The sequence below is a fragment of the Laedolimicola intestinihominis genome (assembly GCF_040096155.1).
Lineage (GTDB): Bacteria > Bacillota > Clostridia > Lachnospirales > Lachnospiraceae > Laedolimicola > Laedolimicola intestinihominis.
The window spans coordinates 57,115-107,791 of sequence record NZ_JBBMFE010000013.1 but is presented as its reverse complement, the minus strand read 5'-3'; the positions used below and the strand labels follow the sequence as shown (position 1 = coordinate 107,791).

The 50,677-nt window shown below is 51.1% G+C and carries 46 protein-coding genes (1 of these 46 cut by a window edge); 40 read left to right on the top strand and 6 right to left on the bottom strand.

The window, feature by feature from the left end:
• Positions 1 to 36: 36 nt before the first annotated feature.
• Both aroA and WMO29_RS13120 read right to left on the bottom strand, forming a co-directional pair.
• Complete coding sequence (gene aroA, locus WMO29_RS13125; RefSeq protein WP_349165110.1) at positions 37 to 1,314, bottom strand: 3-phosphoshikimate 1-carboxyvinyltransferase; 1,278 nt, start codon at positions 1,312 to 1,314, stop codon at positions 37 to 39.
• Between the two features lie 22 nt (positions 1,315 to 1,336).
• On the bottom strand, positions 1,337 to 2,434 hold the full coding sequence (locus tag WMO29_RS13120; protein WP_349165108.1) for a prephenate dehydrogenase: 1,098 nt from the start codon (positions 2,432 to 2,434) through the stop codon (positions 1,337 to 1,339).
• 374 nt (positions 2,435 to 2,808) lie between these two features.
• On the opposite strand from WMO29_RS13120, the gene WMO29_RS13115 reads away from it, so the two are divergent.
• From WMO29_RS13115 to WMO29_RS13095, 5 genes are all read left to right on the top strand, one after another.
• A complete protein-coding gene (locus WMO29_RS13115; protein WP_349165106.1) occupies positions 2,809 to 4,890 on the top strand; it encodes an elongation factor G in 2,082 nt (693 codons plus the stop codon).
• A 288-nt stretch (positions 4,891 to 5,178) separates the two neighbouring features.
• A complete protein-coding gene (locus tag WMO29_RS13110) occupies positions 5,179 to 6,921 on the top strand; it encodes an ABC transporter ATP-binding protein (protein ID WP_349165105.1) in 1,743 nt (580 codons plus the stop codon).
• Positions 6,911 to 8,647, top strand: coding sequence for an ABC transporter ATP-binding protein (locus WMO29_RS13105; protein ID WP_349165103.1), 1,737 nt, complete (start codon positions 6,911 to 6,913; stop codon positions 8,645 to 8,647). The genes WMO29_RS13110 and WMO29_RS13105 overlap by 11 nt, the downstream gene beginning before the upstream one ends.
• Before the next feature lie 129 nt (positions 8,648 to 8,776).
• The gene (gene leuS / locus WMO29_RS13100) at positions 8,777 to 11,194 is read left to right on the top strand and encodes a leucine--tRNA ligase (RefSeq protein ID WP_349165101.1); all 2,418 of its coding nucleotides are present in this window, start codon (positions 8,777 to 8,779) and stop codon (positions 11,192 to 11,194) included.
• Positions 11,194 to 12,501 (top strand): chloride channel protein, encoded by a 1,308-nt coding sequence (locus tag WMO29_RS13095; RefSeq protein ID WP_178039115.1) that lies wholly within the window; start codon positions 11,194 to 11,196, stop codon positions 12,499 to 12,501. Before leuS ends, WMO29_RS13095 begins: the two co-directional genes overlap by 1 nt.
• Before the next feature lie 67 nt (positions 12,502 to 12,568).
• On the opposite strand, the gene WMO29_RS13090 is transcribed toward WMO29_RS13095, so the two are convergent.
• Both WMO29_RS13090 and WMO29_RS13085 read right to left on the bottom strand, forming a co-directional pair.
• A complete protein-coding gene (locus WMO29_RS13090; protein WP_178039116.1) occupies positions 12,569 to 12,973 on the bottom strand; it encodes a hypothetical protein in 405 nt (134 codons plus the stop codon).
• Between the two features lie 158 nt (positions 12,974 to 13,131).
• Entirely contained in the window at positions 13,132 to 13,386 is a 255-nt protein-coding gene (locus tag WMO29_RS13085) for a chorion class high-cysteine HCB protein 13 (protein WP_178039117.1), read from the bottom strand.
• A gap of 186 nt (positions 13,387 to 13,572) precedes the next feature.
• Between WMO29_RS13085 and WMO29_RS13080 the strand changes: the two genes are divergently transcribed.
• The 7 genes from WMO29_RS13080 to WMO29_RS13050 all read left to right on the top strand — a co-directional run bounded on the left by WMO29_RS13080 (position 13,573) and on the right by WMO29_RS13050 (position 22,049).
• Positions 13,573 to 14,361 carry a zinc dependent phospholipase C family protein gene (locus WMO29_RS13080; protein ID WP_178039118.1) on the top strand — a complete coding sequence of 263 codons (789 nt, stop codon included), beginning with the start codon at positions 13,573 to 13,575 and terminating at the stop codon, positions 14,359 to 14,361.
• Between the two features lie 22 nt (positions 14,362 to 14,383).
• Positions 14,384 to 15,619 carry an MFS transporter gene (locus WMO29_RS13075; RefSeq protein ID WP_349165100.1) on the top strand — a complete coding sequence of 412 codons (1,236 nt, stop codon included), beginning with the start codon at positions 14,384 to 14,386 and terminating at the stop codon, positions 15,617 to 15,619.
• Between the two features lie 30 nt (positions 15,620 to 15,649).
• The gene (locus tag WMO29_RS13070) at positions 15,650 to 16,561 is read left to right on the top strand and encodes a S8 family serine peptidase (protein ID WP_178039120.1); all 912 of its coding nucleotides are present in this window, start codon (positions 15,650 to 15,652) and stop codon (positions 16,559 to 16,561) included.
• 49 nt (positions 16,562 to 16,610) lie between these two features.
• Positions 16,611 to 18,314 (top strand): S8 family peptidase, encoded by a 1,704-nt coding sequence (locus WMO29_RS13065; RefSeq protein WP_349165098.1) that lies wholly within the window; start codon positions 16,611 to 16,613, stop codon positions 18,312 to 18,314.
• Positions 18,315 to 18,389: 75 nt separating this feature from the next.
• Positions 18,390 to 19,607 carry an NADP-dependent isocitrate dehydrogenase gene (locus WMO29_RS13060; RefSeq protein ID WP_349165096.1) on the top strand — a complete coding sequence of 406 codons (1,218 nt, stop codon included), beginning with the start codon at positions 18,390 to 18,392 and terminating at the stop codon, positions 19,605 to 19,607.
• Positions 19,597 to 21,042 (top strand): MBOAT family O-acyltransferase, encoded by a 1,446-nt coding sequence (locus tag WMO29_RS13055; protein ID WP_349165095.1) that lies wholly within the window; start codon positions 19,597 to 19,599, stop codon positions 21,040 to 21,042. Before WMO29_RS13060 ends, WMO29_RS13055 begins: the two co-directional genes overlap by 11 nt.
• An 11-nt stretch (positions 21,043 to 21,053) precedes the next feature.
• The gene (locus WMO29_RS13050; RefSeq protein ID WP_349165094.1) at positions 21,054 to 22,049 is read left to right on the top strand and encodes a hypothetical protein; all 996 of its coding nucleotides are present in this window, start codon (positions 21,054 to 21,056) and stop codon (positions 22,047 to 22,049) included.
• Here WMO29_RS13050 and abc-f read toward each other — a convergent pair.
• On the bottom strand, positions 22,043 to 23,956 hold the full coding sequence (gene abc-f / locus WMO29_RS13045; protein ID WP_349165092.1) for a ribosomal protection-like ABC-F family protein: 1,914 nt from the start codon (positions 23,954 to 23,956) through the stop codon (positions 22,043 to 22,045). The two genes, WMO29_RS13050 and abc-f, sit on opposite strands and share 7 nt — an antisense overlap.
• Before the next feature lie 186 nt (positions 23,957 to 24,142).
• Here abc-f and WMO29_RS13040 point away from each other — a divergent pair, with 186 nt between their 5' ends.
• From WMO29_RS13040 to rlmH, 13 genes are all read left to right on the top strand, one after another.
• On the top strand, positions 24,143 to 24,790 hold the full coding sequence (locus tag WMO29_RS13040; RefSeq protein WP_178039126.1) for a redox-sensing transcriptional repressor Rex: 648 nt from the start codon (positions 24,143 to 24,145) through the stop codon (positions 24,788 to 24,790).
• A gap of 94 nt (positions 24,791 to 24,884) precedes the next feature.
• Entirely contained in the window at positions 24,885 to 26,051 is a 1,167-nt protein-coding gene (gene alr / locus WMO29_RS13035; protein ID WP_349165091.1) for an alanine racemase, read from the top strand.
• A gap of 84 nt (positions 26,052 to 26,135) precedes the next feature.
• Positions 26,136 to 26,483: a type II toxin-antitoxin system PemK/MazF family toxin gene (locus tag WMO29_RS13030; RefSeq protein ID WP_349165115.1), complete on the top strand. Its 348-nt coding sequence runs from the start codon at positions 26,136 to 26,138 to the stop codon at positions 26,481 to 26,483.
• A 108-nt stretch (positions 26,484 to 26,591) separates the two neighbouring features.
• The gene (locus WMO29_RS13025) at positions 26,592 to 27,320 is read left to right on the top strand and encodes a YebC/PmpR family DNA-binding transcriptional regulator (RefSeq protein WP_178039129.1); all 729 of its coding nucleotides are present in this window, start codon (positions 26,592 to 26,594) and stop codon (positions 27,318 to 27,320) included.
• A gap of 15 nt (positions 27,321 to 27,335) precedes the next feature.
• The gene (locus tag WMO29_RS13020) at positions 27,336 to 28,121 is read left to right on the top strand and encodes a CFI-box-CTERM domain-containing protein (protein ID WP_178039130.1); all 786 of its coding nucleotides are present in this window, start codon (positions 27,336 to 27,338) and stop codon (positions 28,119 to 28,121) included.
• A 78-nt stretch (positions 28,122 to 28,199) separates the two neighbouring features.
• Positions 28,200 to 28,883 (top strand): ATP-dependent Clp protease proteolytic subunit, encoded by a 684-nt coding sequence (locus WMO29_RS13015; RefSeq protein WP_178039131.1) that lies wholly within the window; start codon positions 28,200 to 28,202, stop codon positions 28,881 to 28,883.
• A gap of 71 nt (positions 28,884 to 28,954) precedes the next feature.
• Positions 28,955 to 31,696, top strand: coding sequence for a DNA translocase FtsK (locus WMO29_RS13010; protein WP_349165089.1), 2,742 nt, complete (start codon positions 28,955 to 28,957; stop codon positions 31,694 to 31,696).
• Between the two features lie 20 nt (positions 31,697 to 31,716).
• A complete protein-coding gene (locus WMO29_RS13005; protein WP_349165088.1) occupies positions 31,717 to 32,676 on the top strand; it encodes a chitobiase/beta-hexosaminidase C-terminal domain-containing protein in 960 nt (319 codons plus the stop codon).
• 15 nt (positions 32,677 to 32,691) lie between these two features.
• Complete coding sequence (locus WMO29_RS13000; protein WP_178039134.1) at positions 32,692 to 32,994, top strand: Dabb family protein; 303 nt, start codon at positions 32,692 to 32,694, stop codon at positions 32,992 to 32,994.
• Between the two features lie 160 nt (positions 32,995 to 33,154).
• The gene (locus WMO29_RS12995) at positions 33,155 to 34,039 is read left to right on the top strand and encodes a sulfide/dihydroorotate dehydrogenase-like FAD/NAD-binding protein (protein ID WP_178039135.1); all 885 of its coding nucleotides are present in this window, start codon (positions 33,155 to 33,157) and stop codon (positions 34,037 to 34,039) included.
• The gene (gltA, locus tag WMO29_RS12990) at positions 34,039 to 35,427 is read left to right on the top strand and encodes an NADPH-dependent glutamate synthase (RefSeq protein ID WP_178039136.1); all 1,389 of its coding nucleotides are present in this window, start codon (positions 34,039 to 34,041) and stop codon (positions 35,425 to 35,427) included. Before WMO29_RS12995 ends, gltA begins: the two co-directional genes overlap by 1 nt.
• A 148-nt stretch (positions 35,428 to 35,575) precedes the next feature.
• Positions 35,576 to 36,376 (top strand): MBL fold metallo-hydrolase, encoded by an 801-nt coding sequence (locus WMO29_RS12985; protein ID WP_178039137.1) that lies wholly within the window; start codon positions 35,576 to 35,578, stop codon positions 36,374 to 36,376.
• Complete coding sequence (gene rlmH / locus WMO29_RS12980) at positions 36,373 to 36,852, top strand: 23S rRNA (pseudouridine(1915)-N(3))-methyltransferase RlmH (RefSeq protein WP_178039138.1); 480 nt, start codon at positions 36,373 to 36,375, stop codon at positions 36,850 to 36,852. Before WMO29_RS12985 ends, rlmH begins: the two co-directional genes overlap by 4 nt.
• Positions 36,853 to 36,932: 80 nt before the next feature.
• Here rlmH and WMO29_RS12975 read toward each other — a convergent pair whose 3' ends face one another.
• Positions 36,933 to 38,342: an alanine/glycine:cation symporter family protein gene (locus tag WMO29_RS12975; RefSeq protein ID WP_349165086.1), complete on the bottom strand. Its 1,410-nt coding sequence runs from the start codon at positions 38,340 to 38,342 to the stop codon at positions 36,933 to 36,935.
• Between the two features lie 157 nt (positions 38,343 to 38,499).
• On the opposite strand from WMO29_RS12975, the gene WMO29_RS12970 reads away from it, so the two are divergent.
• The 15 genes from WMO29_RS12970 to WMO29_RS12900 form a co-directional block, all read left to right on the top strand.
• Positions 38,500 to 39,621 (top strand): D-alanyl-D-alanine carboxypeptidase family protein, encoded by a 1,122-nt coding sequence (locus WMO29_RS12970; RefSeq protein ID WP_349165085.1) that lies wholly within the window; start codon positions 38,500 to 38,502, stop codon positions 39,619 to 39,621.
• A gap of 137 nt (positions 39,622 to 39,758) precedes the next feature.
• Complete coding sequence (locus tag WMO29_RS12965; RefSeq protein WP_349165084.1) at positions 39,759 to 40,355, top strand: hypothetical protein; 597 nt, start codon at positions 39,759 to 39,761, stop codon at positions 40,353 to 40,355.
• Between the two features lie 23 nt (positions 40,356 to 40,378).
• Positions 40,379 to 41,365: a diaminopimelate dehydrogenase gene (locus WMO29_RS12960; protein ID WP_178039141.1), complete on the top strand. Its 987-nt coding sequence runs from the start codon at positions 40,379 to 40,381 to the stop codon at positions 41,363 to 41,365.
• Entirely contained in the window at positions 41,365 to 41,910 is a 546-nt protein-coding gene (locus WMO29_RS12955) for a DUF2284 domain-containing protein (RefSeq protein ID WP_349165083.1), read from the top strand. Before WMO29_RS12960 ends, WMO29_RS12955 begins: the two co-directional genes overlap by 1 nt.
• Positions 41,911 to 41,969: 59 nt before the next feature.
• Positions 41,970 to 42,224, top strand: a complete 255-nt coding sequence (locus WMO29_RS12950) for a YabP/YqfC family sporulation protein (RefSeq protein ID WP_435391169.1) — start codon at positions 41,970 to 41,972, stop codon at positions 42,222 to 42,224.
• A complete protein-coding gene (gene yqfD, locus WMO29_RS12945; RefSeq protein ID WP_349165081.1) occupies positions 42,218 to 43,438 on the top strand; it encodes a sporulation protein YqfD in 1,221 nt (406 codons plus the stop codon). The genes WMO29_RS12950 and yqfD overlap by 7 nt, the downstream gene beginning before the upstream one ends.
• 13 nt (positions 43,439 to 43,451) lie before the next feature.
• The gene (locus tag WMO29_RS12940) at positions 43,452 to 44,441 is read left to right on the top strand and encodes a PhoH family protein (RefSeq protein WP_349165113.1); all 990 of its coding nucleotides are present in this window, start codon (positions 43,452 to 43,454) and stop codon (positions 44,439 to 44,441) included.
• Positions 44,419 to 44,919, top strand: coding sequence for an rRNA maturation RNase YbeY (gene ybeY, locus WMO29_RS12935; RefSeq protein WP_178039147.1), 501 nt, complete (start codon positions 44,419 to 44,421; stop codon positions 44,917 to 44,919). Before WMO29_RS12940 ends, ybeY begins: the two co-directional genes overlap by 23 nt.
• Positions 44,920 to 44,933: 14 nt before the next feature.
• Positions 44,934 to 46,118, top strand: a complete 1,185-nt coding sequence (locus tag WMO29_RS12930) for a DUF3048 domain-containing protein (protein WP_349165080.1) — start codon at positions 44,934 to 44,936, stop codon at positions 46,116 to 46,118.
• 14 nt (positions 46,119 to 46,132) lie between these two features.
• Entirely contained in the window at positions 46,133 to 47,791 is a 1,659-nt protein-coding gene (locus WMO29_RS12925) for a putative polysaccharide biosynthesis protein (RefSeq protein WP_349165079.1), read from the top strand.
• A 62-nt stretch (positions 47,792 to 47,853) separates the two neighbouring features.
• Positions 47,854 to 48,300 (top strand): hypothetical protein, encoded by a 447-nt coding sequence (locus WMO29_RS12920; RefSeq protein WP_349165078.1) that lies wholly within the window; start codon positions 47,854 to 47,856, stop codon positions 48,298 to 48,300.
• Positions 48,301 to 48,388: 88 nt separating this feature from the next.
• Positions 48,389 to 49,240 carry a glutamate 5-kinase gene (proB, locus tag WMO29_RS12915; RefSeq protein ID WP_178039151.1) on the top strand — a complete coding sequence of 284 codons (852 nt, stop codon included), beginning with the start codon at positions 48,389 to 48,391 and terminating at the stop codon, positions 49,238 to 49,240.
• Complete coding sequence (locus tag WMO29_RS12910; protein ID WP_349165077.1) at positions 49,237 to 50,100, top strand: patatin-like phospholipase family protein; 864 nt, start codon at positions 49,237 to 49,239, stop codon at positions 50,098 to 50,100. Before proB ends, WMO29_RS12910 begins: the two co-directional genes overlap by 4 nt.
• Complete coding sequence (locus WMO29_RS12905; protein WP_178039153.1) at positions 50,101 to 50,325, top strand: DUF896 domain-containing protein; 225 nt, start codon at positions 50,101 to 50,103, stop codon at positions 50,323 to 50,325.
• On the top strand, positions 50,300 to 50,677 hold the 5' portion of the coding sequence (locus WMO29_RS12900; RefSeq protein ID WP_349165076.1) for a 5-formyltetrahydrofolate cyclo-ligase. 219 nt of this gene lie beyond the right edge of the window; the window shows 378 of its 597 coding nt (coding positions 1-378); the start codon lies at positions 50,300 to 50,302; its stop codon lies off the right edge, out of view. Before WMO29_RS12905 ends, WMO29_RS12900 begins: the two co-directional genes overlap by 26 nt.

Here is a 50,677-nt window from a genome sequence, read left to right as displayed (position 1 = left end):
CCCCCCCCCCCCCCCCCCCCCTCTTTTCGTCCGTCCTTATCTTTGCATTTCCTCTAAATCTCTGTAGAAAGCCGGATAAGAAATATTCACACAGTCCGCGCCGAGGATCTCCGTCTCCCCATCCGCATTGAGCGCCGCCACCGCAAATGACATGGCGATCCGATGATCCAGATGGCTGTCAATTACAGCCCCGTGAAGCGGATAACCACCTTCAATTATCATACCGTCATTCGTCGCCGTTACCTTCGCGCCCATAGCTGTCAGATTCTCCGTCATCACCGCGATTCGGTCAGACTCCTTCACCTTCAGCTCTGCCGCGTCCCGGATGCTCGTCGTACCTTCCGCAAAGCAGGCCATGACCGCAATCACCGGCAATTCGTCAATCAGAGTCGGAATCAGCTCCCCTTCAATGATACAACCCTTGAGAGAAGAAGTGCGAATCAGCAGATCAGCAGTGGGCTCGCCACTGTCCGTATTTTCATTCAGCAGTGTTACATCCGCGTTCATCATCCGGCAGACACGTAAAATACCGTCCCGGGTCGGGTTGGTTCCCACATTTTTAATCAGCAGCTCCGAATCCGGTGTGATACATCCCGCCGCGATAAAGTAAGCGGCAGAAGAGATATCCCCGGGAACCTGTACCTTCTGTCCGATGAGTTTCGGCTCTGGCTGAATCGCAGCCGTAGTCCCTTCACTTTTCACATCCGCTCCGAAGAAACGCAGCATCAGCTCCGAATGATTTCGGGACAGCGCAGGTTCCGTCACGCTGGTGGGCGCGTCTGCGTAAAGTCCGGCCAGCAGAATCGAAGACTTCACCTGAGCGGAAGCCACCTTTGTAGTATAGTGAATGCCATGTAAGGGCCGTCCCTGAATGCGAAGCGGCGCGCACCCATTTCCGGAAAGGCTGGTAATGGCGGCACCCATCTGACTTAAGGGTTCGATGATACGTCCCATGGGCCGCTTCTGTATGGAGGCGTCGCCGGTCAGCGTAGTCTCGAAATTCTGACCGCTTAAGATACCGGAAATCAGCCGGGTGGTTGTACCGCTGTTGCCTGCATCCAGAATCGCAGACGGCGCGGAAAGCCCGTGCAGTCCCTTCCCGTGAATCAGAATCTGCTCGCCCTTATCCTCAATGGAAATGCCGAGCCGACGGAAGCAGTCAATGGTAGAGAGGCAGTCGGCGCCCCTTAAGAAACCGGTCACCTCGGTGGTTCCCTCTGCCAGCGAGCCGAACATAACAGTCCGATGGGAGATGGATTTATCGCCGGGGATGGTAACTTCCCCGTGTAATTTCTGCGCACGTGTAAATTTCATAAATGTTCTCCTCACAGTATATTTATCGCTCATAAATGGTGTAACGGTATTTACGAAGCAGTTCCACTGCTTTCTTATAAGCGTCTTCCTCGTAGAGTTCTACGCGGAGCACGGCTTCTTCGAATTCCCGATTGTGGATAATACCGATGTTTTTGATACTGATGCCGCCGGAAGCCAGGATGGTCGCCAGAGTAGCGATACCGCCGGCCTCGTCCACCATGTCGCAGTAGAAGGCGTAGGTCTTCTTGAGCGGTCCTGCAGAAGCCTCCGGAATGGAGTTCCGGTAATCTCGGGAAGCGGCAAAGAAAGCATGGATCTTGTCCGCTTCTTTTCCGGTAATTTCCGTCCGGAGTCGGCTAAGCTGCGCCTGGTAATGATCCAGCGCTTTCAAAATATTTTCGGAATTGGTCATGCAGATCTGCTCCCACATATCGGGAGAAGAGGATGCAATTCTTGTAATATCCTTGAAACCGCCCGCTGCAATCCGTTTCATCAATTCGTCGGGGCCGTCCAGATCCTTCACCAATTCCACCAGAGAAGAAGCGATCAGGTGGGGCAGATGGCTGACGCAGGCCGTGATAAAATCATGCTGGCGGTAATCCAATACCAGCGGAAGGGCCTTTAGAGAGGAAACTAGGGCAACGAATTCATTTACCGTATCCTCAGGCACGCCTGTGCCCGGCGTGATAATATAGTAGGCATTTTCAATCAGATGGGTCTTGGCGTTCTCGTATCCGGTCTTTTCAGAGCCTGCCATGGGATGGCCGCCGATGAACTGCCCGGTAAGCCCCAGAGCATCTACCTTCTCATGAATATCCGTCTTTGTGCTGCCCACATCAGTCAGGAGACAGGTCTTCGGTAACATGGGCTTTAACTGCTCCAGATAGCGGGCGTTAGTCTCCACGGGCGCACAGAGGAAAAGCAGATCGCAGGCGGCAAACTGCTCGCCGACTTCAGAACAGGCCTCGTTGATCACGCCTTCGTCTACAGCTTTTTGGAGTGTGTCCTGACTTCTCATATAGGCTATCATCCGGACATCCGGGTGATATGCGCGAATGGCTTTTGCGATGGAGCCGCCGATGAGGCCCAGTCCGATAAAGCCGATGGTATTCATTTTCATGGTGAAAACTCCTTTTATGTATACAAAATCTCTAAGAGTTAAGTTTAAAGTTTTTTGCGCAAAATGTCAACACTAGTTTACATTAACGCATAAAAGTGTATCGCGAAAGCAGAAGAATAAGAATATAGAAAGCGGAAAGCCCGGCGGGATGACGAAAATTGATTTCTGCAGATGGATGCCAGATTTACAATATGCTGTACAAAAATTCGCAAAAATAGAAATTACTTGTAAAAAATATATAAAAACTATTGCAATATTGTCAGACTTTTAGTAAAATGTATCCATGGTGTTCCGATGCCTTTCATTTACAGAATAATCTTTTTGACAGATGAAATATCCGGAACTATAAAATTATTGTAATCGGAGGAATAGGCATGAATATTTACACAACTGACAAAATTCGTAACGTAGTTCTTCTTGGCCACGGCGGCTGCGGTAAGACCAGTCTCGTAGAGGCGATGGCATATGTATCCGGCCTGACCACCCGTATCGGTAAAGTGACTGACGGCAATACCATCAGTGATTATGATAAGGAAGAGATTAAGAGAAAGTTCTCCATTACCACATCGGTAGTTCCTCTGATTTGGCAGGATTGTAAGATTAATCTTCTGGACGCTCCGGGATATTTCGATTTTGTAGGCGAGGCAGAAGAGGCAGTGTCAGCGGCTGACGCGGCAATTATTGTGGTATCCGGTAAGGCCGGCGTGGAGGTCGGGACCCAGAAGGCATGGGATCTCTGCGAGAAGTATAAGCTGCCGAGAATGTTTTTTGTATCTGAGATGGATGTGGATCATGCGTCCTTCCGTCAGGTGGTACAGGATCTGACCGATTTGTACGGCAAGAAGATTGCGCCGTTCTATCAGCCTATCCGTGAAAATGAGAAATTTGTGGGCTATATCAACGTCTGCAAAATGGCAGGCCGCCGCTTCACCGATATCGGCAAACGCGAGGAGTGTGAGATTCCGGAATACTCCAAAGAAAACCTGGCTATCTGCCGTGAGGCGCTTCTGGACGCAGTAGCGGAGACCTCCGATGAATTTATGGAGCGGTACTTCAATGGTGAGGAGTTCACCTTCAGCGAGATCCGTGCGGCTATGAAGTTTAATGTATGCGACGGCACTGTGATTCCGGTATCCATGGGATCCAGCACCGAGCTCCGTAACATCCACAACCTGATGAATGATATCGTAGAGCTGTTCCCGAGCCCGGATAAGAAGTCCTGTAACGGTATCAATATGAAGACCAACGAGATTTTCGAGGCGAATTACGATTTCTCCAAGACGAAATCCGCTTATGTATTTAAGACCATCGTGGATCCGTTTATCGGAAAGTATTCTCTGATCAAGGTGTCCTCCGGTGTTATTAAGTCCGACGATACTCTCTATAATCAGGATAAGGATGCAGAAGAAAAGCTGAACAAGTTGTACATCATGCAGGGCAACAAGCCCATCGAGACCACAGAGCTGCACGCAGGCGATATCGGAGCCATCGGCAAGCTGGCGAATACCAAGACCGGCGACACCCTGTCCACCAAGGCAGCCCCGATTGTGTTCGGCAGAACCGAGATTTCCAAGCCCTATACCTACATGAGATATAAGGCAAAGAATAAAGGCGACGAGGATAAGATTTCCCAGGCGCTGGCGAAGATGATGGAAGAGGATCTGACCTTAAAGAACGTCAATGATTCCGAGAACCGCCAGACCCTGCTGTACGGCATGGGCGACCAGCATCTGGACGTGGTAGTCAGCAAGCTGGAAGAGAAATTTAAGGTATCGGTAGAGCTGTCCAAGCCGAAGGTAGCTTTCCGTGAGACTCTGAAGAAGAAAGCGGATGTGGACTCCAAGTATAAGAAGCAGTCCGGCGGACACGGACAGTACGGCCATGTTAAGATGACCTTCGAGCCCTCCGGCGATTTGGAGACTCCGTATGTATTTGAGCAGATCGTAGTCGGCGGTGCGGTTCCGAAGAACTACTTCCCGGCAGTGGAAAAGGGTATTCAGGAATCTGTGGTGAAGGGTCCTCTGGCCGGATATCCGGTAGTCGGCGTAAAGGCTGTTCTGTACGACGGTTCCTATCATCCGGTAGATTCTTCCGAGATGGCGTTCAAGACCGCGGCAAGCCAGGCCTTCAAGAAGGGCTTCATGGAAGCAGGTCCGGTTCTGCTGGAGCCGATTGTGACCATGACAGTAACGGTTCCGGATAAGTATACCGGTGACGTCATGGGCGATCTGAATAAGAGACGCGGCCGTGTGCTGGGCATGAACCCCATTGCAGGCGGTAAGCAGGAAGTCGTAGCGGACGTTCCGATGACCGAGATTTTCGGTTATTCCACAGACCTGCGTTCCATGACAGGCGGAAGCGGCGAATTCTCCTATGAGTTTGCGCGCTACGAGCAGGCGCCGGCGGATGTGCAGGCGAAGGAAGTGGAAGCGAGAGCCTCCGAAACTGCAGAATAATTTTACATAGGGATTATGAAAAAAGGGGAGATAGTATAAGAACAATTACTGTTCACGGCCACTATCCCGCGAGGTGTTTTGGTATGTATATGCCAAAATCCCGAGTTATGCAAGCGCGAAATTACGCGAATAGCGTAATTTCTGTGCATAGCGAAGCGGGTTAATGCGAACGAAGTGAGCAGTAACCAAGGGCATCCGGTTAGCGCCGGGTGCTCTTTTTTGGCTCTTGTAAAATATTCTTTCCGGGGGTACAATAAAAAAATATACGTGTTACGGAGGAAACAGGACATGAAACGACTGTTGTATTACATGAAAGAGTATAAAAAGGAGAGCATTTTAGGACCTCTTTTCAAGCTTCTGGAAGCCAGCTTTGAGCTGCTGGTGCCGCTGGTGGTGGCCCATATTATCGATACGGGTATCGCGAACGGGGACGGCGGCTATGTACTGAAGATGGGCGGCGTCCTGATTCTGCTGGGCTTCGTGGGACTGGCCAGTTCCATTACAGCCCAGTATTTTGCGGCGAAAGCGGCGGTGGGAAGCAGTACCGCCATGCGAAAGGCCCTGTTTGAGCATCTGAACAGCTTTTCCTATAAAGAGCTGGACACCATTGGAACCTCCACGCTGATTACCCGGATTACCAGTGATATCAATCAGGTACAGACCGGTGTGAATCTGGTGCTGCGTCTGTTCTTACGTTCCCCATTTATCGTGTTTGGAGCCATGGTCATGGCCTTTACCATTGATATGAAGGCGGCGGCGGTATTTGCAGGGGTTGTCCCGGTACTGTTTATCGTGATATTCGCGATTATGGGCATTACGATTCCCTGGTATCGGAAAGTGCAGAGTCAGCTGGATCGGGTGCTGCTTCATGTGCGGGAAAACCTGTCCGGTGTCCGTGTGGTACGGGCATTCAACCGGCAGCAGGAGGAGATGAAGACCTTTCATCGGGACAGCACTATCCTTATGAACACCCAGCTTTTCGTGGGCCGGATTTCCGGGCTTTTGAATCCCCTGACTTACGCGATTATCAATGCAGCGGTGATTCTGCTGGTATGGACCGGCGGACGGCAGGTAGATGCGGGAATCCTGAGCCAGGGCCAGGTGGTGGCGTTGGTCAACTATATGTCCCAGATTCTCGTGGAGCTGATTAAGCTGGCCAATTTGATCATTAATGTAACCAAGTCTCTGGCCTGTCTGTCCCGTATCAATAAGATTCTGGATCAGGAAACGGGTATGACGGAAGGAACAGTCGAAGAACAGAAGCAGGAGAAGGAAGTTCCCTGCGTGGAATTTAAAAATGTCAGCATTATCTATGAGGAGGGCGCGGACGCGGCCCTGTCCCATGTGAGCTTCCGGGCTTATCCGGGCGAGACCATCGGCGTCATCGGCGGCACCGGTTCCGGAAAGTCTACCCTGGTGAATCTGATTCCCCGATTTTATGATGTGAGCGAGGGTGAGGTCCTGGTGGACGGTCGGAATGTACAGGATTACACCTATGAAGGACTGCGTGGCAAAGTGGGTGTGGTTCCCCAGAAAGCGGTGCTGTTCTCCGGTACCATCCGGGAAAATCTGCAGTGGGGCAAGAAGGACGCCAGCGACGAAGAACTGTACGCGGCACTTGAGACCGCTCAGGGTCGTGAGATTGTAGAAAAGAAGGAAAAAGGCCTGGATACGGAAGTGTTGCAGAGCGGCCGAAACCTGTCCGGCGGACAGAGACAGCGTCTGACCATCGCAAGAGCGCTGGTGCGGGATCCGGAGATTCTGATTCTGGACGACAGTGCTTCGGCTCTGGATTTTGCCACGGACGCGAAGCTCCGGAAAGCTCTGCGGGAGCATAAAAAAGAAGCTACGGTATTCCTGGTATCCCAGCGGGCGGCGACCATCCGGCAGGCGGACAAGATTATCGTGCTGGATGACGGCGCGGTAGCGGGCATCGGAAAGCACGAAGAACTGTATCAGAATTGTGAAGTATATCGGGAGATCTGTAACTCCCAGGTTTCGGCAGAGGAGGAAAAAGCACATGAAGCGTAAATCTACATTAAAAAGAGTCCTTTGCTATATCGAAGGGTATCGACAGTATCTGCTGGCGTCCATTCTGCTGGCGGTTCTGACCGTGGCCCTGACCCTGTACGCGCCGATTCTCACCGGCGACGCCATCGATTTTATGATTGGAAAGGGCGCGGTAGATTTTGCAGCCCTCCTGAAGCTTCTGACGAAGCTGGGCGTGATTATAGGAGCCACCTCGGTGTTCCAGTGGCTCATGAATCTCTGCAACAACCACATCACTTATAAGGTCGTGATGGATGTGCGGACAGAGGCCTTTGACCATATGCAGGATCTGCCCCTAAGCTATATCGATAGTCATCCCCAGGGCGACATCGTCAGCCGCCTGATTGCGGATATCGACCAGTTTTCCGACGGTCTGTTGATGGGATTTACCCAGTTATTTACAGGCGTGATGACCATTCTGGGAACCCTGCTGTTCATGCTTTCGATCAATGTGGGCATCACATTGGTGGTGGTCTGCATTACGCCGCTGTCCCTTCTGGTGGCCGGCTTTATCGCCAGGCGGACCCACAGCATGTTCAAGCTTCAGTCTGAGACCAGAGGAGAGCTTACCGGACTGATTGATGAGATGGTAGGAAATCAGAAGGTGGTCAAGGCTTTTGGTCATGAAGAAGAAGCCATTGCGCAGTTTGATGCGATTAACCGGCAGCTTCAGAAGCACAGCCTGCGGGCGATTTTCTATTCATCGATTACCAACCCGGCGACCCGTTTTGTCAACAGTATGGTGTACGCGGGCGTGGGCGTGGCAGGCGCTTTCGCGGCCATCCGTGGCGCCCTGAGCGTAGGTCAGCTTTCCTGCTTCTTAAGCTACGCAAACCAGTATACCAAGCCTTTTAATGAGATCTCCGGTGTGGTCACCGAGCTTCAGAACGCCCTGGCCTGCGCGGAGCGTGTCTTTGACTTCATCGACCGGGAGCCCATGAGCGCCGATCCGGCGGACGGTCCCCATATCGAGAAGGCGGATGGAAGCGTGGTTCTGGAAAATGTGGCATTTTCCTATACAAAGGATCGGGAGCTGATTAAGAATCTGAATCTGCATGTGAAGCCAGGCCAGAGAATCGCCATTGTCGGTCCCACTGGCTGCGGTAAGAGTACCCTGATTAACTTGCTGATGCGTTTCTACGATGTGGACAAGGGCTGCATCTCTGTGGACGGAACCCCGATTCAGGATCTGACCCGGGAAAATCTGCGGCAGCAGTACGGTATGGTATTGCAGGAGACCTGGCTGAAGTCCGCGACGGTCCGCGACAACATTTCCTATGGAAAGCCGGACGCCACGGAGGAGGAGATTATCGAGGCAGCTAAAGCGTCCCACGCCCACAGCTTCATCCGGCGTCTGCCGAAGGGTTATTACACGGTGCTTTCCGAGGATGGAGGCAGCCTTTCTCAGGGACAGAAGCAGCTTCTGTGTATCTCCCGCGTCATGCTGTGCCTGCCGCCCATGCTGATTCTGGACGAGGCCACATCCAGCATTGATACCCGTACGGAGCTGAAGATTCAAAATGCCTTCGCGAAAATGATGGAGGGCCGTACCAGCTTTATCGTAGCCCACCGTCTGTCTACCATTCGGGAGGCGGATGTGATTCTGGTTATGCGGGACGGACAGATTGTCGAGCAGGGTACCCACGAAAGCTTGCTTGCGGCCAATGGCTTCTACGCGGAGCTTTATAACAGCCAGTGGGCCGTGTAAAAGACCGATTTTGCTTGACAAAGCAGTCTGGTGTGATATGATAAAATGCAGTGAGAATTCGTAAATTGTAACCCGAAGTAATTGCGAAGATTCTTATTTTTACAAGATAAACAAGAGGAGTGGAAAGAAATGGCAGTACCATTTAACCACCGCGCGGTGGAAGAGAAGTGGCGCAAGCACTGGGAAGAGCATCCGGTGAACGTCAACGACGGGAAAAAACCGAAATATTATTGTCTGGATATGTTCCCCTATCCGTCAGGCAACGGACTTCATGTAGGTCACTGGAGAGGCTATGTTATCAGTGATGTATGGAGCCGCTACAAGCTGATGCAGGGACATTACATCATTCATCCCATGGGATGGGACGCATTCGGACTTCCGGCTGAGAACTACGCCATCAAGATGGGTGTACACCCGGCAAAGTCTACCGCAGAGAATGTGGCTAATATCAAGAGACAGATTAACGATATCGCAGCCCTTTACGACTGGGATATGGAAGTGAATACAACAGATCCGAAGTTCTATAAGTGGACACAGTGGATTTTTGTACAGATGTTCAAAAAGGGCCTGGCGTATGAAAAGGAGTTCCCCATCAACTGGTGTCCGTCCTGTAAGACCGGTCTGGCAAATGAGGAAGTGGTCAACGGCTGCTGCGAGCGCTGCGGCACTCCGGTTACCAAGAAGAATCTGCGTCAGTGGATGCTGAAGATCACCGCATATGCAGACCGCCTGCTGAACGACCTGGACAAGCTGGACTGGCCGGAGAAGGTTAAGAAGATGCAGACCGACTGGATCGGCAAGTCTTACGGTGCTGAGGTGGATTTCAAGGTAGAGAACAGTGATGAGAAGATCACCGTATATACCACACGTCCGGATACTCTGCACGGCGCGACCTTTATGGTACTGGCTCCGGAGCATGCGCTGGCTGCCAAGCTGGCTACCGATGAGACCAGAGCGGCAGTAGAGGATTACATTTTCAAGTCTTCCATGCGTTCCAACGTGGATCGTGTACAGGATAAGGAAAAGACCGGCGTATTTACCGGAAGCTACGCGATCAACCCCATCAACGGAGCAAAGGTTCCCATCTGGCTTTCCGATTACGTACTGGCTGACTATGGTACCGGCGCCATCATGTGCGTACCGGCCCATGACGACCGTGACTTTGAGTTCGCGAAGAAATTCAACATTCCGATCATCCAGGTTATTGCCAAGGATGGCAAGGAAATTGAAAATATGACTGAGGCTTATACCGAGGCCAGCGGAACCATGATCAATTCCGGCGAGTGGAACGGCATGGAGTCTGCAGTCCTGAAGAAGGAAGCACCGCTTATCATCGAGAAGATGGGCGTGGGCAAGAAGACCGTCAACTATAAGCTGCGTGACTGGGTATTCTCCCGTCAGCGTTACTGGGGCGAGCCGATTCCGATCATCCATTGTCCGAAGTGCGGCAACGTACCGGTTCCGGAAGATCAGCTTCCGCTGGAGCTGCCGGAGGTAGAAAGTTATCAGCCGACAGGTACCGGAGAGTCACCTCTCGCTGCCATTGATGAGTGGGTCAACACCACCTGCCCGTGCTGCGGCGCGCCTGCAAAGAGAGAGACCAACACCATGCCCCAGTGGGCAGGTTCCTCCTGGTATTTCCTGCGCTACGTGGATAATCACAACGATGAGGAGCTGGTAAGCAAGGAGAAGGCAGATAAGTATCTGCCGGTAGATATGTACATCGGCGGCGTCGAGCATGCGGTACTGCATCTTTTGTACTCCCGTTTCTATACCAAGTTCCTGCATGATATCGGTGTCATCGACTTTGACGAGCCGTTTACCAAGCTGTTCAATCAGGGTATGATCACCGGTAAGAACGGCATCAAGATGAGTAAGTCCAAAGGAAACGTGGTTTCCCCGGACGACCTGATCCGCGATTATGGCTGCGACGCTCTGAGAATGTATGAGATGTTCGTAGGACCGCCCGAGCTGGATGCTGAGTGGGACGACAGGGGAATCGATGGCGTATCCCGTTTCCTGAAGCGTTTCTGGAACCTGGTTCTGGACAACAAGGACAAGGGAACCGCGGAAACTCCGGAGAGCGTCAAGATCCGTCACAAGATGGTCTATGACATTACTACCCGTCTGAACAGCTTCAGCTTGAACACCGTTATCTCCGGTTTCATGGAGTACAATAACAAGCTCATCGATCTGGCAAAGCGCCAGGATGGTCTGGACAAAGAGACACTGGAGACAGCCGTAACCCTGATTGCGCCTTTCGCTCCGCATATCGCAGAGGAGCTTTGGGAGCAGTTGGGTCACAGTGAGACTGTATTTGCTCATGGATGGCCGGATGCGGATGAGGAAGCCATGAAGGACGACGAGATCGAGATCGCCGTACAGGTCAATGGTAAGACCCGTGGAACCGTTACCATTTCCAGCAGCGCAGCCAAGGAAGACGCTATCGCGGCTGGTAAGGAAGTAGTAGCAGACTGGCTGAAGGGCACCATCGTAAAAGAAATTTACGTGCCCGGAAGAATCATCAATATTGTGGTAAAACCGTAATGGATGAACAAACTAATAAAAAAGAGGAGCTGCGGGACGTGGTCCCGCAGCTTGAAAATCGGTTCCGGATTACCATCTGGAACCGATTAGTCGTTCTTGCAAAATGGCTGATATTCGCTGCACTGACCGGCCTGGCGTTGGGTCTTGTGGGAACCGCCTTCGGAAAAGGCGTTTCCATGGCTACGTCTTTTCGTATGGCTCATCCCTGGATCCTGTACGGTCTGCCCTTCGCGGGCGTTCTGATTGTCTGGATGTATCAATGGGAGCGCAAACAGGAGCGCAGCAGCACCAATATGGTTCTGGATGCCATTCACGCGGAGCGTGAGATACCCTTAAAGACAGCGCCGCTGATCTTCATCTCTACGATCCTGACCCATCTCTTCGGCGGTTCCGCCGGACGTGAGGGCGCGGCCCTGCAGCTGGGCGGAAGCATCGGCAACTTTCTGGGCAAAATTCTGCGTATCGACGAAAATGATCGCCGTGTTATGATCATGGCCGGTATGAGCGCCGCCTTTTCCGCCTTGTTTGGAACCCCCATGGCAGCGACTGTCTTTTCCATGGAAGTTGTAAGCGTCGGCATCATGCACTACGCGGCTCTGGTACCCTGTGTGGTGGCTTCGTACATCGCCTATGGGGTAGCCTGCCACTTCGGGCTGACCGGAGAGCGTTTTTCTCTGGGAACTTTGCCGGAATTCAATCTCCCGAATGCAGGCAAAATCCTGTTCCTGGGATTTTGCTGTGCCGCAGTCAGCATCCTGTTCTGCGTCGTTTTACATAAAACAGAAGAGATATTTGCGGAAAAAATTAAGAATGCCTTTATGCGCCCCCTGGTATCAGGCGTCCTGATCATCATTTTAACGATGCTTCTGGGAACCACAGATTACCTGGGTACCGGCATGCAGGTAGTAGAACGGGCTGTAGTCGACCAACAGGTTGTCTGGTGCGCCTTCCTTTTGAAGATTGTATTCACCGCCATCACCCTGTCCGGCGGCTTCAAGGGCGGCGAGATCGTCCCCACCTTCTTTGTAGGAGCTACCTTCGGCTGCCTCATGGGTCAGATCCTGCACATCTCCCCATCCCTGGCCGCCGCCTGCGGCATGGCCGCAGTATTTTGCGGCGTCACCAACAGCCCTATCTCCTCGCTGCTGATCAGCCTTGAGATGTTCGGCTTCGAAGGAGCCCCGTTTTACTTTGTGGCCATTGCCATCAGCTACATGCAGTCCGGCTACTACGGCCTCTACCGCAGCCAGAAGATCATGTATTCCAAAGTAAAGACACAGTTCATCAACCGTAATGCCAAGGAATAGGTGGTGTGCGACATAGAAAGTCAGAAAAAGGCCGGCGGAAAATTTTTCCGCCAGCCTTTTTCGTCCGTTACTTCATAAAACTCCGCGCCAGCTTCACCATCTGCTCCATCCGCGCCACCTCTTCCTCCGACTTTCCCTGCTTCAGCGTATTAAAAATCTCCTGAAACTCCCCCTCCGACATCGGATGATCCGAACTCTTCGCCATATTCATAATCTTCTGAAACTCCCTGGGATCCATACGCCCACTCCCTTCCGGCGTACCATCAAAAGAAGCCTGCCCGTCATCAGCACAGCGATCAGAACCAGAGCCGGGTGTTTGCACAGCCGTCATTTCAGCCATCATGCTGGAATACTGCATATAAGTAGTCAGTATTTCCATCATGCGAATCAGAGAATCGATTTTTCGATTCAACTCATTGCATTTATGCTGAAGCTCATAGAGGATCCGATAGCGCTCGTCGCCAGGCTTCATCTGAGTGCCTCCGGTTTTTTGTAATAAATATATGGGAAAATAGAAGAAGTATGAATGAAAAAATATGGCTGCCAATGAGGCTGCCCTTTCTCTTTGATATAGAGAAAGTTATAAAACGGCGGGGAGAAAAATTGATTTCTCCCCGCCGGAAAAGTGGGCTAGCAGCCGCATCCATTTCCGCAGCCACAGCCGCTATTGCCGAAAAATCCTCCGTTTCCGCAGCCGCCGCAGCAGCACAGAATCAGAATCAGCCACAGACAGCTGTTGTCATTGCCACAGCCGTTTCCGCCGAAAAGACCGTTGCCGTTGCCACAGCAGGAAGTCAAAAGCAGCAGCCAGATCAGAGTACTGCAGCAGCCGTTGTTACCATTGTCGCAGCCACATCCGCAGTTGGTAGCAGTTAAATCACTCATAATAAATCCTCCAGGAAAATGAATTATTTATATTGCCATAGTATGAGAGGACTGAAAAAGTGTGAGGAAAGATAACAGAAAAATTACCGGGATAGAGGTTGTAAGAAAGAAGATTATGTGAGACAATACATAAGTAAGATCTCAGAGGGTCTGCATATTTCAACACAGAAGAAAGGAAGGGTATCTATGCCTGCAACCTACGCACATTATAAATTCGGAAAGAAAGTCTATCGGGCGCTGCCCGGGGAGCTTCGGGAAATGATAAAGGAGAATAAAGCGGCCTACCTGCTGGGACTCCACGGACCGGATCTCTTATTCTATTACCATTCTTATTCAAAAAACCGTATCAATCAGCTGGGCGTGAAGATGCATGAAGAAACGGCAAGGTCTTTTTTTGAAAAAGCGAGAAAACAGTATCAAAAGAGACCAAATTACGTATTGTTGTCCTATCTCTGCGGTTTCATGTGCCACTACATGCTGGACAGCGAATGCCATCCCTATATCAGCCGTTATATGGATGAGAGAGGTCTTGGTCATCTGGAGATTGAGACTGATTTCGACCGGGAACTTATGATCGAGGATGGAAAGGATCCGCTTACGAATAACTGCACCCGGCATCTGATTCGGGATCTGGATACGGAAGAAGCCATCGCGTCGGTACTGGATGATGTGACAGCCGATCAGGTGGACGCCTGTATTCTGGGCTTTAAGAAAACCATTCGGATGTTCCAGTGCCCATCTAAAGCAAAAGCGAAGCTCCTAAAAGGCTTTTTCTCCTTAATTGGTCAGAAAAAGGGGCTTGGCGGCCTGGTGATGGACGGCCAGGTGAATCTTGAATGTGTGGAGAGTGGTATGACGCTGGAACGTCTTCTGAACAGAGCTGTAGAGCCGACCACAGAGGAGATTGTAAAATACGTTCAGGCTATCAGCAATGATTCAGGGCTCAGCGAACGGCTGAACCGGGATTTTGAGTAAAAGCTTTTGAGGGAGAAAGAAGATGAATAAGACAACGAAACTGGAAAGACGCTGGATCCTGTATGATGTGGGCAATTCGGCCTTCGTTATGCTGGCGTCTACGATTATACCGATTTATTATAAGAATGTGGCATCGTCCAGCGGCATTTCCGCCGCGGATTCCACCGCGTATTTCAGCTATGCCACATCGCTTGTGACTATCATTGTGGCGATTCTGGGTCCGGTACTGGGAAGCTTCGCGGATACCAAAGGTTATAAAAAGCCGGTTTTCACCTTTTTTATGATGATGGGCGTGTTGGGCTGTGCGGGTCTTGCGGTTCCGAAGACCTGGCTTGCCTTTCTGGCGGTCTATGTGATTGCCAAGGTGGGCTTAAATGCCAGTCTGGTCTTTTATGACGCCATGCTGGGTGATGTGACTACAGATGAGCGGATGGATGAGGTATCCGCCAGAGGTTATGCCTGGGGCTATATCGGAAGCTGTATTCCTTTTATGTTCAGCCTGATTTTTGTATTGAAAGCAGATGCTTTCGGCCTGTCGGGAAGCGCAGCTACGGCGGTGGCTTTCCTGGTCAACGCCGCCTGGTGGTTTTTGGTGACACTGCCGCTTCTCAGAAGCTACCAGCAGATCTACTATGTGGAGCGGACAGCGCATCCGGTGCAGGACAGCTTCCGCCGCCTGGGTCAGAGCTTTGCGGAAATTCGAAGGACACCAAAGATCTGGTATTTTCTGCTGGCGTTCTTCTGCTATATCGACGGTGTATACACGATTATTGACATGGCAACTTCCTATGGCAAGGACGTGGGCATCAGTGATACGAACCTGTTACTGGCTCTTTTGCTGACCCAGATAGTGGCGTTCCCCTGTTCGATTCTTTTTGGACGGTTATCCAGGAAGGTGCGCAATACTACATTGATCGAGGTCTCTATCGTCAGCTATTTTGGCGTGGTACTCTTTGCGCTGCAGCTTGACAAGGCCTGGGAGTTCTGGCTTCTGGCTGTCTGGGTGGCGGTATTCCAAGGGGCGATTCAGTCTCTGTCCCGGTCTTATTTTGCGCGGATTATCCCGAAGGAGAAAGCGACAGAATTTTTCGGCTTCTTTGACATCTTCGGTAAAGGCGCGGCCTTTGTGGGAACCATGCTGATGGGTATCTCCACCCAGCTGTTCCATACATCCCGCGCGGGTGTGGCCATGCTTGCGGTAATGTTCGCGGCGGGCTTTGTGCTGTTTCGAATGGCAGTACGCTGTGGAGATGCATAAAATAACAGAAAAGCAGGGAGTCTTTTCTGTATGGATCGCGTGAGAAGGCTGCTTGAAGCACAGTCGGCATACCGGCTTGGCCTCTATGGGGAGGGCGTCGGTGTGGCGGTTGTGGATTCCGGCGTCAATGACAGACACCCGGACTTAAGGGGCCGGGTGGTTTATGCTTATAATTACCTTACAAATTCCGGTGGCGCGGCAGACGACTGCGGTCATGGAACCCATATCAGCGGAATTATCGGAGGAACCGGAGAGGCATCCGGCGGCAGGTACCAGGGACTTGCGCCGCGATGCCATTTTGTTTCCCTGAAAATTCTGGACGGCAGGGGAAATGGGGACAGTGTGGGACTAATTCGGGCCCTGCACTGGCTTTTGGAGCATGGAAAAGAATACGACGTCCGCGTTATCAATATTTCTGTGGGCGGGAGAGTACCAAAGGCTGAGATACGGACAGAGCTCATAAGCGCTGTGGAGGAAGCCTGGGACGCGGGCTTTGTAATCTGCGCGGCAGCCGGAAATCAGGGACCTGCCAGATCCAGCATTACGGTTCCGGGAACCAGTGAAAAGGTAATTACAGTGGGTTCCTCTGATGATGAACTGGCCGTTCCGGTGCGCGGCATCCGAAGGGTGCATTATTCTGGCCGGGGTCCCATATCGGCGTGCGTTCTTAAGCCGGAGGTGGTTGCTCCCGGAGCGGAAATTCGTTCCTGCCGGGCGGATTTTGAGAGTCCTGGCAATCCATTTTACAGCGTTAAATCAGGCACCTCCATGGCAACCTCTGTGACAGCAGGAGCGCTTGTCTTACTTTTGTCCGCCGAACCGGAACTTACCAATGAACAGATAAAAAAGCGGCTGCAGACAGGCTGCAGAGATCTGAAACTTGCCCCGAACCATCAAGGCTTTGGTGAAATCTGGCTGCCGGGGCTTCTGAAAAAAGCATGATCAGATAAAGAGAGCATAGGCTGTAAAAAGAACTTACGGGCGGTGCGGTATGGACGAAGCATGCAGAGAAAAAATAGTGTCGGAAAATTACGCGGATTTTATCTGGCAGACCAATGTACGGGAGGAGGATATCCGGGAAATCTATCCGGATGTATGCGTGCAGCGCATCAATGATTACTACACGGTATTTTACGCGGATCGCAGAAAATGGACGGCGGATCGGGAACGACTGTACGAGTACAGTTATGAACTATTTCCTACTTTGTATACAACGCTGCAGACGGAAAATCTGGAGGCCTCCGGAATTCTGGCTCTGCAGAATCAGCCGGTACTGAACCTTCGGGGACAGGGCGTATTGCTGGGGTTTATTGATACAGGGATTGATTATCGGAACCGCTGCTTCCTGGACAATGCGGGAAAAAGTCGGATTCTGGCCATCTGGGACCAGACGGATCAGAACGGAACGCCGCCGGAGGGTATTCACTATGGCAGTGTGTATACAAAGTCAGAGATCAATGGGGCGCTGTCTGCGGAACAGCCTTATGAAACAGTGCCTACCCGGGATATTTCCGGCCACGGAACGAAGCTTGCGTCCATTGCGGCGGGAAGCGAAAACCGTGAGACCGGCTGGATCGGAGCCGCGCCGTTGTCGTCCATTGCCATGGTAAAGCTGAAACCGGCCAAGCGTTATCTGAAGGAATATTTTCTGGTACCTGAGGAAGCGGAAGCTTATCAGGAAAATGATATCATGCTGGGGGTCCGTTTTCTGCATGAACTGGCGCAAAAGGAAAGCCTGCCCCTAGTTATCTGTCTGGCTCTTGGCAGCAATATGGGCGGCCATACCGGCACTTCGCCTTTATCCTCATATCTTAACGCCATTGCCGTCCGGGCGGGCCGCTGTATCATTCTTGCAGGGGGAAATGAGGCCAATCAGGGGCACCATTATTATGGCGTGATGGGAGAGGGGGATCCGTACCAGGATGTGGAAGTGAGGGTGGCAGAGCGGGAACAGGGCGTGATGATGGAACTGTGGAGTAACACACTGGATGTATTTTCCGTATCACTCATATCGCCTTCGGGGGAAGAGGTTCCGCGGGTCACCTCGGGACAGAAAAACTGGATGTTTGATTTCCTCTTTGAAAATACCGTGATCTATGTGAATTTCCAGACACTGAATCTCTTTAGCGGCGATCAACTGATTGTTGTCCGCATGGCGGATCCGTCTCCGGGAATCTGGCGGATCCGCGTCTACGGGGAACGTATCGTAGATGGCGTTTACAACATCTGGCTGCCGGTGACAGGCTTTGTAAGCAGTGAGACTGTATTTTTAAACTCGAATCCGGATATCACACTGACGGAGCCGGGCAATACGGAGACGCCGATTACCACAGGGGCTTACCGGTCTTCCAATGGCAGTATCTATATGGATTCCGGAAGGGGATTTACACGAAACGGGAGAATCAAGCCGGATTTAGCAGCGCCCGGGGTAGCGGTAGCGGCTTATGGGCCGGAAAACCGGGCAGTGAATCTTACCGGAACCAGTGCCGCGGCAGCAGTGACAGCCGGGGCGGCAGCACTTTTACTGGAATGGGGAGTTGTACGGAAAAACAGGCTGACGATGGGAACACTGGAAATCAAACAGCTGTTGGTTCGCGGCGCGGATCGAAGCGCGTCCCTCCTTTATCCCAACCGCTCCTGGGGCTACGGTTCCTTGAATCTCTATCAGGCATTTGCGGCGCTGGGACGATTTTGAACTTGCAGTCCCAGGGGGAATCGTCTATAATAAAGAACAAAGCGCGGAAAAACGCAAACCCTAGGAGGACCTACGATGGAAAAAATTAAGATGACAACTCCGCTGGTAGAGATGGACGGAGATGAGATGACACGGATTCTCTGGAAGATGATTAAGGATGAGCTTCTTCTTCCATTTGTTGATTTAAAGACCGAATATTATGACCTGGGACTGGAACACCGGAACGCGACGGACGATCAGGTGACTGTGGACGCTGCAGAAGCTACCAAAAAGTACGGTGTGGCGGTGAAATGTGCGACCATTACCCCTAATGCGGCTCGCATGGAGGAGTACGATTTAAAACAGATGTGGAAGAGTCCCAATGGTACCATCCGGGCGATTCTTGACGGAACAGTATTCCGGGTTCCGATTATCGTAAAGGGCATCGAACCATATGTAAAAAACTGGAAGAAGCCAATTACCGTTGCACGTCATGCTTATGGTGATGTATACAAGGCTGCGGAAATGCGGATTCCGGGTCCCGGAAAATGTGAGCTTGTATTTACCGGTGAGGATGGAACCGAGCTGCGCGAGACTATCCATGACTTCAAAGAGGGCGGCGTGGTACAGGGCATGCACAATCTGGAGAGCTCCATCGAAAGCTTTGCCAGAAGCTGCTTTTCCTACGCGGTTTCCCAGAGGCAGGATTTGTGGTTTGCCACCAAGGATACGATTTCCAAGAAATATGATCATTTCTTCAAAGATACCTTCCAGGAGATTTATGAGAAGGAATATAAAGAACAGTTTGAGAAACTGGGCATTACCTATTTTTATACGCTGATCGATGACGCGGTAGCCCGTGTGATCAAGTCCGAGGGTGGTTATATCTGGGCCTGCAAGAATTATGACGGCGACGTCATGAGTGATTTGATTGCCACTGCCTTTGGCTCATTGGCTATGATGACCTCTGTGCTGGTATCTCCGCATGGATATTACGAATATGAGGCGGCACACGGAACCGTACAGCGCCATTATTACAAGCATTTGAAGGGCGAGGAGACCTCTACCAATTCCATGGCGACCATCTTCGCATGGTCCGGCGCCTTAAGAAAGCGCGGAGAGCTGGATCAGAACCCGGCCCTGACAGAGTTTGCGGATAAACTGGAGCAGGCTTCCATTGCAACCATTGAAAACGGAAAAATGACCAAAGATTTGGCGCTAATTACGACCCTTCCGAATCCGACGGTGCTTTCCAGCGGTGATTTTATCAAAGAGATCCGAAAGACCTTAGAGGAACTTTTAAATGCTGTTTAATTCCAATGCATTTTATATATTTTTGCCTATTGTATTTGTGATTTACTGGCTGACGCCCCCGAAACACAGGTGGGGCGTCCTGCTGGTATCCAGTTACTACTTTTATATGAGCGCCAACGCGAAATACATTTTGCTGATTCTGCTGACTACGGCAGTCTCTTACGGAACGGCACTCGTGATTGAGAAAACAGAAGAACAGAAGAAAAAGAAGCTATGTATGGGTCTGGCCCTGCTGGTCTGCCTCGGTCTTTTGTTCTTTTTCAAATACTTTAATTTCCTGAGCAGTTCTGTGACAGCGCTTCTGGCGCGTGCATCGATTTCCATGAGCCCGGTGACGCTGAAGCTGGTGCTTCCGGTAGGTATCTCGTTCTATACTTTCCAGACGCTTGGATATGTGATCGACGTCTATAAGGGAAAGACGAAGGCCTGCCGCCATTTTGGAAAATACGCGGCCTTTGTGTCCTTTTTTCCGCTTCTGCTGGCCGGTCCCATTGAACGGGCGGAGCATCTGATGCCGCAGATAGAGGAAGAACATCATTTTGAGTATGACAAGGCTATCCGGGGTGCCAAGCTGATTGCATGGGGCTATTTTAAGAAAATTGCCATTGCGGATGTGCTTTCCTCCAGCGTGGATATTGTATACAATCAGGTGACAAGTTTTACAGGTCTGGCTCTTGGCGTGGCGACACTTTTTTATGCCTTCCAGGTTTACTGTGATTTTTCCGGTTATTCGGATATTGCCCGGGGGGTGGCCTGTCTTTTTGACATTGATCTGGTCAATAATTTCAAGAGCCCTTATTTCGCGGCTTCTGTGAAAGAGTTTTGGGCCAGATGGCATATTTCTCTGTCCACCTGGTTCCGGGATTATGTATATATTCCGCTGGGCGGCAGCCGTGCCGGAAAATGGAAGACGTACCGGAATCTGCTTGTGACCTTTCTGGTAAGCGGTCTCTGGCACGGGGCCAGCTGGACTTTTGTGATCTGGGGCGGACTTCACGGCGCGGCGCAGATATTCGAACGGATCTGGAATCAGTATTTCCCACCCGGAAAAGAGGGAAAAAACAGGTTCCGAGTACTTCTGACTTTTGCCTTTGTGACCCTGGCCTGGCTGTTTTTCCGGGCAAATACCATGTCAGACGCAATTTATATTCTGACCCATCTCTTTGACGGCATTACCCATCCTTTGAGTTATGTGAAGGAATGTTACGTGGCCTTCAAAAAAGCCGGGCTGATTCAGAGCAACGAACTGAAGCTGGTGCTGTTCTGGGTGGTGCTGCTTATGGCGCACGATTATATTGCGCTTAGGGAAGATGTATGTCAGTGGTTTGGCCGTTTTGGTAAGCCGGTGCGCTATACATTTTATTTCGCCCTGATTTTTGTCGTGCTTTACAGTCGTCAGCTGGGCGAGTACAGTTTTGTATACTTTCAGTTTTAATGAGGACATCTATGAGACGATTTTTACGTAAAATTGCGCCGTTTGTGATTTTTATCCTGATTCTGGAGCTGGCCATTCCCATGGCGGTGGATCCTTACAATGTTTTTCATTGGCAGAAAATCCGGGATAATGGGGTAGAGCCCAACAGCAATTACATTAAAATGCAGTACATCCTGCATAATCCGGACAAGTTTGATTCATTCCTGTTCGGTTCCTCCCGGACTGGCTTTGTGGACACAGAAAAAATTCCAGATGGAAAATGGTACAATATGTCCTATTCAGAAGGACTGCCGGCGGAGCATCTGGAGAACCTGCAGGAGATGATTGCCAATGGAATCATTCCGAAAAATGTCATGATCGGCGTGGATAATATTTCCGCCTTCGTGGATCCGTCCCTGCATCAGAATCAGTTTTACCGGATCCCCTATCCGAGGACAGATAGACTGGGATTTTATGGAAAATACCTTAGCATTAAGGGCGTTCTGCTGTCCTTGGATGTGATTCGAAATCATGAAGTGACCGATCCGGATTATGTGGAACGCTATTATCGGAGCGGAAGTACGCTCCGGGATCCGTCTCTTGGCGGAACCTTCAAGGACGATGTGCCCTACTGGGACGATTATTATACCGATTATATGGCTGATTCGCTTCTGGACATCCGGCGGATTCGGGAATTGTGCGAAGAGTATGGGATTAACCTGATTGTGTTTACCAATCCGCTTTATTACCGGACCTATCAGGAGTCCAAGCATTTCGGTTACGATCAGTACCTGGGATGGCTGGCCGGAGCAGCGGGGAGCTTTTATAACTTCAGCGGGGAAAATGCCGTGACCATGGATAAGAACTATTTTTATGAATCCAGTCATTATACAGAAGTGGTGGGAGATATGATTATCGACCGCATCTTTAACGGGGTGACGGATGAGAGCCTGGAAGATCAGGGCTTCGGCATGTATGTGACAGAAGACAATTTAGCCGAATTTAATGAAGCGCTGGCCAATCATTGAGCCAGCGCTTCCCATTGTTCGTATAGAATTTCAAGACGGGCCGCAATGGCCTCCTTTTCTTTGTGAAGTTTCATGCATTCCGCCACATTCGTGTAGACGGATTCCTGAGTCAGAAGCTGATCGATTTCGCCGTCCCGGGTCTCCAGGTCGAAGATTTCCGCTTCCGTCTTTTTGAAATCATTTTCCCGTTTCCTCTGACGTGCCTGTTCCTCTTTCTGCTGTTTCCAGTCCAGTTTTCCTGCAGATTCCGGTTCTGCCGCTTTGGCCTCCGGAAGCTCCGGGTTCTGCGTCTTCGGCGTCAGAATATCATGCTTTTCTAGATAATAATCGTAATTGCCGATATAATTGACTAACTGTCCGCCGGTCAGATCGAGGATCCGTGTGGCGGTTGTATTGATAAAATAACGGTCATGGGAGACATAAAGCACGGTGCCGGTGTAGCGGTTCAGGGCCTGCTCCAGAATCTCCTTGGAGACGATGTCCAGATGGTTGGTGGGCTCGTCAAGAATCAGAAAATTGGCCTCGGAGAGCATCAGCTTCGCCAGAGAGACACGTCCCCGTTCGCCGCCGGAGAGCTCCGAGATTCGTTTGAACACATCGTCGCCGGTGAAAAGAAAAGCGGCCAGGGTGCTTCGAATCGTTGTATTGTCCAGATCCGGGTAAGCGTCGGAAATCTCTTCAAACAGTGTCTTTTCCGGGTGCAGCACGTGATGCTCCTGATCGTAATAACCGATATGAACCTTGGAGCCCAAGGTAAAGGAACCGCTGTCAGCTTCCAGTAATCCATTCAGAATCTTTAATATTGTAGTTTTTCCGGTTCCATTGTTGCCGATAAGAGCTACCCGTTCGCCGCGCTTAACGTCGAAATTCAGATCCGTGAAGAGGGTCTGGCTGCCAAAGGATTTGGAAAGACCCTCTACGGTCAGCACGTCATTTCCGCTGACTACCTTTGGCTCCAGGGTGATATGCATCTCAGAGCGGACTTCCGTGGGTTTCTCCAGTATATCCATCTTGTCCAGCATTTTTTCGCGGCTTTCAGCCCGTTTGATGGATTTTTCCCGGTTAAAGGATTTCAGTTTTTGGATGACCTCTTCCTGATGTTTGATTTCCCGCTGCTGATTCAGCCAGGCATGCATGCGGGCTTCCCGAAGCTGTGATTTCTTCGCGGCATAGTCGGAGTAATTGCCCTGGAAGGTGGTCACCTCGCCGGCGTCAATCTCGATAATCTTCGTGGCGATCCGGTTCAGAAAATACCGGTCATGGGCAACCACCAGAACCGCGCCGTCGTAGTTCAAAAGAAAGGTTTCCAGCCAGGCGATGGAATTCATGTCCAGGTGGTTGGTGGGCTCGTCCAGCATAATGAGATCCGGATGGGAGAGCAGAAGCTTGCCTAAAGATACGCGGGTCTTCTGACCGCCGGACAGCTTGTTGACATGCTTCTCGAACTCTTCCTCTTCAAACCCCAGTCCCTTCAGGACGCCGACCACCTCGCTCTTATAGGCGTAGCCGTTTTTAAGTTCAAATTCATGGTTCATGCGGGTATACTGCTCCAGCGCCATATCCAGCGCAGTGCCGGACAGCTCCTTCATCTGCGCTTCGATCTCCCGGATACGGGTCTCCAGATCGATAACGTCCTGCTTGACCGTCAGCAGCTCCTGGTAAATGGTATGATCACTGTTCAGATCCTGATGCTGTGCCAGATAGCCGATGGTTTTGCCTTTTGCCAGAACCACCTCGCCGGAGTCTGCTTCCATTTCCCCGATGATGATTTTTAAGAGGGTGGATTTGCCTGCGCCGTTGATACCGACCACGGCGGCTTTTTCCCGATCCTCCATGTGGAAGGACGCGTTTTTCAGAATCACGTCGGTTCCGAAGGCTTTGTTTATATTTTGACATGCTAATATCATAAAAACACCTCTGTTTTTCGTTGTTGAATGTCACATGAAGTCTATTATAGCGAAAAATACAGGATTGAACAAGATAAAATCTACGATTCTTTCAGAAGAATCCAGTAAAAAGATTGACAAAAAATTTGCTTTTCGATTATAATAAAAACAGTTTTGAAAGATTTATTGAGGGATGTGCAGAATATTATGGAAGAGAGAGAGATCTCAAAAGCAGTTATCAAGCGGCTGCCGCGCTATTATCGCTATCTCGGAGAACTGATGGAAAATGGAGTAGAACGTATTTCCTCCGGCGAGCTGAGTAAACGGATGAGTGTCACGGCGTCACAGATCCGGCAGGATCTGAACAACTTTGGCGGTTTTGGGCAGCAGGGGTACGGATACAATGTCAAATATCTGTATGAGGAAATCGGCAAGATTCTGGGCCTTGACAAGAAACATAACATGATCATCATCGGCGGTGGTAATCTGGGACAGGCTCTGGCCAATTATGTGGATTTTGAAAAACGCGGTTTCTACATAAAAGGCATTTTTGATGTAAATCCTATTTTAAAGGGCTTAAGCGTCCGGGGCATCCAGATTCACATGCTGGAGGATCTGGAGAGCTTCATCAAGGATGAAGATATTCAGATTGCGGCATTGACACTGCCAAAGTCCAAGGCAGAGGAGATGACGAAGCTTCTGGTTCAGTATGGAATCAAGGCTATCTGGAATTTCGCCCATATCGATCTGGATGTTCCGTCGGACGTCCTGGTAGAGAATGTTCATTTGTCAGAGAGCCTGATGCAGCTTTCTTACAATATTACACGGTATGAGAAAGAGCATCCCCGTTCCTGACGGAGTATCGGAGTGAAGTATGATAAAAGGGAGCTTTTGGCTCCCTTTTGCATGTAAACGCATAGTATATTAAGGATAGTGAGGAGTGTCAGACGTGAAAGGATATAAGCGCGTGGCGGCTTATGTGGATTTAGATGCCATAGAAGATAATTTTGAGGCTATGAAGGCAAACCTGAAAGAAAAAACAAGAATTGCGGCTGTAGTGAAGGCCAACGGGTATGGACATGGAGCAGCGCCCATTGCTAGAATGATAGAAAAGAAGGATTATCTGTGGGGCTTTGCGGCAGCGACCATTGAAGAAGCTGCAGAGCTTCGAAGAAATGGCATTCAAAAGCCAATCCTGATTCTGGGGTACGTATTTCCGGAGGATTATGAGGAGCTGGTGCGCCTGGATATCCGCCCCACAGTATTTCGCCTGGATATGGCGAAGGAACTGTCTGCGGAAGCAGTTCGACAGCAAAAAGAAGTGAGTGTTCATATTAAAGTAGATACCGGTATGAGCCGGATTGGATTTGCGGATACCAAAGAGAGCGTGCAGGATGTCTGCGCTATCAGTAAGCTTCCGGGCATCAGGATGGAGGGGCTGTTTACCCATTTTGCCAAATCTGACGAGCTGGATAAAGCGGCTACCGAGAAGCAGCTTGCCCGGTACTGCGCGTTCCGGGAAGCCTGTGAGGCAGCCGGCGTGAAATTTCAGATTCATCACTGCTCCAACAGCGCCGGCATCATTGATTTGCCGGAGGTAAATCTGGATATGGTACGGGCTGGTATTACGGTATACGGTCTGTATCCTTCCGACGAGGTGAAGAAGGAGCTGGTTCCCCTGAGACCGGCGATGGAGATGAAAAGTCATATTGTACATGTAAAGACCATCGCGCCCGGAACGGAAGTAAGCTATGGCGGCATTTATACGGCTGATTCTGCGCGCCGGATTGCTACCGTCCCTGTGGGCTATGCGGACGGGTATCCGAGAAGCCTGTCCAATAAGGGCGTGGTACTGATCGCTGGTAAGCGGGCGCCTATCTGCGGCAGAGTCTGTATGGATCAGATGATGGTAGATGTGACGGAGATTCCGGAAGCAGTTCCGGGCATGGAAGTGACCATGTTTGGCAAAAACGGAGAAGCGGTTCTGTCCGTGGATGAACTGGCGGAGCTGTCCGGGCGGTTTAACTACGAATTTGTCTGTGATTTGTCCCAGCGCGTTCCGCGGATTTATCTGCGGCACGGGCAGGTGTCTGAGATTCACGATTTCTACGCCTGAAAAAGCCGGCGTATAGACACGAAAATTTTGGAAATACTTGAGAGGAAAGACCTTATGTATTTTTTTAATTGGAGTGTGAAAAATGTGATAATCAAACGGGGCGATGTATATTACGCGGATTTAAGACCGGTGATTGGTTCCGAGCAGGGCGGTGTGCGCCCGGTGCTTGTGATTCAGAATGATACCGGCAACCGGCACAGTCCCACAGTCATCGTGGCGGCCATTACTTCGAAGATGAATAAAGCGAAGCTGCCGACTCATGTGGAACTGAGTACCAGACAGTGTCAGATTGTACGGGATTCCGTGATTCTGCTGGAGCAGCTGCGGACCATTGACAAGCAGCGGCTCCGGGATAAAATCTGTCATCTGGATGAAAAATCCCTTCATCGGGTGAATGAAGCTTTGCGGGTAAGTCTCGAATTGGATACATAAGACTTGCCATTCAAAAAAATTAGTGCTAAAATAGAGAGAACCGTCTGTCGGGATCTGACAGAACCGGCGGCAAAAAGTACAGAACAGGAAGAATAGGAGTGTTTAGATATGTCAGGACATTCAAAATTTGCGAACATTAAGCATAAAAAAGAGAAGAATGACGCAGCAAAGGGAAAGATTTTCACCATCATTGGCCGTGAGTTGGCTGTAGCTGTAAAGGAGGGCGGCGCTGACCCGAACAACAACAGCAAGCTGCGTGATGTCATTGCCAAGGCAAAGGCGGCTAATATGCCCAACGATACCATTGACCGAGGTATCAAGAAAGCGGCAGGAAACGCCAATGCTGTTAATTATGAGTATGTATCTTATGAAGGCTATGGACCCAACGGCATCGCTATCATTGTAGATGCGCTGACCGACAACAAGAACCGTACCGCGGCCAATGTAAGAAGCGCCTTTACCAAGGGCAACGGCTCCATCGGCAACCAGGGCTGTGTATCCTATATGTTTGATAAGAAGGGACAGATCATCGTAGACCGCGAGGAGTGCGATATGGATCCGGACGATCTGATGATGCTGGCGCTGGACGCAGGGGCAGAGGATTTCTCCGAGGAAGAAGACAGCTTCGAGATTTTGACCGATCCGGATTCTTTCAGTGAAGTACGTGCTGCGCTGGAGGAAAAGGGAATCCCCATGGCAGAGGCAGAGGTTACCATGATTCCGCAGACTTACGTAACTCTGACTGACGAGGACGCGGTTAAGAATCTGCAGAGAACACTGGATCTTCTGGATGAGGATGACGACGTGCAGAATGTATATCATAACTGGGACGAGTAATCGGGAGGAGTACATATGGATCTGGTAGCATACGGAGAGAGTTATAATCAGGCCATGCAGGGCATCGAGGATATGCTTCTGACAGAGGGCAATCCCATGACTTCCTTTAAGAAAAGCGTGTATCCGGAAGCATTTCAGGCCTACCTGCGTAAGCATCTGGACACGATAAACGCCATTGAGGCTGTATACCAGCAGGAGGAAAATCCGGCTGCCTGGCTTAATAAGCTGGCAGAACATCTGGTGGATTGCGCCCGGGCGGAGCTTGAGGGCATTCCCAAGAAAGGAAAGAAAAATGAACAGCAGATCAATTACAATATGATCCTGGCTGTTTACGTATTTCCGGCGATTCTGGAGCAGAAGCAGAAGAATGATTCCGCAGAGCCGCTGACGGATGTGTTGGTAGCGAAATGGAACGAAGCGTTTAAGACATCGGTAGGCAAGGCGGATTATGAGAAAATAGAGCAGGGTTTCCATCGAAAGTTCTGTTATATTACGACCGCGGCCTGTGAGCGCCAGGGCAAAGCTGACGACTGCTATGAGCTGGAGCTTTTACGTTCTTATCGCGATGAGTATCTTCTGAGGCGTGAGGACGGCGAAGCGATGGTAAAGGAATATTACAATATCGCCCCCACTATCGTGAACCGTATCGGACGACAGGAAGACGCAGACGCTGTATACGAAGAGATCTGGAATGATTATCTTATGGATTGTATCCACAAGATCGAAAACGGTGAGAATGAAGCATGCCGGGAGCGCTATACAGAGATGGTATATGATCTGAAGAACCGCTACATGGCTTAAGCCTTCGAACAGGTATAAATGCCCTGACCGGAAAGCATACTAAAGAAAAAGTATGTGAGAAAGGTCAGGGTATTTTTTATGGAAAAGGAAAAACAGCAGAAGACAGAAGTTCAGAAAGAACAGAACCAGGAAATCGAGGATTATGGTCAGGTGACGCTTGAAGAAGGCGAACATAGAATCCGCCTTTTGAATATCATCGGCGAAATCGAGGGGCATGAGTGTCTGGCGTCTAACGCGAAAACTACCAAGTATGAACATGTGATTCCACAGCTTGCGGCCCTGGAGGGCAGCCCGAGCGAGGAGGGTCTCCTGGTTCTCATCAACACAGTGGGCGGCGATGTAGAATCGGGACTTGCCATAGCGGAAATGATCGCGTCTTTAAGCAAGCCTACGGTGTCACTGGTTTTAGGAGGCAGCCATTCCATTGGTGTGCCGTTGGCAGTTTCAGCGGATTATTCCTTTATTGTTCCCACCGGAACCATGATGATTCATCCGGTACGGATGACCGGATTGATTATCGGCGTTCCTCAGACCTTTGATTATTTCCAGAAAATTCAGGCCCGGATTTCCGGTTTCATCACCACCCACAGTACTATTTCGGGAGAACGGCTTTCGAAGCTTATGCTGGAAACAGGAGAGCTGACAAAAGATGTGGGTTCTGTCCTGGTAGGCGGACAGGCTGTGAAGGAAGGACTCATCAATGAGATAGGGGGAATCGCTCAGGCTTTTAAAAAGCTGCGGACGCTTATAGAGGAAAAATGATGCGTGGACAGCGAGGCCCAGAAATGATATAATAAGAATAATTATGCGAGTAAAAGGGGAGGACATAAGAGATGGCAGCAGGGAACTCCGGTAAACGCCGGACAACCACACGAAAAAAGACAACGGCCTCCAGAAAGACAACAGCGAAGCGGAAAGAAGAAAACGCGTTTATCCGGGATGAGGTGACGGTTCTGATTCTTTTCGCGGTTTCCGTTCTGCTTCTAATCAGTAATTTCGGAGTCGGCGGAGCCGCGGGCAGTTTTGTCAGCGGTGTTATGTTCGGTATTTTTGGAATATTTGCATATATTTTGCCAGTGGTTTTGTTCCTGGTTACAGCGTTTTCGATTTCAAACCGGGATAATACCATTGCGGTTGTGAAAGCGGCAGCCATGGTGATGGCAGGCATTCTTTTGTGCGCGGCATTCGAACTGATATTCGGAGAAAAGGACGGGGCCGGAACTGTAACGGCTTTCTATACCTATGCGTCAGAGCATAAGACAGGCGGCGGCGCGGTTGGCGGCCTGATCTGCAAGGCGCTGACCGGAGCTTTTGGCGCGGTGGGTGCCTGGATTATCATATTGGTACTGTTTATTATCTGTGCTGTGGTAATCACCGAACGTTCTTTTATCGGCGGCGTAAAAAGCGGAAGCAAAAAGGTATACGATTCAGCGAAAGAGGACGCGAAGCGATACCGGATTCAGGCTGAGGAGCGCCGGGATGCCAGAAGGAAGGCCATGGAAGAACGGGCAGCCATGGAGACGGAAGAACTGGAGAATGAAGAACCGGCAGAAGCGGAAAAATCGCCGAAGAAGTTCCGGGAGCCACGCAGACCCAGAGTGGAGCACAAGGTGTCCGGGATAGCGCTGGAGGAAACCGCGATAAAAGAGACAGCCGGAAAAAATACCCCGGGAAATGAAGCAGCCGGGCAAAAGCCCTGTGTGAATAAAGAAGCTTATACGGATGAAATGCGGGAGATTACCCTGCCTGATATGGATGGCACAGACGCGGCCGGATTGCCGGAGCAGACAGAACAGCCGGAAGCTTTTGAATATGCAGAAGAACCGGACCTGAAGGATCTGGATGAGATGTTCCGGATTCCGATTCACCGGGAGCGTCCGACGTCAGAGCCGGAGGAGCAGAAAGTGGAAGCAGATCCATTTGTCTGGCCGGAGCCTGAAGTACGGGAGCAGGTTCAGCCGGAAGCTTCGGCATCGGAATCCCGGCCGGAGAAGCCGGTCAGAAAGGCGGAACCGCCCCATATGCCGACAGTGGAACCGGCACAACAGCCGAAGACGGTGCCGGAGAAAGCGGATACGCCGACAGCGCTTCCGCAGGAATACGTTTATCCGCCTCTTCGTCTGCTGAATCAGGTGAAGCATACAGAGAATAAAGACACGGATCGGATTCTGCATGAGACGGCTCTTCATTTGCAGCAGATTCTCCGGGACTTCGGCGTGGGCGTAACGGTCACGGATGTAAGCCAGGGTCCGGCCGTGACCCGCTATGAGCTTCAGCCGGATCAGGGCGTCAAGGTCAACAAGATCGTAAGCCTGGCCGATGATATCAAGCTGAATCTAGCCGTGACTGATGTGCGAATTGAAGCGCCGATTCCGGGAAAAGCAGCCGTGGGTATTGAGGTTCCCAATGCGGAGAATTCCATCGTATCTTTCCGGGAGCTGGTTTCCTCCCAGGAATTCAAGAGCCATAAGTCGAAACTGGCCTTTGCGGTGGGCAAAGATATTGCAGGTAAAATCATGGTGACGGATATTGCCAAGATGCCCCATCTTCTGATTGCCGGAGCTACCGGTTCCGGTAAATCTGTCTGTATCAACACGCTGATCATGAGTCTTTTGTATAAGGCGTCTCCGGATGAGGTGAAGCTTATCATGATCGATCCGAAGGTGGTAGAGCTGAGTACATATAACGGCATTCCCCATTTGCTGATTCCGGTGGTAACGGATCCGAAAAAGGCGGCCGGAGCCCTGAACTGGGCGGTGGCGGAGATGACCCATCGCTACAAGCTCTTTGCGGATTACAATGTCCGGAACCTGGCCGGTTACAATGAGAAAATTAAGAATATTGAACACATTGAAGATGACACCAAACCCCAGAAGCTGCCCCAGATTGTCATTGTGGTCGACGAGCTGGCAGATCTGATGATGGTGGCTCCGGGTGAAGTGGAGGACGCCATCTGCCGTCTGGCGCAGCTGGCCCGCGCGGCGGGGATTCATCTGATTATCGCGACCCAGAGACCATCTGTGAATGTTATCACAGGTCTTATTAAGGCCAACATGCCGTCCCGTATCGCGTTTGCGGTATCTTCCGGTGTGGATTCGAGAACCATTCTCGATATGAATGGAGCGGAAAAACTGCTAGGTAAGGGCGATATGCTGTTTTATCCTTACGGTTATCCCAAGCCGGTCCGTGTGCAGGGCGCATTTGTCTCTGACGAAGAGGTGAGCGCGGTAGTAGAGTTCCTGAAGGAGAATAACAGCGGAAACGGTTATAATGCAGCTGTCGAAGATCACATCAATACAGTGCAGACAGCAGAGCAGGAAAGCAATAGCAGCGGGTCGGGCGACGGCCCGGAGAGGGACGCACTGTTTGCGGAAGCCGGAAAATTCATTATCGAAAAAGACAAGGCATCCATCGGTATGCTGCAGCGCTGGTTTAAAGTGGGCTTTAACCGGGCCGCCCGTATCATGGATCAGCTGTCTGAAGCTGGGGTAGTGGGCGAAGAAGCCGGAACCAAGCCCCGGGAAATTTTGATGACCATGGAAGAATTTGAACGTTATCTGGAAGAATACGTCTGATTGCAAAAGAGAGGAAGCTTATGAAATGTCCAAATTGCGGGAGTGAGCTGGAACCCGGAAAAATATATTGTGAACATTGTGGACATGAAATTCAGATTGTTCCGGACTATGATCCGCTGGACGAGGTGCTGATTGGGCAGGAAGAACCGGAAGAAATGAAACCGGATAGCTTTCCGGTTTCGGAAGAATCCGGGACGACAGCGGGAAAGGGCAGAAAAACGTCCGGTGAAGGAAAGCGGACTTCGTTGTGCTTTCGCTATAAGAGTCTGCTCTTTCTGATGGTGCTGCTGATTTGCGGATGCGCTTTTACACTGTCTTATTCTGCAATGACCAGCGATAATAATTATTCCTATCAACTTCGAAAAGGCAGACAGTACGAGAAAAAAAGAGAATATGAAAAGGCTATCATGTATCTGCGTCGGGCGCAGGAGATTCAGAATGAGAAGAACGGCAGTGATACGGAAGCTTTGCGTCTGCTTGCAGAAGTCTATGCGAAGACAGGAGCCAAAGCCCCGGCTCTGACTTATATGAAACAGGCTGTAGAAACAGAAAGTCTGGCCCGGGGAGACAGTCAGGCATTGCAGGAGCTGTATCTGGATTTGATGGAGCTTTTAAATGAGACCGGGCAGACGGAGCTGGTAGGAGACGTGATAGCGGAATGTCCGTATCCGGATATCCGGGACGCGCTACTGCCTTATCGGATTGAAAAGCCTGCCTGTGATACGCCGGAGGGCATTTACAATTATTATCTGCGGCTGAACCTGTCAACAGAATATGGAAGCATTTATTATACACTGGACGGCAGCATCCCAACCAGTGAGAGCACCCGGTATGAAGGCCCCATTGAACTGATGGAAGAAGGGGAAGTTTTACTCTGCGCCGTTGCCATCAATAAAAAAGGTATGATAAGCGAACCGTTGGTACTGGCCTATAAGCTGGATTTCCCGGCAGCCGGTGCTGATACGGACGATGATAATTAAAGAGGAGGAAACATTATGGTAAAGCATCTGGTTATGTGGAATTTTAAAGAGGATTTTCCGGAGGAGAAGAAAGAGACCCTGGCAAAAGAGGCGGACGCGCGTCTGAAAGCGCTGGTGGGACAGATTAAAGGCCTGACCTTCGCGGAAATGAAGCTGAACAGGCTTCCGGGAAGCAACCGGGAACTGCTGTTGGTATCCGATGTGGAGACCGCGGAGGACCTGGCGGCCTATCAGGTACATCCGCTTCACGTAGCGGTAGCGACCGAGATTATCAAACCGGCTACCTGTGATCGGGCATGCTTCGATTATGAAGTGTAAAACTTCCGGATTACATGCGCAGAAAATGAATTAACAGTTGAAATCTTCGGAAAATTGCATTATTATATTAAAGATGAGTTAGATTTGGCCGTGGGAAGCGATTCCGACGGCCCTTAAGCGGGTTTTAAAATTCGCAAGATTATACTCCAGGAGGAAACGTATGTTCAAGATTGTAAAAGCAGAGCAGCTCTCTGCAAATGTTTACAAGAAAGTTGTCCTCGCTCCGAGAGTGGCAGCTTCTTGTCAGCCGGGACAGTTCATTATCGTAAGACTGGATGAGACGGGGGAGCGTATTCCGCTGACCATCTGTGATTATGACAGAGAAGCCGGAACTGTTACCATCGTATTCCAGCCCATCGGCGTATCTACCAGCAAGATGGTAGACCTGAAAGAGGGAGATTATTTTCTTGACTTCGTAGGACCGCTGGGACGTCCGTCCGAGCTGGTTACCGACGACTTAGAAGAAGTAAAGAAGAAGAAGGTTATCTTCATTGCAGGCGGCGTAGGCACCGCTCCGGTATACCCGCAGGCAAAATGGCTGCATGAGCATGGCATAGAGTGCGATATCATCATCGGCGCCCGTTCCAAAGACATCCTGATCATGGAAGAGGAAATGAGCAAGGTCGGCAACCTGTATCTGTGTACCGACGACGGAAGCTACGGCTTCAAGGGCGTAGGTACCGCTATGCTGGAGAAGCTGGTAAGCGAGGGCCATCACTACGATCTGTGTGTAGCCATCGGACCGATGATCATGATGAAATTCGCCTGTCTGACCACGAAGAAGCTGGGCATCCCGACTATCGTCAGCATGAACCCGATCATGGTAGACGGAACCGGTATGTGCGGAGCCTGTCGTGTGGTAGTAGGCGACGAGGTCAAGTTCGCCTGTGTAGACGGACCGGAGTTCGACGGCCACAAGATTGATTTCGATCAGGCGATGAAGCGTGCAGCTATGTACAAGACAGAAGAAGGCCGCCGCATGCTTGCATACAAGGAAGGAAAGACACATCACGGCGGATGTGGAAATTGCGGAGGTGACAAGTAATGGCTGACGTATTAAAGAAGGTTCCGGTAAGAGAGCAGGATCCGAAGGTTCGTGCTACGAATTTCGATGAGGTCTGCCTTGGTTACAATAAGGACGAGGCAGTAGAAGAGGCACAGAGATGTCTCGGATGTAAGAAAGCAAAATGTATGGAAGGCTGCCCGGTACAGATTCATATTCCGGATTTCATCGGCGCAGTAAAGGAAGGCGACTTTGCAAAAGCATACAGCGTAATCAGCGAGTCTTCCGCGCTTCCGGCTATCTGCGGACGTGTATGTCCCCAGGAGAGCCAGTGTGAGGGACGCTGCATCCGCGGTATCAAGGGCGAGGCAGTTTCCATCGGTAAGCTGGAGCGTTTTGTAGCCGACTGGGCGAGAGAGCAGGGCATCAAGCCGGCAGCTCCCGCAGAGAAGAATGGCAAGAAGGTTGCGGTCATCGGTTCCGGTCCTGCAGGTCTGACCTGCGCTGGCGACCTGGCAAAGCTGGGTTATGACGTAACTATTTTTGAGGCGCTGCATAAAGCAGGCGGCGTTCTGGTATACGGTATTCCGGAGTTCCGTCTTCCGAAGGACGGCGTCGTACTTCCGGAGGTAGAGAATGTAAAATCTCTCGGCGTTAAGATCGAGACTGACGTTATCATCGGAAAGTCTGTAACCATCGACGAGCTGATGGAGGAGGAAGGCTTTGACGCTGTATTCATCGGTTCCGGCGCAGGACTTCCGAAGTTTATGGGTATTCCGGGAGAGACAGCCTGCGGCGTATTCTCCGCGAACGAGTTCCTGACCAGAAATAACCTGATGAAGGCATTTGATGAGAACTACGATACCCCGATCTTCCACGGCAAAAAGGTAGCCGTAGTCGGCGGCGGTAACGTAGCCATGGACGCTGCGCGTACAGCACTGCGTCTGGGCGCCGAGGTACATATCATCTACCGTCGTTCCGAGGAAGAGCTCCCGGCGCGTAAGGAAGAAGTACATCACGCTAAGGAAGAGGGCATCATCTTCGATCTGCTGACCAATCCGGTAGAGATTCTCGAGGATGAGAACGACTGGGTAAAGGGTATCCGTTGTGTTCGCATGGAGCTTGGCGAGCCGGATGCTTCCGGAAGAAGACGCCCGGTAGAGGTAGAGGGTTCCGAGTTCGATATCGACGTCGATACCGTTATCATGTCTCTGGGAACCTCCCCGAACCCGCTGATTTCCTCCACCACTAAGGGTCTGGAGATCAACAAGAGAAAATGTATCGTTGCATCTGAAGAGACAGGCGCTACCTCGAAGGACGGCGTATTCGCAGGCGGCGACGCGGTAACAGGTGCTGCTACCGTTATCCTGGCCATGGGCGCCGGTAAAGAGGCTGCAAAGGGTATTCATGAGTATCTGAGCCAGAAATAAGTTTCACAGTACGTGAATTCAAAGTCGTATCACAGACCTTCTCTGTGATACGACTTTTTTTGCGGCAGCTTCTTGCCAACCCCGGATAGCTCTGGTAAGATAAAAAAAGATTTTATGAAAACATTTTCAGAAAAGTGAGGAATTCCATATGAAGCTTACGATTCTCGGAACCGGCAACGCACTGGTGACAGAGTGTTATAATACCTGCTACGTCTTAAGCAGCGCCGAAGGCCATTTCCTGATAGACGGCGGTGGAGGCAGCGAGATCCTGGCGCGTCTTAAGAAAGCCGGAATCGATGTAAATGACATTCACCATATCTTCGTGACCCACAAGCATATTGACCACGTCATGGGCATTATCTGGATGCTGCGCGTCATCTGCCAGAATATGAACGCCGGAAAGTATCAGGGGGAGGCTTATATCTACGCCCATCAGGAGCTGACAGAGATGCTTCGGGTCTTGGCAGAAATGTTGCTGAACAAGAAAGAGACAAAACTCATCGGCGACCGTGTTCATCTGGTTCCGGTGACGGATGGTGAACAAAAGGAGATTTTAGGGCACCGCTATACTTTCTTTGATATCGGCTCCACCAAGGCGAAGCAGTACGGTTACATGTGCGATCTGGGGGACGGCCGGAAGCTGACCTGCTGCGGCGACGAGCCCTACAATGATCGGGAGGAGCCGTACGCCGCCGGAAGCGACTGGCTTCTTCACGAGGCCTTCTGCCTGAATGGACAGGCTGATATCTTCCATCCGTATGAGAAGCACCATTCCACGGTCAAGGACGCCTGCGAGCTGGCGGAGCGCCTGTATGTGAAAAATCTGGTGTTGTACCATACGGAGGATAAAAACATTGCCCGTCGCCAGGAGCTGTATCGGGCCGAGGGAGAGCAATACTTTACTGGCCGCCTGCTGATCCCGGAAGATATGGATGTCATCGAATTATGAAAATAACCTGTGTTGTAGTTGGAAAGATCAAAGAAAAATATTTTACAGACGCGATCAAGGAATACTCCAAGCGCCTGAGCCGCTACTGCAAGCTGGAAATTGTGGAACTGGCCGATGAAAAGACGCCGGACGGAGCCAGCGAGGCGGAAGAGGTGGCCATCCGGGAAAAGGAAGGCGAGAGGATTTTAAAAGCTCTGAAGGACGATGCCTATGTGATTGCCCTGGCCATCGAGGGAAAGATGCTGGATTCCGTGGAGCTGTCCCAAAAGATTGATCGTCTGGGCGTAAGTGGTACCAGCCACATCGCCTTTGTCATCGGCGGTTCGCTGGGCCTGGCTCCGGCGGTTATGAAGCGTGCAGATTACGCTTTAAGCTTTTCCCGTATGACATTTCCGCATCAGCTGATGCGGGTGGTATTGCTGGAGCAGCTGTACCGGAGCTATCGGATTCTGAAAAATGAACCCTATCACAAATAAGAGGCAGAAAAAGGACTGACATATGAATAAACGTGAAGCTTATTCATATGTCAGTCCTTTGTATTTCAGAGACATATTATTTACAGTGTCTTATCATGCCGATGATTTTGCTCATAATCCTTCAGGCTTTCAATGACCTTCGGAGACAGCGGAATCAGCGCCATCATATTGAAGATGGTCATGAGACCGATGCCGATATCGCCCAAATCCCAGACGAAGGTGTAGGCGGCCAGGCCGCCGATGAAAAGCATTACCAGAGCCAGAACCTTGTAGAGCGTCTGGGCGCTCCAGTTGTCGCCGAACAGATAGGCCACATTGGACCGGGCATAAAAGAGGATGCCGATAAAGGTGGAGAAGCTGAACAGCCACAGGATCACGGCAATAAAGATCACGCCTGGCTCACCGATGTGGTACCGCATGGCTGTCTGTAAAAGGTCCATGCCCTGGAGTCCATCGGTCAGAGATGCGGGAGTCAGTAGCATAATCAAAGCCGAGCAGCTGCAGATAAGAAGAGTGTCGATAAAAACGCCCAGTGCCTGCAGAAGGCCTTCCTTGGCCGGATGACTGATGTCCGCAGCCGCAGCCGCACAGGGAGCGGAACCGCTTCCGGCCTCATTAGAGAAAAGACCGCGCTTGATTCCGTTCATAATGACCGCACCCATACCGCCGGCAGCCGCCTGGCGAAGGCCAAAGGCTTCCTGGAAAATCCGCGCGAACACAGCCGGAACCTGTCCGATATGTTTGAAAATAATAAAAAGGGTCAGGAAGAAATACAGGCCTGCCATAACCGGAACAACCACGTCAAGCACCTTCACCGTGGCATTTTTCCGAAGAACGATGAAGGCTGCCACCAGTACCAATACGATGGTAGTGTACAGCGGCGGAATATGAAAGGCGTTCCGGAAAGCCGAAGATACGGAATTACCGATAACCTGGCTGATGCCGCACCAGCAGAGAAGACCGGAGAGGGCAAAGAGTATCGCAATAATGGAACGCTTTTTCCTGCTGCCCGGTTTCACAAAGAGTGCGTGGATATAGTAAGCCGGACCGCCCCGGAAGCCGCCGTAGATCGGATCCCGCTGCTTATAAATCTGTGCCAGCGTCGCCTCCGCAAAGGCAGTGGCAGAACCAAGAAGCGCCATCACCCACATCCAGAAGATGGCTCCCGGGCCGCCGGCAGAGATGGCAGCGACCACACCGATAAGATTGCCCATGCCCACCCGGGTGGCTGTGGAGACGATCAGGGCCTGCAGGCCGGAGATACCGTCCCGATGCTCGGGATTACGCTTTTCAATAGAGACACGCAGCATTTCCGGGAAAAGCCGGAAGGGAAGGAAGCGGGTGCGCAGAGTGAAATAAATCGCCGTGGGAACCAGAAGCAGTACCAGGAGGGAAAGCCCCAGGGAACTGCCGCCGGGCAGCGGAATGGTGATCAGATCGCCCCAGAGAAAATTGTAAACAAGATGGATCAGATTCATAAAGTGGATCATGGTTGTAGTCTCCCTTTTTATTCTTGCTTTTTAGTATACCTTATATTCTATGGTTTGTATATTGAAACCGAAAAAAAATTCTGGTAGAATAACGAAGAAACAAAACAAACATAATAAATACAAAAATTGATAATATATGTAAAATGGGAGGTTCCCGGTGGGTACATTAGAAGAAAATGATGAGGCATGGGAGCGCGAGCGCGCCAGAAGACGGGCAGAACGACGCAGGAGAAGACAGCGGGAGGCCAGAATAAAAAGAGCTATAGTTCTTACGGCCATGGGACTTTTCCTGTTCCTTGTGCTGGTTCTTGGCTCAATAACTGTAAAGCATATGACAAAGAAAGCGGCTGCCGGCGCGACGGAAACGGCGTATCTGGCTATGCGGACGAAAATTGAGGCGTCGATTCCCGCGGGGACTTCGGACGGAACAGATTCGGCAGAGACGGTTTCCTCTTATGCTGTGTCCGGCGACTATACCATCAGCGGATTGAACGGTGCTTCCTATCTGGGCAGCGACGAGGTGACCAGCACCCAGGCTCTTCTGGTGGACGCGGATAACCGCACGGTCCTGTATCAGCGGGGCGCAGGCGATCGGATCAGTCCGGCGTCTATGACGAAAGTGCTGACGCTTCTGGTAGCAGTAGAGCATGTGTCGAATCTGGACGACACCTTTACGATTACCCGGGAAATCACAGATTACAGCTATTCCCACGATTGCAGTGCCGTGGGCTTTGATGAAAACGAGACCGTGACGGTGAGAGATCTGCTATACGGAACTATTCTGCCGTCCGGCGGCGACGCGGCGGCCGGACTGGCCTATTATGTATCCGGATCCCTGGACGGCTTTGCGGAGCTGATGAACCAGAAGCTGCAGGAGCTGGGAATCTCCGGCAGTGCCCATTTCACCAACTGCGTAGGGCTTTACGACGACAATCATTACTGCACTTTATATGATCTGGCGGTCATTATGACGGCGGCCATGGATAATCCGCTTTGCAGCGAAATTCTGAACGCCCGTACCTACACCACATCCGCCACGGAGCAGCATCCGGACGGTATTATTATTTCCAACTGGTTCCTGCGGCGGATTGAGGATAAGGACACCCACGGAGAAATCATCGGCGCGAAGACCGGCTATGTGGTACAGTCCGGCAACTGTGCGGTGAGCGTAAGCCGTTCGAACAGTGGACGCCGGTATATCTGCGTGACTGCGGACGCCCACAGCGCCTGGCGCTGCATCTACGATCATGTGGCGGTTTACCAGAATTATACGGAGTAAACAGGAAATTCACGAATTAGCGTAATAAAGCATTGACTATTCGAAGGCATAAAATTATAATAGGAAAAGGAATGAGGGCACAGAAAACGATGTGCTCTTATTTCTTGAGTTACAGGAAAGGACGCGGCTTACATAGTATGCAGAAGGAACTGGACTATTTTATGATTGAACATTCTTACGGAGGAAATCAGGAGTGGTTTTGGGATCCGATGATGAAAATCGGAGGCTGCGCGGCAGTGACGGCCTGCGACAGCAGCATTTACTTCGATTGTTATAAGGGGACGGAAGGCCTTTATCCCTATGAAAAGACAGCATTGACGAAAAAGGATTACGTAAAGTTCGGCATGAAGATGAAGCCTTATCTGAAGCCCAGACGGACCGGCATCGATTCTCTGGATATCTATATGGACGGCTTCGGAAAATACCTGGCAGATAAGGGCTGCGACGCGGTTCATATGGAACCGCTGCATGGCACGGAGGATGCGGATAAGGCAAAGTCGGCAGTGATAGACGCCATTGATCGGGGAGTTCCGGTGCCCTGCCTGATTCTGAAGCATGAAAACCCGTTGTTTGAGAACTATGTCTGGCACTGGTTTCTTCTGACCGGTTACGATACGGCAGGAGACAGTTGTATGGTCAAAGCAGTGACTTACGGTGAAAGCAAATGGCTGGATATGGATGATTTGTGGAACACAGGCCATGACAAAAAGGGCGGTCTGATTCTATATAAGTAAAAGGAAGAGAGGATTATGAAAAAATGAGTATCAGAATAGGAATTATGGGATACGGCAATCTGGGACGCGGCGTAGAGTGTGCGGTTGCCCAGAATGCGGATATGGAGTTGAAGGCAGTATTTACCAGAAGAAATCCGGAGGAGCTGCATATCTGGTCTAAGACAGCCAAAGTGGTCAGCGCATCTGAACTGGCAGACTGGAAGAACGAACTGGACGTTCTGATTCTCTGCGGCGGAAGCGCCACAGACCTGCCGAAGCAGACGCCGGAGTGCGCCAAGTACTTCAATGTCATCGACAGCTTTGACACCCATGCGCGGATTCCGGAGCATTTTGCGGATGTGGACGCAGAGGCGAAGAAGAGTGGCAGAGTAGCAATTATCTCCGTAGGCTGGGATCCGGGTCTGTTCTCCCTGAACCGTATGTACGCCAACGCCATTCTGCCGGAGGGCAAGGATTATACCTTCTGGGGCAAGGGTGTAAGCCAGGGGCATTCTGACGCAATTCGTCGCATCCCCGGTGTAAAGGACGCAAGACAGTATACGATCCCTGTGGAGAGTGCGCTGGAAGCAGTACGTGCAGGAAGGAATCCGGAGCTGACCACCCGCGAGAAGCATACCCGTGAGTGCTTCGTCGTCCTGGAGGAGGGCGCGGATCCCGCAAAGGTAGAAGAAGCGATCACGACGATGCCCAATTACTTCGCTGATTATGATACTACCGTTCATTTCATCACCGAAGAGGAAATGCAGCAGTATCACAGTCGTCTGCCCCATGGCGGATTTGTGCTCAGAAGCGGCGTAACCGGACGGGAGAAGGAGAATCATCATCTGATCGAGTATCGATTGAAGCTGGACTCCAACCCGGAATTTACTTCAAGCGTGCTTGTGGCTTACGCGAGAGCGGCATACCGCATGAGCCGGGAAGGTATGAGCGGCTGCAAGACTGTCTTTGACGTAGCTCCGGCTTACTTAAGCGCCAAGAGCGGCGAAGAGCTGCGGGCAAGCCTGCTGTAATGGACGCGCTGCGTGAGAAAATCGAAGCCACATTAAGCGCCTACCCGGTCTGCGAATACGCCTTTGTAAAGCCAAAGGAGCTTCCTTTCCGGGATGAGGTGCGTTATATCTGCCGAACCGAATGCCCGCGCTATGGTACTTCCTGGTCCTGTCCGCCTGCGGTGGGCACAGTGGAGGAATGCCGGAAACGGTGCCTCGGATATGAAGACGTACTGATGTTCACCACTATTGCCGAGGGCGTGGATACGGAGGATATGTCCGCCATGCTGGCCACCAGACGGGAGCATGAGGAGATTACAAGACAGATTCGGGATGAAATGAAAGCCTTCTGCGGGGAAATGCAGGTGCTTTCCACGGAATCCTGCGCCATTTGCGAAAAATGCGCTTATCCGGACGCGCCCTGCCGCCATCCGGATCGGATGTTTCCGTGTATCGAGAGCTACGGTATTCTGGTGACAGAGCTGGCGGAGAAAAACGGGATTACCTTTATGAGCGGAAGCGGCCTGGTGACCTGGTTCAGTCTCATTTTGTATAAACGGGCATAGGCATAAGGAAAACTGCATATAGTTGAGGTAAGGAAACCAAAGGTCCGGAATTCATGAGCGTGAAGGAACAGATGTCGGAAGTTCTGAATCTGCCGAAGGATCTGACGCTGGGTGCAGTGATCTTGACCATTACCGGAAAGCATGAGGCTTATGTGGAAAACTACATGAGCCTCATTGAATATACGGAAAACCAGATCCGGATTCAGACCCGCACCTGTAAGCTGGAGATTCACGGCGAACAGTTAGAGATTGTCTATTACACCAATGAGGAAATGAAAATCACCGGCGAGCTTCTGGAGGTGAAATATTGCTGATTTGGTTATTTCGTTATCTGAAGGGCTTTGTGCGGATCCGGGTTCTTGGATACTCACCGGAGCGCTTCCTGAACCTCTGTAAGGCCAGGCACATCGTCCTGTGGGATCTGCAGAATGTGGGAAATGAATACGAAATGAATCTTAGCATCCGGGACTTCCGGAAAATCAGGCCATTGGTGAAAAAGGCCCGGGCGCATGTGACTGTTACCGAGCGCCACGGGCTTCCTTTTTTTCTGCACCGGAACCGGAAACGGAAGATGTTCCCGGTGGGGATGCTGGCCTGCTGCATGCTGCTCTATGTATTATCCCTGTTTATCTGGGACATCCGGATCGAGGGAAACCGGGCCCGCAGTACCGACGTATTGCTTACCTATCTGGCGGAGGAGCAGATCGTTCACGGTATGCGAAAACGCGATGTGGACTGCAAAGAAATCCAGACCATGCTTCGGATTCATTTTCCCGATTTGACCTGGGTGTCAGCTCGCGTCACCGGCACACAGCTTCTGATTCGGGTACGGGAAAATCAGGATCTGGAGACGGAACAGCAGGAAGCGGCGAACACATCAGAAAGTTCCGATCTGGTGGCGGTCCGGGCAGGAATCATTACCGGCATTCTGGTACGAAGCGGCACCGCCCAGGTGCAGCCCGGCGACGAGGTGGAGGCCGGTACGGTTCTCATCAGCGGAACGGTGGACATCCGGGACGACAGCGGCGATGCGGTTGGCGTACAGGAGGTTCGTGCTGACGGCGACGTCCGGGCCCGGACTTTTTACGTCTATGAGGACAGCTTTGCGCGGTCCCGCGAAGTACGGCATTTTACCGGAAAAAAACGTTATGGCGTGTCGATCAGAGCCGGACGGAAGCTGTTATCTTTCACGGATCCGAGAACCTTTTCTTTGTATACAACTGTGGAAACGGAGCATCCGCTGCATCTGACAGGGAATTTTTACCTTCCACTGTCCTTCGGCCTCATAGAGCGGGCCGAGTATGAGATTTATACGGAAAAATATACGGCAGAGGAGGCAAAAGGCCTTGCAGAAGCCCATCTTAATGAATTTTTAAATAATTTACTGCAAAAAGGGGTTCAAATTGTCGGAAATGATGTTAAAATAGATAACGGCAGGAATTTCTGCGTCTCGAAGGGGAAGATTGAGGTCCTGGAGGAGATCGGAATTCCGAAGATCAGACAAAAGGAGCAGGCAGCATTTGAGTAATATTGTGGAAAAGATGCTGGACGTACCGGCTGAACACCAGAGCAATGTGTTTGGACAGTTCGACAGCCATATCAAAAAAATAGAACAGACCCTGAAGGTGTCCGTCATTGCCAGGGACGGCGAGGTGAAGATCTTAGGTCCGGCTGATTACACCCGGCAGGCAACCCGGGTCATCGAGCAGCTTCTGGAGCTTTCAAGAAGAGGCAACGTGATTCAGGAGCAGAACGTGGATTACGCCCTGGCCCTGTCCATGGAGGGACAGGAAGAGGCTGTGGTGGAGATTGATAAGGAGCTTATCTGCCACACCATCGCAGGCAAGCCCATCAAGCCCAAGACCCTGGGACAAAAGAAATACGTGGACATGATCCGGAACCATATGATCGTGTTCGGTACCGGACCGGCCGGAACCGGTAAGACCTATCTTGCTATGGCCATGGCGATTACCGCCTTTAAGAATAATGAGGTAAGCCGGATTATCCTGACCCGTCCTGCCATTGAGGCAGGCGAGAAGCTTGGCTTTCTGCCGGGCGATTTGCAGAGTAAGGTGGATCCTTACCTGCGGCCCCTCTACGACGCCCTGTATCAGATCATGGGCGCGGAGAGTTTTTTGAAAAATATGGAAAAGGGGTTAATCGAGGTGGCGCCTCTGGCTTACATGCGAGGCCGTACTCTGGATAATGCCTTTATTATCCTGGATGAAGCCCAGAACACAACTCCGGCCCAGATGAAGATGTTCCTGACCCGTATCGGTTTCGGATCCAAGGTTATTGTGACCGGCGACGCCAGCCAGAAGGATTTGCCAGGCGGCACAAAGTCCGGCCTGGAGGTGGCTCTGAAGGTACTCTCCAAAGTGGACGACATCGGCTTCTGTGAGCTGACCAGCAAGGATGTGGTGCGTCACCCGCTGGTTCAGAAGATTGTACAGGCTTACGAAAGCTATGAGAAGGCCCAGGAGCGCAGAAGCTCCAGAAAGGACAGTCATGACTATCAACGTAGAAGATGAGAGCAATAAGACGCTGCCGGATGTGGATACGGAAGGGATTGCCGGAAAGGTTATTGAGGCAGCGCTGGATTATGAAAAATGTCCCTATGAGGCTGAAGTGAATCTGCTTCTGACAGATGATGAGGGCATCCATGAAATGAACCGGGAGCACAGAGGGATTGACCGTCCCACGGACGTGCTTTCCTTTCCCATGCTGGAGTATGAAAGCCCTGCGGACTTTTCCTTCGTGGAGGAGGATGAAGAGGACTGTTTTAACCCGGAGACCGGCGAGCTGGTACTGGGCGATATTGTTATTTCCGTGGATAAGGTCATGGAGCAGGCGGAAAAATACGGGCATAGCCGGACACGGGAGTACGCGTTCCTGATTGCCCACAGTATGCTGCATCTTTTCGGCTATGATCATATGGTGCCGGAAGAGGCAAGAGTGATGGAGGCGAAGCAGGCTGCCATTCTGGAAAGCCTGAATATTTTACGTTAGGGAGGATTTCCGGGATGAAGCAGGGATACCTGAAGAAGACAGGCATTCTGTGTCTGGCCATTGTTTTTCTGATGGCAGCTGGCTGTGGCAAGGCAAAGACACAGGGGGCGGAAGAAAATGCATTTAATACCGAGGCGGAAGTAATCGCCTGGGAGGAAGAGGAACAGGCAGATAACGAGGATGACACGGCGTCTGAGGAACCAGATAAGCCGGCGCCCCGGGAGGTGGTGGACGGCAAGATCCGAAGCTACTTTACCGGAGAATGGATCGACGAGGAGCTCGGAAAGACCAGGCCCCTTGCGATTATGCTGAATAACACTTCTGCGGCGCTGCCCATGTCCGGCGTATCAAATGCGTCTGTTATCTACGAATGCCCTGTGGAGGGCCGTATCACCCGCTGGATGGGTGTTTTTGAGGACTGGAAAAATCTGGATAGAATTGGCTCTGTGCGAAGCTGCCGGCTTTACTACCTTCATTTCGCCCAGGAGTTTCATCCGGTGTACGCCCATTTCGGACAGGCCCAATACGCGCTGGCGGATTTGAACAGCGGCAAGTATGATGTACTTTCCGGCGGAACCAAAGGCATCGAGCATCCGGCCACGGCCATGTATGATCGCATCAGCCGTCCGGGCAAGGCAACCGAGCATACGCTTTACGCGTTTCCGAAAGGTATCCAGAGGGATATTGAAAAAAAAGGGTATGATATGACCATGCCGGAGGAGTATCCGGGTAAATTTAAGTTCGCAGATACGGGTGAAATCGCGGAGTATCAGGGCTATCCGGACGCGACGGTCTTAAAACCCGGCGGAGATGGCGGTAAAAACGGCTTTGGCGGCGTCAAGGCGACGTTTAAGTATGACGCTTCCGATCGCAAATATTACCGCTGGACTTACGGTAATCCTCACACAGATGAGCTGAACGGTAAACAGGTGGCGGTGACCAACGTCATTTTCCAGTACTGCGACGGCAACGTGCTGGACGCCAAGGATTATCTGCATTTTGCCACCCAGTCCAACGGAAACGAATGTAAGGTATTTACCAACGGTAAGGAGATCGACGGCTACTGGAAGAATCCGGGAGAGCTGGGAACTCCGGCCCGCTATTATGATGAAAACGATCAGGAAATTGTATTAAATAACGGAAAGACCTTTATCTGTATCATCTGGAATGATTATAAGGGTGATGTGGTCGTTCAGTAAGGAAAAACAGAATCATGGGAAAGAAAAACAGTTCAAAATCCAATTATATTATGCAGGGCAGCATTCTGGCCATTGCGTCCATCGTGAGCCGGATCATCGGACTTCTCTACCGGCTGCCGGTGACCAATATCATTACAGACCATGGAAATGATTATTATTCCGCAGCCTACGAGATCTACAATGTCATTCTGCTGATTTCCTCTTACAGTCTGCCGCTGGCAGTATCCAAGGTGGTGTCGGCCAAGGTGGCACTTGGCGAATACCGGAATTCCTGGAGAGCTTTCAAGGGAGCCTTGTATATGGCTTTGGTGGTCGGCGCAGCCGGTTCGGCTCTGACCTTCTTTGGCGCCGGCTTTTTCACCGGAACCCTGTTAAATACGCCGGAGAGTGAGCTGTGTCTGAAGGTACTTGCGCTGGCCGTCTTTGTCATGGCGGTGATGGGCGTACTCCGTGGCTTCTTCCAGGGCATGGGAACCATGATGCCTACGGCTATTTCCCAGATCATTGAGCAGATTGTCAACGCTATCGTGAGCATTGCGGCGGCCAGCTATCTGTTTTCCTACGGCGTAAAGCTGGATGCGGCGGCAGGTATTACCAATGGGAAGAGCGGAGCCATCTACGGCGCGGCGGGAAGTACACTGGGTACCAGCCTGGGCGCAGCAGCAGGCCTTCTGTTCCTGATTATTGTCATGCTCATGTACAACCGGGTACTGCAGAAAAATATGCGCCGGGATCATGTAAGCCGGCAGGAAAGCTACGCAAGTACCCTGCGTGTGCTGATTATGACCATCGTACCGGTCATTTTAAGTACAGCTGTCTACAATATCAGCGGCATTGTAGATCAGGGCGTATTCAAATATCTGATGCTGGATGTACAGAAGGCGGATAAGAGTACGGTCGAGATCTACTGGGGCATCTATGTGGGCAAATACAAGCTTCTGACCAATGTGCCCATCGCAGTGGCATCAGCCCTGTCCGCGTCCACCATTCCGGCCCTTACGAGAGCCCGGATTTCCGGCGACTGGGATGAGATGCGGAAAAAGACCGAGGGCGCTATCCGCATGGTTATGATGATCTGCATTCCCAGTGCCTTCGGCCTGACTGCGCTTGGCGAGCCAATTCTTGATCTGCTGTCCTGGAATACCAATGAGATTGCGCCGAAGCTCTTTTTGATTGGTTCTGCCTCTGTCATTTTCTATGGCCTGTCTACCCTGACGAATGGGATCCTGCAGGGTATTGATCGGATGCAGATTCCGGTACGCAACGCCGTGATTGCGCTGGTGACCCATCTGCTCCTGATGATTAGTCTGGTGCAGCTTGGCAAGCTTCATATCTATGGTGTGGTGTTGGCCTATATGTTCTTCGCCATCCTTATGTGTATCCTGAACGGAGCGGCTATCCGGAAGCATCTGGATTACCATCAGGAGATCAAACGAACCTTTTTGATTCCGGGCGTGTCATCCCTGATTATGGCGCTGGCGGTATGGCTTCTGTACCAGCCCCTTCATAAAGTAATCGGGGTACGGATTTCTACGCTGTTGTGCCTGATCCTGGCTGTAATCATTTATGCGTTTTTCGTTCTGCTGCTGCATGGCATCACAGAGGAAGAACTGAAAAGCTTCCCAAAAGGGAGAACAATCGTTCGCATATTGAAGAGGATCCATCTGATTTAAAAGAAGTTGTGCATTGAAAACCCTTCTTTTTGGACATACTGTTCAAAAAAGGAGGGTTTTTTATGGCAAAACGATTTCTGGCGGCAATGGCCGGGATCGCGTTCCTGATGACACTGGCCTATTATTCCGGTAGTCTCAGGTCGGAGCGGGCTATGGAGCAGGAAAAGGAGCGGCTGCTGGCGCAGATCGAGAGTCTGGAGCTTCTGACGAAGGAGCAGGCCGCTGCGCCGGGAGACCGCGTGCAGGCGGACACCGCTGCGTCCGGGGGCGAAAAGACACAGATGAAACCGGAAGGAACCGGAAGTGAAGAATCAGCAGAGTTCCGCTTTTTCATAAAAGAAGCCGACGGTCTGGTCAACATTTACCGGGAAGACGGAACCACCCTGTATGAGACGACGGATATCCCGGTTTCCCTGCTGCCGGAGGCCCTGCGCCGGGAAATCCGCGCAGGGAAGGGCGTGGCCACGGAGCAGGAGCTTTATGATTTCTTGGAGAATTACTCCAGTTAAACTTGCTATTCCGGCCATTATGGTGTAAAGTTAAGTGAGTTAAAGAGTTACTGTTTACAGTAACTCTGCAAGCAGAGGACAAAATGACATGAATACAGACTACAGAGAAAAGATAAAAAACAAAAAACGCATTGTGGTAAAGGTGGGAACCTCTTCCCTGATTCATAAGGAGACGGGGGGCCTGGATCTTATCAAGGTGGAGCATCTGGTGCGGGAGCTGTCAGATCTGCATAACCGGGGTAAGGATGTGATTCTGGTCACATCCGGAGCCATCGGCGTGGGCAGGAAGGCAGCCGGGCTTCAGGAGAAGCCGGAGAGCATCCCCATGAAGCAGGCCTGCGCAGCCATCGGACAGGCGAGACTGATGATGATCTACCAGAAATTTTTCGCTGAATATAATCAGGTGGCAGCCCAGATTCTGATGACCCGCAACACCATGATCAACCTGAAAAACCGCAGGCATGCCCAGGATACCTTCGCGGAGCTTCTGGAGCTTGGCGCAATTCCTGTCGTCAACGCCAATGACAGTATCTCTACTTTTGAGATTCTCCACGGTGATAACGACACCCTGTCGGCCATTGTGGCTTCCCTGGTGGACGCGGATCTTTTGATCCTGCTGTCCGACATCAACGGCCTCTATACGGATAACCCGAACATAAACCCGGATGCGGAGTTTGTGCCCTTTGTAGAGTATCTGGATGAGGAACTAATGGGCATGGGGCATGACGCGGTGAGCTCGGTGGGAACCGGCGGTATGGCGACCAAGCTTATCGCGGCGGAGCTTGCCACAGCGGCCGGAGCCGATATGCTGATTGCCAATGGCGGCGATATGAGTGTTATTCACAAAATCGTGAACGGGGAGAGGTACGGCACTTTCTTTCAGGCACATAAGGATGAATCCTTTGATTTAAAGACATTTCTGGAGGCGCATTTTTCATGAAAAAAGCAGGAATGGTACTGGAGGGCGGCGGCACAAGAGGCGTATTTACAGCCGGCGTGCTGGACTATTTTATGGAACAGGGCATGTATCTGCCCTATGTCATCGGCGTATCGGCAGGCGCCTGCAACGCAGTAGACTATGCGTCACACCAGCCGGGCCGGATGAAGCTGTGCACGATTGATTTTCTGGAGGCCGGAAGCTATGTGGGTCTCAAGTCCTTGGTGAAAACGCACAGCCTGTTTAACATGGATTTGATCTTTGATATATTTCCCAATAAGATCATTCCCTTTGATTATGACACATACTTTTCTTCCGGTATGGAGTGCATTCTGACAGCTACCAACGCCCTGACCGGCAAGGCTGAGTATCTGTCGGAGAAAAGCGACCGGCAGCGGCTGATGACTATCTGCCGGGCTTCGTCCAGTCTTCCGGTGGTATCGCCCATTGTGGATGTGGACGGCATTCCCATGGTGGACGGCGGCGTGGCGGATTCCGTGCCCATTCGCAAGGCCCTGCACGACGGGGTGAAGAAGCCTGTTATCATTCTCACAAGACAGGCGGGCTACCGGAAAGCGCCTGCGAAGAAGACGCTGAAAATGGCTCAGATCATGTATCATAAGTATCCGAATCTGATTCGTGCCATCAAATATCGGGCTTACTATTACAATTGCACCATGGAACTTATCGAGGATCTGGAAAACCGGGGACATGTTTTTGTGATCCGGCCTCAGGTTCCGGTGGTCAAGAATACCGAGAATCACGCAGAAGTATTAACAGATTTTTACAACCATGGCTATGAATACGCAAAGGATATTTTTGAACAGGCAGCGTCCTTTGCGGGATGGGAAGGAGATAAATAAATGGATCCTCAGAAGATTGCGCGCATCAACGAGCTGTACCGCCGTTCCAAGGCGGAGGGCCTGACTGATGCGGAGAAGAAGGAGCAGAAGCTTCTGCGCCTGGAATATATCGAGGCCGTCCGCATGAACCTGCGCGGACAGCTGAACAATATTGATATTAAGGAGCAGGACGGCAGCGTCGTAAATCTGGGTGAAAAATATGATGCAAACAGAAAAGGAAACTAAAAAAGCTTTAAAGAAGGCCTTGCGAAAAGAGATCAAGGCACTGCGGGCGGCTCATACGGACGAACAGATTCATGAGCTGAGTCTGGGCGTGCGGGATCAGGTGCTGACCCTGCAGGAATACCGGCAGGCGGAGGTGATCTACGCTTACGTGGACTGTAAGCATGAGGTGGAGACCTCGGATATCATCCGGGCGGCCTGGGCTGACGGCAAACGGGTGGCTGTCCCGAAGGTACTGGGACAGGATATGAAGTTCTTCTATATCACTTCTCTGGAAAATGATCTGGAGGAGGGGTATTACGGAATCCGGGAGCCTTACGAAAAGCACGCGGCAGATGAAAGCGGAGATGAGGAA

Bases quoted from the DNA above. Each gene is read 5' to 3' on its own strand.
- WMO29_RS13115 (WP_349165106.1), top strand. From the start codon at position 2,809: ATGAATATTTACACAACTGACAAAATTCGTAACGTAGTTCTTCTTGGC.
- WMO29_RS12985 (WP_178039137.1), top strand. From the start codon at position 35,576: ATGAAGCTTACGATTCTCGGAACCGGCAACGCACTGGTGACAGAGTGT.
- WMO29_RS12920 (WP_349165078.1), top strand. From the start codon at position 47,854: ATGGCAAAACGATTTCTGGCGGCAATGGCCGGGATCGCGTTCCTGATG.
- WMO29_RS13070 (WP_178039120.1), top strand. From the start codon at position 15,650: ATGGATCGCGTGAGAAGGCTGCTTGAAGCACAGTCGGCATACCGGCTT.
- WMO29_RS12930 (WP_349165080.1), top strand. From the start codon at position 44,934: ATGAAGCAGGGATACCTGAAGAAGACAGGCATTCTGTGTCTGGCCATT.
- WMO29_RS13095 (WP_178039115.1), top strand. From the start codon at position 11,194: ATGGATGAACAAACTAATAAAAAAGAGGAGCTGCGGGACGTGGTCCCG.
- WMO29_RS13075 (WP_349165100.1), top strand. From the start codon at position 14,384: ATGAATAAGACAACGAAACTGGAAAGACGCTGGATCCTGTATGATGTG.
- aroA (WP_349165110.1), bottom strand. From the start codon at position 1,314: ATGAAATTTACACGTGCGCAGAAATTACACGGGGAAGTTACCATCCCC.
- gltA (WP_178039136.1), top strand. From the start codon at position 34,039: ATGGCTGACGTATTAAAGAAGGTTCCGGTAAGAGAGCAGGATCCGAAG.
- WMO29_RS12960 (WP_178039141.1), top strand. From the start codon at position 40,379: ATGAGTATCAGAATAGGAATTATGGGATACGGCAATCTGGGACGCGGC.
- WMO29_RS12995 (WP_178039135.1), top strand. From the start codon at position 33,155: ATGTTCAAGATTGTAAAAGCAGAGCAGCTCTCTGCAAATGTTTACAAG.
- ybeY (WP_178039147.1), top strand. From the start codon at position 44,419: ATGACTATCAACGTAGAAGATGAGAGCAATAAGACGCTGCCGGATGTG.
- WMO29_RS12940 (WP_349165113.1), top strand. From the start codon at position 43,452: ATGCTGGACGTACCGGCTGAACACCAGAGCAATGTGTTTGGACAGTTC.
- WMO29_RS13050 (WP_349165094.1), top strand. From the start codon at position 21,054: ATGAGACGATTTTTACGTAAAATTGCGCCGTTTGTGATTTTTATCCTG.
- WMO29_RS13090 (WP_178039116.1), bottom strand. From the start codon at position 12,973: ATGAAGCCTGGCGACGAGCGCTATCGGATCCTCTATGAGCTTCAGCAT.
- proB (WP_178039151.1), top strand. From the start codon at position 48,389: ATGAATACAGACTACAGAGAAAAGATAAAAAACAAAAAACGCATTGTG.
- WMO29_RS13060 (WP_349165096.1), top strand. From the start codon at position 18,390: ATGGAAAAAATTAAGATGACAACTCCGCTGGTAGAGATGGACGGAGAT.
- WMO29_RS13065 (WP_349165098.1), top strand. From the start codon at position 16,611: ATGGACGAAGCATGCAGAGAAAAAATAGTGTCGGAAAATTACGCGGAT.
- WMO29_RS13080 (WP_178039118.1), top strand. From the start codon at position 13,573: ATGCCTGCAACCTACGCACATTATAAATTCGGAAAGAAAGTCTATCGG.
- WMO29_RS13055 (WP_349165095.1), top strand. From the start codon at position 19,597: ATGCTGTTTAATTCCAATGCATTTTATATATTTTTGCCTATTGTATTT.
- WMO29_RS13120 (WP_349165108.1), bottom strand. From the start codon at position 2,434: ATGAAAATGAATACCATCGGCTTTATCGGACTGGGCCTCATCGGCGGC.
- WMO29_RS13040 (WP_178039126.1), top strand. From the start codon at position 24,143: ATGGAAGAGAGAGAGATCTCAAAAGCAGTTATCAAGCGGCTGCCGCGC.
- WMO29_RS13025 (WP_178039129.1), top strand. From the start codon at position 26,592: ATGTCAGGACATTCAAAATTTGCGAACATTAAGCATAAAAAAGAGAAG.
- leuS (WP_349165101.1), top strand. From the start codon at position 8,777: ATGGCAGTACCATTTAACCACCGCGCGGTGGAAGAGAAGTGGCGCAAG.
- WMO29_RS12975 (WP_349165086.1), bottom strand. From the start codon at position 38,342: ATGATCCACTTTATGAATCTGATCCATCTTGTTTACAATTTTCTCTGG.
- WMO29_RS13105 (WP_349165103.1), top strand. From the start codon at position 6,911: ATGAAGCGTAAATCTACATTAAAAAGAGTCCTTTGCTATATCGAAGGG.
- WMO29_RS13110 (WP_349165105.1), top strand. From the start codon at position 5,179: ATGAAACGACTGTTGTATTACATGAAAGAGTATAAAAAGGAGAGCATT.
- WMO29_RS12925 (WP_349165079.1), top strand. From the start codon at position 46,133: ATGGGAAAGAAAAACAGTTCAAAATCCAATTATATTATGCAGGGCAGC.
- WMO29_RS13020 (WP_178039130.1), top strand. From the start codon at position 27,336: ATGGATCTGGTAGCATACGGAGAGAGTTATAATCAGGCCATGCAGGGC.
- WMO29_RS13005 (WP_349165088.1), top strand. From the start codon at position 31,717: ATGAAATGTCCAAATTGCGGGAGTGAGCTGGAACCCGGAAAAATATAT.
- WMO29_RS13015 (WP_178039131.1), top strand. From the start codon at position 28,200: ATGGAAAAGGAAAAACAGCAGAAGACAGAAGTTCAGAAAGAACAGAAC.
- WMO29_RS12910 (WP_349165077.1), top strand. From the start codon at position 49,237: ATGAAAAAAGCAGGAATGGTACTGGAGGGCGGCGGCACAAGAGGCGTA.
- rlmH (WP_178039138.1), top strand. From the start codon at position 36,373: ATGAAAATAACCTGTGTTGTAGTTGGAAAGATCAAAGAAAAATATTTT.
- WMO29_RS12955 (WP_349165083.1), top strand. From the start codon at position 41,365: ATGGACGCGCTGCGTGAGAAAATCGAAGCCACATTAAGCGCCTACCCG.
- abc-f (WP_349165092.1), bottom strand. From the start codon at position 23,956: ATGATATTAGCATGTCAAAATATAAACAAAGCCTTCGGAACCGACGTG.
- WMO29_RS13010 (WP_349165089.1), top strand. From the start codon at position 28,955: ATGGCAGCAGGGAACTCCGGTAAACGCCGGACAACCACACGAAAAAAG.
- WMO29_RS13085 (WP_178039117.1), bottom strand. From the start codon at position 13,386: ATGAGTGATTTAACTGCTACCAACTGCGGATGTGGCTGCGACAATGGT.
- WMO29_RS12965 (WP_349165084.1), top strand. From the start codon at position 39,759: ATGCAGAAGGAACTGGACTATTTTATGATTGAACATTCTTACGGAGGA.
- WMO29_RS13000 (WP_178039134.1), top strand. From the start codon at position 32,692: ATGGTAAAGCATCTGGTTATGTGGAATTTTAAAGAGGATTTTCCGGAG.
- WMO29_RS12905 (WP_178039153.1), top strand. From the start codon at position 50,101: ATGGATCCTCAGAAGATTGCGCGCATCAACGAGCTGTACCGCCGTTCC.